Raw genomic sequence first — 57671 nt, forward strand, 5'->3', positions numbered from 1 at the left:
GGGCCGGGCCCCCCCCGCCCTCGGTCACCCCGGGGGTGGGGGGGGGCCGGCGGGGCCCCCCCCGCCCGCGCCCCGGGGGGGGGGGGGGGGGGGCCCCCCCCCCCCCGCCACCACACACAACCGAAGCAAGAGAGAAATGATGAGCATGACCGACCGCGAACCGCAGGCCCTCGATGTCCTCGACGACGCCGGACGAAAGGTGTTGTTCACCGAGGCCCGCACCGCGAACACCTTCGCCGAGGTGGCCGTCGCCGACGACGAACTGGCCATGATCTGGGAACTCGCCCGCTGGTCACCGAGCGCCGCCAACGGCCAGCCGCTGCGCGCGCTCTTCGTACGCACCCGCGAGGGCAAGGAGCGACTCGTCCGGCATCTCGACGAGGGCAACAGGGCCAAGACGCTCAGTGCACCGGCCGTCGCGATCCTCGCGTACGACCTCGACTTCCACGAGCAGATGCCGACGGTCTTCCCTGCCCGCGGCGACATGCTGCGAGCGGCTTTCGCCGACCAGACCGACGCGCGCGCGAGCATGGCGGCCTACAACTCGGCACTGCAGACCGGAGTCTTCCTGCTCGCGGTCCGCGCGTCGGGCTTCGCGGCCGGTCCCATGGCGGGCTTCGACAAGGCCGGCGTGGACGAGGAGTTCTTCGCCGGTACCAGCTGGCGCTCGCAACTGGTGGTCAACATCGGTCACCCCGGTGCCGACCCGTGGTTCCCGCGGCTGCCCCGCGTGCCCGTCGAGGACGCCGTCGCCTGGGCCTGACGGCACTGCGGCCGCCTGGCGGGGGAGAGGCGCCATGCCGTGGGCGCCGGTGCTCCGCTGAGCACCGGCGCCCATTTCTCACGCATCGCCCGCTGTCCGTCGGCCTGTTGCCCGGCGCCGGCCGGAATGCCGACAGGTGCCAGGCAGGAGGGTGCCGTTGGGCTCCTCCTGCCTGCCTCCCGGGTGCGGTCAGAAGTCACCGATCCGGAGATCAGCGACCGCCTCCCTACCGTCGGCGGTTGTCACGGCGACGTGCACGGTCTGAGCCCACCCGTGCCGACGGCGCCGGGTTCGCCAGTTGTCGCGGGCTCAGTCGTTGTAGGACCGGTTCCAGTAGTCGTCGGACCTATTCGAGTTGGTGTCGTGCCGGTCCCCGTCGCGGTCGTACCGGTTCGAGTCGTGGTCGTACCGGTTCCCGTAGTCGTCGGACCTACTCGAGTTGTTGTCGTACCGGTCCCCGTCGTGGTCGTACCGGTTCGAGTCGCGGTCGTACCGGTCCCAGTCGTTGCCGTGGTTCCTGTCGTGCTTCCAGCAACGGTCCTCGTCGTCCCAGTAGTAGAAGTGACCGCGGCGGTCGTACCGGTCCGAGTCGGCGAAGCGGTCGCTGTGCTGTCGGGCGCGGTGTCCGTCCTGGCGGTAGTCCTCTGCGGTGGTGTGCCGGTAGGCAACACCGCGGTCTCCGCGGTGGTCGTCGGCCTCGACGCCGACGGCCGGGCGCTGCACGTGCGCAGACTCAGAGACCGCGGCTGAAGCGGTGCCCCCGGCGCCGAGAACGGCGCCACCCGCGACCGCGGCGGAGGCGGCAGCGAGAGAAATGCGCTTCGTGAGCTTCCTCATGGTTTTCTCCTTCGTATGGGCGTCGTCCGCAAACCCGGCGACTTCTGCGCCGGTGATGCGGTGCGCCCGTCTATGTCGAAGCCGTATCGGCGAGTTCACCCCTCGTGAGGGCGTGGCCGGCGGCCATCAGTCGAAACGGAGGCCGCCGTTCCGGCGAGGCCCACCGCTGCGTTCCATACGATGTATGGAAGTACAGTAGTATCAGAGAATGTCCAGAAATGCCCAATGCGGTGCCCATGGTGCCGAGGAGTAACTCGCCGGATCCGGAGCCCTGATCGAGAGTCTGGTGACGCAGGCCACTTTGAGACAAGTTGACTCATAGATGCTCTGTGAGTCAATCTGTCTCACATGAGGGGTCGTGAGAACACGGATCCCCTGACTGTCCGCAGCTGCCGCGGATGCCCTCGCATTCGCGCGCAAGGTCCCCAAATGGAGGAAACCATGACCGCTACGACCACGAAGAAGGCGGGCAAGGGCGCCACCGACGGCGTCGTTTCCGAGATGGCCACGTACTTCCACATCAAGCCGGGTCACGAGGAGGAGTGCGCGGCGGCCTGCCGGCGGATGGTCGAGGCCCTGAAGCAGGCTCCCATGGCCGCCACCATCAAGACCGGTCTGCGTGACACCCGCCACGTGCTCTTCAACAACGGCACGGAGCTGCTGTGGGCCACCACCTTCGAGACCGAGTGGGAGCCCTACATCGACGACGCGTTCCTGACCGTCGGCTTCGAGCACTTCGTGGACTGGATGCAGCACACCGTCGAGTGGGACACCAAGATCGCCCCGTGGATCGAGAAGTCCGGCGGCCTTGAGTCGCTCACCGGCGACAAGACGCGCGAGGGCTTCGAGGAGCACATCATCGCGAACATGGCCGGCATGAGGTGGATCCTGCAGGACGGGCAGCAGAAGGCCGCCGCCTACTGGAACCCGGTCAGCTCCCTGACGATGTCGGAGATCACCAAGGCCGAGCGGATCAACGCCGCCTTCCAGGAGGTCCTGGACGACCCCGCCGCCGAGGAAGCCCTCCAGCACCCGGCCCTGCAGCCCCTCCTCGCCCAGGCCGCCAGCTGACCCACCCCACACCCCCGGAGGGGGCAACACCCCCGCCCCCTCCGCGACCTCGGTATGACCACGACTCGAAGCGGTACGACCACGCCTCCATCCGGTCCACCGACGACCGAGGCCACGACGACCGGGTGAGACCAGGCGGCCACTGATCTGGGAATCAGCGACTCCTGACCGCGCCCGGGCGGCAGGTGGGAGGGGCCCGACGGCACCCTCCCGCCTGCCCCGTCGCGGTCCTCTTCACCGGGGCGGCCACGCCGTCCCGCAGCCGTACCTGATCTCTCCGGCCGTTGCTGTCTGCCTCTTTCCGTCATATCCCCGTCCGCCGCCTGGAGCGCTGTCCTCATGACACAGAACGCCATCGCCGCCGCTCGCGGCGCCGAGACCGCACCTGAGAATTCGTCTGTCGACCCGTCACGCCGGCGCCGCTGGTGGATCCTGATGGTCATCTCCCTGTCCATGCTGATGGGTGTGCTCGACGGCACCATCGTGAACATCGCCCTGCCGTCCGCCCAGCGCGACCTGGGCTTCTCGGACGCCGACCGGCAGTGGGTGGTCACCGCCTACGCGCTGGCCTTCGGCAGCCTGCTGCTGCTCGGCGGCCGGATCGCCGACCTTGTCGGGCAGAAGGTGACCTTCCTGGTGGGTCTGGCCGGCTTCGCGGCCGCTTCCATGGTGGGAGGCGCGGCGAACGGTTTCCTCATGCTCGTCGCCGCGCGCGCGGTGCAGGGCGGGTTCGCCGCCCTGCTGGCCCCGTCCGCGCTGTCGATCCTGATGACCACCTTCACCGAGCCGCGCGAGCGGGCGAAGGCCTTCACCGTCGCGGGCTCGGTCTCCGGTGCGGGCGGAGCCGTCGGCCTGATCCTCGGCGGCGTACTGACCGAGTACCTGGACTGGCGCTGGACCATGTACGTCAACGTGGTCTTCGCGGTGGTGGCGTTCGTCGGCGGCGTAGCCCTGCTGCACCGCACCCCGCGCAACACGTCCTCGAAGCTCGACGTCCCCGGCACCCTGCTGGTCTCCGCCGGCCTGTTCTGCCTGGTTTACGGTTTCTCGAACGCCGAGACGCACGGCTGGGGGGCGGCGTCGACCTGGGGAATGCTCGCGGCCGGCACCGTCCTGGTGGCCCTCTTCGTCTGGCGGCAGAACAAGGCGGCATATCCGCTGCTGCCCCTGCGGGTCCTGCTGGACCGCAACCGCGGCGCCTCCTTCGCCGCCCTGTTCGTCAGCGGCGCGGGCATGTTCGGCGTGTTCCTGTTCCTGACCTACTACCTGCAGCAGAGCCTCGGTTACAGCGCACTGAAGACCGGCTTCGCCTTCCTGCCCATGATCGTCGCATCGTCCTCCGCCTCGGCCGTCGCCGCCAACGTCCTGGTGCCGCGCGTAGGCCCCAAGCCGGTGGTACCGGTGGGCATGGCCACAGCGGCCGCCGGACTGGTCTGGATGACCGCGCTGGACTCGAACAGCGGATACCTGACGCAGGTGGTGCCGCAGCTGGTGCTCGTCGGCGTCGGGCTGGGCACGGTCATCGCGCCCGCGATGAGCCTGGCCACCGCCGGCGTGGCCGCCGCCGACGCCGGCGCGGCGTCCGCCGCCGTCAACACCGTCCAGCAGGTCGGCGGGTCCATCGGCGTCGCCCTGCTCAGCACGATGGCCTCCGACGCCGCCACCGAATACCTCTCCGGCCGCAACCCCAAGGACCCCGCCGTCCTGGCCCAGGCCGGCCTCGAGGGCTACTCCACCGCCTACTGGTGGTCGGCGGCCATCTTCGTCATCGGCCTGGGCGTGACCGCCCTGCTCTACCGCCGCGGCGTGCCGCGGCAGGACGAGAGCGCCGCGCCCGTCCTTCACATGTGACCGACGAACTGGGCGGTCCGGGCGAGGCGCGGCCCGGGCTGCAGTCACCTGCTCCGACAGCTGCCGTGCACGAGGAATCCAGAGGGGGAAGTGTCCGGGTACCTTTGACGGGCGGCGCCGGGGGAGTCGTGCGGATTCTCTGAGGAGTACCGCCCCTTTTTGAGACAGAATGTCCCATAGTAGGCTGTAAACCGCACTGTCTCACGGAAGGGGTCGACGAGGTGGAAGACAGAACCGATCCGCGTCTGTTGCGCAGCCGTGAGGCCATGGTCGCGGCGGCCACGGCATTGCTCACGGAGAGCGGGCTGGAGGCCGTGACGCATCAGGCGGTGGCCACCCGTGCCGGCGTCGGGAGAGCCACCGTCTATCGGCACTGGCCCGGTCTTCTCGACCTCCGCCTCGCCGCACTGGAAGCCGGCATGCCGCCTCTGCCTCCGATGCCTGAGGAACTTCGGGCCGCGTCGGGCGGCGATCCGCGAGCGGAGCTCGTTCACCGTCTGGGTGTGCTTGCCGAGCGGTGGGACGACGAGCAGGCCGGCGCCGTCCTTGCCGCGATCCTCGGCGGTTCGCGGCACGACGAAGGCATGCGCCGCCTCCGGGAGTCACTGCTGAACCAGATCGCCGACGCTCTGCGTCCCGCTGTCGCCGCGGCCGTGGAACGCGGCCAACTCCGGCCCGACGTCACCCCCGAGACCTTCGCCATGGCCACCGCGGGCCCCCTGTTCTTCGAGCGCTTTCTCGCCGGGAACCGCCTGGGGCGTGACACCGTGGACGTCGTCGTCGATGCCGCCATGCGGGGCTGGTCCTAGCATCGTCGAGTCCCCGGCGCGGCCGAACGTCCGCCGCTGGGCCGGGGCTGATCGAGGCGGCAGTCCTTCGCTCCGGTGAACAGTCGCGAGGCCCTGTAACCGTTGCGGATTCCGCCGATCCGATCCGGTCACCGTGCACCTGTGAACTGAACCGGTGTGACGCAGGCCACTTTGAGACAAGTTGACTCATAGATGCTCTGTGAGTCAATCTGTCTCACATGAGGGGTCGTGAGAACACGGATCCCCTGACTGTCCGCAGCTGCCGCGGATGCCCTCGCATTCGCGCGCAAGGTCCCCAAATGGAGGAAACCATGACCGCTACGACCACGAAGAAGGCGGGCAAGGGCGCCACCGACGGCGTCGTTTCCGAGATGGCCACGTACTTCCACATCAAGCCGGGTCACGAGGAGGAGTGCGCGGCGGCCTGCCGGCGGATGGTCGAGGCCCTGAAGCAGGCTCCCATGGCCGCCACCATCAAGACCGGTCTGCGTGACACCCGCCACGTGCTCTTCAACAACGGCACGGAGCTGCTGTGGGCCACCACCTTCGAGACCGAGTGGGAGCCCTACATCGACGACGCGTTCCTGACCGTCGGCTTCGAGCACTTCGTGGACTGGATGCAGCACACCGTCGAGTGGGACACCAAGATCGCCCCGTGGATCGAGAAGTCCGGCGGCCTTGAGTCGCTCACCGGCGACAAGACGCGCGAGGGCTTCGAGGAGCACATCATCGCGAACATGGCCGGCATGAGGTGGATCCTGCAGGACGGGCAGCAGAAGGCCGCCGCCTACTGGAACCCGGTCAGCTCCCTGACGATGTCGGAGATCACCAAGGCCGAGCGGATCAACGCCGCCTTCCAGGAGGTCCTGGACGACCCCGCCGCCGAGGAAGCCCTCCAGCACCCGGCCCTGCAGCCCCTCCTCGCCCAGGCCGCCAGCTGACCCACCCCACACCCCCGGAGGGGGCAACACCCCCGCCCCCTCCGCGACCCGCGTGACGACTCCGTCCGCGCAAGACAGTTGGAAGGCATCATGAGCATCGAGAAGGGCAACGCCCTGGAGCTCGACGACATCCAGGCCGCCGCTCTGGAGCCGCGGCCGACGCCCTACGCGGGCGCCTATCTCGCGCTGCGCGTCGACGACCGGCGGCAGGGGCGCGAACTACTGCGGCGGCTCACCCCGGCCCTCGACTCGGTCGCTTCGTTCGACCCCAAGCGTCAGGTCTCGCTGGCGGTGGCGCTCAGCTTCCAGGGCCTGAAGTCCTTGGGGGTGCCCGAGGAGTCGCTGGCCGGCTTCCCGGAGGAGTTCCGGGAGGGCATGGCCGCGCGTGCGGAGTACATCGGGGACGTCGGCGAAAACGCGCCGGAGAACTGGGAGGGCCCGCTCGGTTCGAAGGACGTGCACATCGTCCTGACCGGACTCGCCCCGGACACAGCCCGCCTGGAGACGGTGGTCCTCCTGATCCGCGACGCCCTGCGCGATCTGCCCGGCGTCGTCGCCGTCTGGCAGCAGGACGTACACATCGGACCGGACGAGAAGGAACCGTTCGGGTTCCGGGACGGCATCGGTCAGCCGGCGATCGAGGGTACGGGCATCCCCGGCACCAATCCGTACGAAGAGCCGCTCAGGGCAGGCGAGTTCATCACCGGATACAAGAACGAGACCCACGGCATCACACCCGTTCCGCAGCCCGAGGTGCTCGGGCGCAACGGAACGTACGTGGCCTTCCGCAAGCTGCACACGCGAGTGGCCGACTTCCGTACGTACCTCCACGAGCGCGCCACAGACCCCGCCGACGAGGAGTTGCTGGCGGCCAAGTTCATCGGCCGATGGCCCAGTGGCGCCCCGCTCGCACTGACGCCCGACAAGGACGATCCGGAACTCGGTGCCGATCCCGAGCGCAACAACGCGTACCTGTACGGCGACGACCCGGAGGGGCTCAAGTGCCCCGTGGGCGCCCACGCCCGGCGCATGAACCCGCGGGACGCCGTCGTCACCGGTGAGGTGCGCCTGCACCGCATGATCCGGCGCGGTACCACCTATGGTCCGCCGCTTCCCAAGGGCGTGCTGGAGGACGACGGCGCCGACCGCGGCATCATGTTCGCCTTTGTCGGAGCGCACCTGGACCGGCAGTTCGAGTTCGTCCAGCGGCAGTGGGTGAACGACGGCAAGTTCATCGGGGCGCCTGCGGAAAAGGACCCGCTGATCGGCACGAACGACGACGGCGGGTTCACCGTCCCACGCAAACCGATCCGCCGCCGCTTCAAAGGGCTACCGCCGTTCGTCGTCAGCCGGGGTGGCGAGTACTGCTTCATGCCCGGACTGTCGGCGCTGCGCTGGATCGCCGACCTCGACACCTGACCTCTCTCACAAGCAACACGACAAGGAGCGTTTCTCATGGCTGACCACTTCTCCGGACCGCGTGCCATCGCGGACCCCGCGTCCGACATCTGCGACGTGTACGCCTTCCCGAGCCCGGAGCGGCCGGGAAACCTGGTGCTCGTCCTCAACGTGCTCCCTGCCTCGGCCCCTACGGCCCTGTTCTCCGACGTGGTCACGCACCGTTTCCGCGTCCGGCCGGTCGCGTCCGTGAGCGAGGGCGCCGCCGCGGCGTTCCAAGTCGGCGAGGACGAGTACGTCTTCGACTTCACCTTCGACGCCCCCCAGCAGGTCGGCGGCACGGACACCCTGGTCCAGGCGGGCACGTGCCAGGCACCCGGCGGCCGGAAGGTCTCCTTCCAGGTGGGCAACGAGGTGCCCGCCGAGGCCGACGGACTGAAGATCTTCGCCGGGTCGCGGCTCGACCCGTTCTTCATCGACTTCGTGGGTGTGATCGCCACCGAGGCGACGGGGAAGCTCGCCTTCAGGTCTGACGCCGACAACGTTCTGGAGGGCCTGAACACGCTGAGCATCGTGCTCGAGATCGACACCGCGGTGCTCGGCCCGGCCGCAGGCCCGCTGGTGGCGGTCGTCGGCGAGACCCTGACTTCCGGTGGTGGACGCCCGGTCCGGCTGGAGCGCATGGGCCGGCCGGAGATCAAGAACGTGATCATGTCGCCCAAGAAGTTCGACACCGTCAACAGCGATCTGGAGATCCGCGACCTCTTCAACGAGGAGGACGCCTTCAGCATGCGGCCCGACTACGCGGGCGCCTACCGATCGCGGCTCAATGCCAACCTGGCCTTCTACGACGGCCTGGACGGCAAGACCGCCTGGCCGCTGGACGAGCAGGGTGCTCACCCGTTGACCGAACTGCTGCTGGCGGACTTCCTCGTCGTCGACCTGTCCAAACCCTTCTCCGAGGACGGCTGTTTCGAGATCGAGACCGCCCTGCTCGCCGGCCGCCCGCACACGACCTGCGGCGGCCGGTGGCTCAACGACGACATCGTGGACACTCTCTACACGCTGGTGGTGGGCGGCATCGGCGGCGAACGCATCAGTGACGGCGTCGACCAGCCGACCAAGCCGGCCACGCAGACCTTCCCCTACCTCAACGCTCCCAACGGGACCCCGCCGGACCTGGGCGCCCGTCTGGCCGCGCTGGCGCCGCCCCCCGGGGAAGCGGCATGACCGGGGCGTCTCCCCAGGAGTGCGAGCCGCTCACCACGAACGGCACCATCGCCGTAACGAATCTGCACGGACAGATCGACGGCCTGGCCGTACGGCTCAGCCGTGCGGGTGGCGAGGAGAAGCCGGGGGCTTCGTCGGCGGTGGCGCAAGGGGCGGCCCTGATCGACCTGCTCAACCTCCGAGGCCACATCCTGGCCCGCGTCGCCGACTACGAACGGGCTGCGGAACTCGCTGAGGAACTCGTACGCGTCGCACCCGAGGACGGCACCGCCCTGCTCGCCCGCGCCAGGACGCGGGCGACCCTGCACCGCTTCGCCGAGGCCGTTGCCGATCTCGGCGAAGCCGGCCGGAGGGGCGTGGACGAGGCCACGCTGGACGCGGAACGAGCGGTCGTCCTACAGGCCCTCGGCTGCTACGCGGATGCCATGGCCCTGATCCGCAAAACGGCGGACCGGCAGAGCGACTTCACGACGCTCGGCGCGCTCGCCGTGCTCCAGGCGGAGCGCGGGGAGGTCACCGAGGCGGATCGGCTGTTCGGCGAGGCACGGCGTCACTATCGGGGGACGTCGCCGTTTCCGCTCGCCCAGCTGGACTTCCGGCGCGGTGTGATGTGGCACCGCGAGGGCGATCCAGATGCGGCTCGCTCGTGCTACGAGGCCGCCCGGCGGCGGGTGCCCGACTATGCGCCGGCACAGGGCCACCTGGCCGAGGTCGAGTTGCTCCGTGGAGACCCTCAGGCCGCCGTCGCCCTCCTGCGTCCCCTCACCTGGGCCAGCGACGACCCCGAGTACAGCGGCCACCTCGCAGCCGCGTTGGACGCGTGCGACAGGTTTCATGAGGCGAACCAGTGGCGCGAGCGCGCGGCGGCGGGTTACGACGAACTGGTGCTGCGTCACCCGGAGGCCTACGCCGACCACGCGGCCGACTTCTGGCTCACGGTGGGGGCCGATGTCGAGCGGGGGCTCGAACTGGCGCTGCAGAACCTCGCATTCCGCCAGACGGCCCGAGCCCACGCCCTGTTCCAGCGCGCCGTCCTGGCGCAGAACCGAGTCCCACAGGCTGCGCCATAGCCGCCGGCCGGCGATGCCGGCGATATGGAGCACCGACGGGGTCGGCCGGACGGACCGGCATGCCGTTCGGCCGCCCCCCAGCCCGCCGGGGCACATGTGACTCGGCCTCTTACCGACTGAGGCCCCCCTCGCCCCCTCGCATCGCCCCTCACCCCCTGTGGTCCCACGGACCGTGCAGCACTCCAAATCAGCAACCACTACCCGGGAAGGCCCAAAGCGATGGACACCATGCTGGCAGGACGCGTCCACCTGGACACAAAGAAGTTCGTCATGGAGGAGATCCCGGTACCCGTGCCCGAACCGGGCGAAGTACTGATCGAAGTGAAGGCAGCGGGCGTGTGCCTCTCCGACCTCCACCTCATCGACGGAAGCATCACGCCACTGCACTTGAACTCCAACGTGCTCACCCTCGGGCACGAGATCTCCGGTGTCATCCATTCCCTGGGCCCCGGACTCAAGCGCAACCTGGCCGTCGGCACACGGGTCGCCCTGCAAGCGGGACAGCCCTGCGGCGAGTGCGCCCGCTGTGTCAGCGGCGGCACGTGCGTATCGTTCCGCGGCCGCGGCGTCGACTACGACGGTGGCTGGTCCCAGTACACGATCGCCCGTGAGGACACCGTCGTCCCCATCCCCGACACACTTCCCTTCGACCAGGCGGCGATCATCCCCGACGCCGTTTCCACCTCGTACGCGGCCCTGGTCGACACCGTGCAGGTGCGTTCCGCCCAGGCCGTGGGCATCTGGGGAGTGGGCGGAGTGGGCGCCCATGCTGTCCGGCTGGCCCGCATGATGGGTGCCACGCCGATCATCGCCGTCGACCCGCTGCCCAACGCGCGTGAGCGAGCTCTCGCGTTCGGCGCCGATATCGCGCTCGACCCGTCCGACCCCGGTTTCGAACAATCTGTGCTGCGGGCCACCGACGGCCTGGGCCTGGACTACGCCTTCGACTTCGCGGGCGTTCCCCGGGTCCGGGAGCAGGCGTCGCCTCTCCTCGGTAACCACGGTGCGCTCGTCCTGGTAGGTATCACGACCGAGCCGCTGAAGATCTCGGAAAAGATGACCTTCAACCTGAAGAACAAGAAGGTGTTCGGACACTACGGATCCTCATTCGATCACGTCTATGAGCTGATCCGGTTGGCCGGCAGCGGCCGTCTCGACCTGGCCCCGTCCATCACCGACCACATCTCCCTGGCCGACGCCCCCGAGGCGATCCACCGCCTGGAGAACAAGATCGGCGATCCGATCCGCCTCATCCTCGTTCCCTGACGAGTCGACCGACGACGATGGGCCGCCCCGGCGATGGAGTCGGCCCATCGCGCGACCAACCCCCGCACCGCCGCCCAGGAGAAGCAGACCGACATGCGCGACTCAGGCAACGCCACCGCATCCAGCGACAGCAGCAGCGATCCGACGAGCCTGTCGGCAGCCACGGTGCGCACCCGCGTGACGGTCCCGCTCCGCTTCGGCGACGGCTACCCGGTGACCGCCGACCTCGCAACCTTCCACCACCTCGCCGACGGGCAGGAACATGTGGCCGTCGTCCTCGGTGACCCCGCCGACCGGCCCCCGCTGGTCCGCCTGCACTCCGAATGCCTGACCGGCGACGTCTTCGGCTCAGCCCGCTGCGACTGCGGCCCCCAACTGCGCGAGGCGGTCAAGCGCATCGCTGACCGCGGAGGCGTCCTGCTCTACCTCCGCCAGGAGGGTCGCGGCATCGGCCTCTACAACAAGCTCGACGCCTACTCCCTCCAGGACCAGGGCCTCGACACCTACGAGGCCAATGCAGCCCTCGGGCTTCCCGAGGACGCCCGCGACTACACCGCCGCCGCGCAGATGCTCACCGCCCTCGGCATCTTTGAGCTGGACCTACTGACCAACAACCCGGACAAGGCGGCCCAGCTGCGCACCCTGGGCCTCACGGTGGCCCACCACGTTCCCACGGGGGTCTTCACGACGGACCACAACGTCCATTACCTCCGGACCAAGGTAGTCCGCACCCAGCACACGCTGCCGCTGACGGAACTGACGTCGGGCTGGCGGTCGACGATGCGGCAGAAAGGAAGGGCCGGCGACTCCCTATAGCGGGAAACGGCCCAAGTCCGCGCTGACCGGCAAGGATCGGTGACGGCGGGGCCACGGTCTACCGTCACCGGCCACAGCAACATCTTCCTCTGACCACTCTGACCAGCTCCGACCGCAGCCGGCGGGGCGTCGACACATGCGCCATGGCGAAGCCCGGGACCGTCTTCCCACTCTAGAGATTCGTGCCGGAGTCGCCCTCGTCATTCAAGGAGTCCCGCCGCTTCCTCTCGCCCGGAGCAGAGAGGTCCTCCTGCTCGTCCAGTAGCTCCAGGAGCGCGGCGTCTGCCTTCTGCTTGTCCTCTTTCGTCAGTTCAAGAGGGGCGTTGCTGTAGACCGTGTACCGGTCGGGATCAATGATGTTGGCGGCCCTCAGGGTGAACGTCAGAAGGGAACGCCACCCTTTGCGGTGGCCGACTCTCGCCTGAAGCTGGACCTTGTAATTCCGGGGCTCCGGAACGAATCCGGAAAAGGGTGCCTCGAACTCGATGAAGAGCTGCTTCGCTTCTCGGCCGGCCACGGCGAATCCGGCCGGCAACGTCGGCTCGTCCTCCGGTCCGGGTTGAAGACGGGACGGTGAGGAAATCCACAGGAGTGGCAGATGGGAGGCGGTCTCATCGGGGAAGGTCAACCTGAGATCCTGCACGATTATCGGCTTGGCGCCGGTGTTGTGAAGGACGAGCGGAAGCCGCAGGCGAGCCATGGAGCAGTGGACAATCGCAGCAAAGGAATGAGGCTCCCAAGACCTCAGGTGCCCTTGCCGGGCGTTGATCCACCAGAAGGACGCGACGGTAAAGATCAACGCGCAAACCGACACAACGCCGGCACCAGGAATTGATGGAAACGCCTCCTGAACTGCAGCAGCCATCAACGGAAACACAAATTCAGTGTGCCAGCCCCAGGGTGCGCACGCGAACAGAACTCGGTGGGGTGGGGCCCTTGAGCTGCTCAGCCTCTCGTTGTGGAGCAGCTGGTCTCCGTGATCCTGCGGCGATGAGGTGCGCCAGCAAAGCGTCCGTGACGATGCGCCCAGGCTCGGGCCCCGGGCACCACCGCCTCCGTTTCCTGCAAAAAGGTCTCGATTTCCCGTGTCGGAGCTTTGGGCAGGCGCGTACCAGCCGTCTACGACTTCCTCAGTCCCACCAACGAGTCCAGGTGACCGAGGACCCCGGCCCCCGTCACCGGCGCCTGGCGGTCGCGCAGCGGTTGGAGTCGCTGTCCTCGCAGATGACGGCGGTGCGGACGCACCTCACCGTCGTGCGGGTCGGGGAGGTGGAAGCGACAGCGGCCGAAGGCTTGGTGGAACGGGTCCGCGACGCGGTGCGCGGTCGGGCCACGGGGCGCCCGCGGCTGTATCTGACCCGGCGGGGTCGGTGGCATACGCGCGGTGGTGGTCACCGCATCGGGGGAGAGCCCGTGCCCTCCGGGCAGGTCGCTTCGGTGACTGTCCCGTCCGGCCTGCTGGCGGGCGGCAAGACCTACAAGTTCCGTTCCTCGCCGTACGACGGCACGCACTACAACACCGGCTGGTCGGCCTGGAAGACCTTCACCGTCGACACCAGCGCCCCCTCCGCCCCGGTGAAGGTCACCTCCGCCGACTATCCGCCGGGAGCATGGGTCAAGGGGTCCGGCCAGGCGGGCACGTTCACCGTCACCCCACCGGCCGCGGACCACAACTGGCTGGAATGGTCCCTGGACGGCGTGACCTGGACCAAGGTCGCGACCGGGGGCTCCAGCGCGGACAAGAACATCTCGGTCACGCCACCGCGCGACGGCACGCACACACTGCAGGTCCGGGCCGTCGACAAGGCGGACAACAAGTCCGAACCCGTCGCCTACGAATTCCACGCGGGGCCGGGCGGCTTCGCCCAGCCGTCCGAAGGGCAGCGCACCTCCCGCCGGCTGCCGCTGGCCGCCGAGGCCGACGCCGCCAAGTACGACCAGGTCTCCTTCTCGTGGCGCCGTTCGGCCGCCGACGCGTGGGTACGGATACCCGCCGCGGACGTGACCCGTGACGGGACGGCCCTGTCCGCCTGGCCGGTACCGCTGGCAGGCGGGAAGAACGCCGCCCTGGTCTGGAACGCCACCGACACCGTCGATCCCGACGGCAGTGTGGAGATCAAGGCCGACTTCACCGGCCCCGGCTCCGCCGCGGGACAGAGTGACCCGCTCACCGTGATCGTCGACCGCAGCGCGGACGACGCCACCACCGAGGAGCTGGGCCCCGGCACGGTCAACCTGCTCACCGGCGACTACACGCTCGAAGCCACCGACGCCTCGGCCTTCGGGCTGGCGGTGGAGCGCACCGCGTCCTCCCGCACCCCCCACGGAGTGCCGGCGGGACAGGCCCCGATCTTCGGCAAGGAGTGGGTGAGCGGCACCGCGGCCGAGCTGTCGGGTTCCGAGTACAGCCATGTGAGCAGGGTGTCGGACACCGCGGTCGACGTGGTCAGGCTGGACGGCGACGCCATCCACTTCACGGCCAACGCCTCCCGAAGCGGCTGGACGCCCGAGCCGGGTGCCGAGTACCTCACGCTGACCGGCTCCACCTCGGGCACGTTCACGCTCACCGGAGACGACGGTGGGGTGACCGTCTTCACCAAGCCGTCCGGGGCGAGCACCTGGCAGGTGTCCAGCAGCAGGAACGACGGCCAGACCGACTCCACGACGTCCATGGACTCCGAGACGGTCACCGTCGACGGAACCCAACTGGCCCGTCCCACCTGGGTGTACGCGCCCACCTCGGCCACGACGGTGACGGCCTGCAAGGCCGATCGCACCACCAAGGGGTGCCGTGCGCTGGAGTTCGTCTACGCGGCCACCACCACAGCCGCGAGCGGCTCCTACGGTGACGTCACCGGACAGGTGAAGGAGATCCGGCTCTGGTCCACGGCGCCCGGCGCGTCCGCGGCCACCTCCAAGTCGGTACAGAAATACCTGTACGACGACTCCGGCCGGCTGCGCCAGGCGTGGCATCCGCAGATCACGCCGTCGCTGAAGACCGAGTACGTCTACGACAGCGGTGGCCGGGTCACCAGACTCATCCCGCCCGGTGAGCTGCCGTGGAGCTTCACCTACGGCAAGGCCGGCTCCGGCAGTGCGGCCGGGGAGGGCATGCTGCTGAAGATGTCCCGCCCGGCACTGGCCCAGGGCAGCGCCGACACGGTCTCCGGCGAGGCTGCCACCTCCGTGGTCTACGACGTGCCGCTGACCGGTTCGACAGCGCCGAACACCATGGGAACCACCGCCGTCAGGACTTGGGGGCAGGCCTCGGCGCCCACGGACGCGACCGCGATCCTTCCCGCGGACGCCGTGCCCGCCTCGAACTCCGGGAGCGCCCTCTCCGCGGCCGACTACCGGCGGGCGACCGTCCACTACCTGGATGCCTCAGGCCGTACGGTGAACACCGCCGCTCCCGGTGGACGTATCGCCACCACCGAGTACGACCGGTTCGGCAACACCGTGCGCGAGCTGACCGCGCGGAACCGCGAGACGGCCGTCGGCACGTCCACCGCGGCCACCGCCGCCCGCGCCGAACTGGGCATAGCCGCCCTGCCGTCCGCCGAACGCGCCCAGCTGCTGTCCACCAGCCGCACTTTCGACGCCAAGGGCACCCGTCTGCTGGAGGAAGTCGGGCCGCTGCGGCGCGTCGATCTCACCGCGGACCTGAAGTCCGGCACCACCACTCTCGTCGCGGCGGGCACCTCGGTGACGGCACGCGTCTGGTCCGTCCACGCCTACGACGAGGGGCGCCCGACCGACGGCAGCGCCGTCATCCGCGACCAGGTCACCAAGGTCACCACGGGCGCGGAGGTACGTGAGCACCCGGGTGTCCAGGGCGAGGTCCGTGTCGTGCAGACCGGCTACGACTGGGCCAAGGGCCTGAAGACCAGGACCGTCGAGGACCCGGGCGGGCTCGCGATCACCACCGCGATCGAGTACGACGCACAGGGCCGTGAGATCCGGCGTACCGCTCCCGGTGCCGATGCCGGTGCCGCCACCAGCCGGGTCACCGTCTACTGGTCCGGGAGCGGCACCGGCGCCTGCGCCGGCCGTCCCGAGTGGGCCGACCTGGTCTGCTCGACAGGCCCTGCCGGAGCGATCACCGGCGGCGGTTCCAACCCCGCACAACTCCCCGCCCGGACCACCGAGTACGACTGGTGGGGCACCATCGCCCGGACCACCGAGACCGCGAACGGCTCGACCCGGACCACCACCACCGGCACGGACGACGCCGGCCGCACCACGTCGGTGAAGACCACCGGGGGAGCGGGCACCGCGGCACCGGAGGCGGTCACCGCGTACGACCCGGCGACCGGCCGGGTCGTACGGACCGACTCGCCGACCGGCGGCGCCCTCACCACCGGCTACGACAAGCTCGGCCGCGTCATCTCCTACACCGACGCGGACGGAGGCACCACCACCGAATACGACCTGCTCGACCGCCAGGTCAAGCGGGGCAACAACATCCCGTCCTCGGTGACCTACACCTACGACCACACCGCCGAACCGCGCGGCCTGGCCACCAAGGCCGTGGACTCGGTCGCCGGTACCTTCACCGCGTCCTACGACGCCGACGGCGAACTCGTCGAGGAGAAGCTGCCCGGCGGCTACACCCTGGTCCAGGCCGTCGACGCGGACGGCAACGCCCTCGAACGCACCTACACCCGGGACAGCGACAACGTCCTCGTACAGTCCGACACCGTCACCCGCTCGATCCACGGGCAGGTCACCTCGGACGCGCAGATCACCGCACAGAACTACCGCTACGACGCGGTCGGCCGGCTGACCTCGGTGCAGGACACCGCCGAGACCGTGTGCACCACGCGCAGCTACACCTTCGACGCCCGCGCCAACCGCAAGACCCTCACCCGTGCCACCGGCACCCCCGGCGCGGACTGCCCCACCTCGGGAGGGACAACCACCGCCTACACCTACGACAGCGCCGACCGCCAGGTGGACACCGGATACACGTACGACGCCTTCGGCCGCACCACGGCCAAGCCCGGCGGGGTGGCCCTGGACTACTACAACAACGATCTCCTCCGTCAGGAGACCGTCGGCTCCAAGCGTCAGACCTGGCAGCTCGACGGCACCCAGCGCATCCGCTCCTGGACCGTCGACACCAACAACGGCGGAACCTGGGGCACCACCGAGTCGAAGGTCAACCACTACGACTGCGGATGCGACAGTCCCGCCTGGGTCACGGAGAACGCACAGGGGGCCGTGACCCGCTACGTCGAGTCGCTCGGCGGCGGCATCACCGCCACCACCGCCAAGACCGGTGACACCGTCCTGCAACTCAGCGACATCCACGGCGACATCACCTTCCGGCTGCCGCTGGACACCTCCCAGGCCCCCACCGTCCAGGACACCGACGAGTACGGCAACGCGCGGGCGAGCAGCACACCCGGACGCTACGACTGGCTCGGCGTCCAGCAGCGGTCCGGCGACACCCTCTCCGGGCTCACCCTGATCGGCGCGCGGGTCTACGACTCCGCCACCGGCCGTTTCCTCCAACTGGACCCGGTCGTCGGCGGCGGCGCCAACGCGTACGGGTATCCGCCGGACCCGATCACCATGTACGACCTGGACGGCAAGGGCTGGTTCTCCTGGGGCCGCGCCTGGCGGATCACCGTGTGCGTGGGCGCCGTTCTCTGGGTCCTCGGCACGGCCTACTTCGCCGCCGCCAAGATCCGCAGGATCTGGCAGGTCATCCGGCGCTGGGGCGGCATCCGGGCCGCCGTCTCCCGCGTGATGAGCGCACGCACCCGCTACCTGCGGATGCAACGCCTGGCAACCATGATGATCACTTCAGGTTCCGCGATCCTCGGTCTCGACAGCGTCTACGACAAATGCATCAAGACCAAGCTGTAGACACCGGGCGTCGTCGGCGCTGATTCCGACGGCCGCCGATTCGCCGCACCGCCTCACCCGCCATCACAGCCTGCTCCGGCCGGATCCCGGCCGGAGCAGGCTTCCGAGAAAGAACCCCCTCATGAGTTCGCCCAGCCCCCTCCTGGTCGTCCCCGCACTGCTGTGGACCGCGGTCGCCGGGATCGCGCTGATCACCTCGATCGTCCTCTCCGTCCGCACCGGACGGCAGCAGCCACCTTCCGGCGCCTGGAACCCGTTCGGACCGGGCTTCCTGCCCGCCGCCGCGGCGGCGGCAGCGGGGTACGCCGTCGGCGCCATCGCCACCGGCCACTTCTCCCCCGGAAGTGCCGTTTTCAGCATCCTCTGGCCCGCCATGGCCACCTCGGCCCTCGACTTCACCGCACCACGACGTACCCGGTCCTGGCCGCGGTGGGCTGGTCTGTCCTTCGCCGCCATCGGCGCGGCTCTCTACGGATCCCTGCCCATATGACGAAGCCCCTCAGCGTCGGCGTGCGCCCGCTGTAGGAGCCTGCGGCGATACGCGCCTCTCCGACGCCGCGTACGGCTCGGCCTTCCGGCATGGACTCCTGCCACTCACCGCCCTGCCCCGCTTCCGACGACTTTACTTTTCTTGACAATTTTCTTTGTCGGTTGAACACTGAAAACGCCTGGAGACGCAGCTGACGCCACCGCGGCCGGAGAGCCGGCCGTGGCCTGCGTGAACCTCCGCCCCTCGACAAGGAGACCGACGTGTCCGCATCCGCCTCGATCGCCCCTGATGCCGAGCCGGCCCGTGCCGGCCATCGCCCGCTGTGGCTGCCAGGGCTGGCCTTCGCCGCGGGTGGCGCTGTCGCCGCGACGGTGGTGGCCGTGGTGGCCGTGGTGGCGGACGCCGCCGGCGTGTCGCTCGAGATCGCCGGCGAGCGAATACCGCTGCTGGGCTTCACGCAGCTCGCGTTCGTGTTCTCGGTCGTGGGTATCGCGCTCGCGGCCGCCTTCCGGCGGTGGTCGGGCCGGGCCGCCCGGACGTTCGTCCGCACGACAGCCGCACTGGCCGCGGTGTCCCTCCTGCCCGACCTCCTGGTCCCCGATGCCGATGCCGTCACGCGGGTGACGCTCATCATCAGCCACATCGCGGTCGCTGCCATCGTCATTCCGGCGCTCCGCTCCCGCCTGTGACGGCTGCCGCGCACATCCCGGAAGGCGCCGCTGTGGTCGCCTGGGCCGTGGCCCGGTCTGCCGTGTCGGGGGAGCGAGCCGCAGGGCGGTGTCTTCCGTCGTGGCACGTCTCCTTTTCGGCCTGAAGGAGCTCGAACGGCACAGGCCGGTCGAGCCCGACGAGGAACGGCGCAAGGGAAACGGCAGCGAACGTGTGTACATCTCCAACCCTGAGGAAACCCACATGCGTACTCTGATCAGCACCGCCTTCATCTCTCTCGACGGCGTCGTGGAGGGCCCGGGCGGCGAGCCCGGCTACCGGAACTCCGGCTGGACCTTCAAGGACATCGAGTTCGTCGCCGAGGCATTCGAGATCAAGGGGCGGGAGCAGCAGGAGTCGACCGCCATCCTGATGGGCCGGGTCAGCTACGAGGCGTTCAGCCCCGTGTGGCCCGACATGGCGGAGTTCGCCCACTACAAGACGCTGCCGAAGTACGTCGTCTCCACCACCCTCACCGACGACGAACTCGTCTCCGACTGGGGCGAGACAACCATCCTGCGCACCCTCGAAGAGGTCGCCGCACTCAAGGAGACCTCCGGCGGCCCGATCATCGTCCACGGCAGCGCGAACCTGAACCAGGCCCTGTCCGACGCGGGCCTGATCGACCGCTACCACCTGCTCGTCTTCCCGCTGCTGCTGGGCGCCGGCAAGCGGCTCTTCAGCGCAACCGACAAGGACACCCAGAAGCTGAAGCTCATCGAGCACGAGGTCTACAGCAACGGCCTGCAGAAGCAGGTCTTCGACGTCGTCCGCTGAACCTGACGATGACAGGCAGAGGGTCAGCGAATGCACCTCGAGGTGGTGACTCGGCCTGGGCCGGATCGACTCGGTGGCGCCACCGTGCCCGCGACCGGGCTGACCGCGTCCACCGTCCGGCCGCTGCCTGCTCCGACCGTGCGTCCCCAGGGCGCGGGCGCTACCCGAGCGCCGGTGCCGGCGGCTGATGAAGAACTGCCGACACCGGCGTTCACCCATCGCGGTGGCCGGCCAGTTCTTGTCGGCCGGTACGGGTTCGGCGGCGGAAGCCGTTCGGCTGTCCGTGTGCCGCGGTGGCAGTGAGTCGCCTTCGATGTCCACGTTCGGCACGGCGCGGTCCAGCCACTTGGGCAGTGCCCGCGCGTGGCGGTCGAGCAGGCTCAGCACCGCGGGGACGATCGTGAGGCGGACCACGAAGGCGTCGATGAGGACGCCGACGGTCAGCGCGAAGCCGATGGACTCGACGGTCGGGTCGTGGTTGAAGATGAAGCCGCCGAAGACGGCGGCCATGATGAGGGCCGCCGCGGTGACGACCCGGCCGCTGCGTGTTCAGTTGTGCTGGGGGAGCCACAGGGGGGCGCTGCTGCCGCGAGGGAGGAGGATGTCGCGGAAGTGGCCGGGGGTGCGGGACATGATGATCTGGTCGGTGACGCCCTGGTAGTGGCCGCAAGGGGTGTCGGCGGTGAAGGTGTCGGGGTCCAGGTAGGCGTGCGGAGAGTCGGGGTCGGGGTCGAGGGCGGTCGCGTGGGCGTAGCCGCGGTCGAAGACGCCGAGGCTGAGGATCCAGGTGGCGATGCGGGTGAGGTTGAGGGTGACGCGGTAGCTGCCGCCGTCGGTGGCGCGGCGCATCAGCGCGGCGAGCGCGCCGGTGGTGGCCAGCCACGACAGTACGTAGTCGTTGACGACGCTGATGTACGGCAGGGCCGGGGTGCTGGTCGGCCCGGCCGCGACGCCGTCCTCGCCCTCCATGAGCATGATGCCGGTGAGTGCGCCGGCGGTCTGGTCGAAGCCGACGCGGTGGGCCCAGGGGCCGGTCTGGCCGGCGAGGTAGATGCTGATGTGGATGATGCCGGGCCGGACGGCCGCGGCCTCCTCGGCGCTGAGGCCGATCTTCTCCAGGTAGCCGGGGCGGCGGTTGGCATAGAAGATGTCGGCCTCGCGCAGGAGTTCGCGGATCCTGGCCTGCCCCTCGGTGCCATAGGGGTCGATGGTGGTCGAGCGGACGCCGACGTTGGCGGTGTTGTAGGTGGAGTCGTGCTCCAGCTCGTTCGGCCGCCAGATGTTCAGCACGTCCGCGCCGTGCTGGGCGAGGTCCCGGCCCACTCCGGCGCCGGCGATGATGTGGCCCATGCCCAGGGCGCGCACGCCGGAGAGCGGCTGGGCGGCCGCGGCGGAGAGGGGTTCGGGCTCGCTGTCGCCGATCTTCTCGATCTTGATCAGCGGTTGTCGTGCGATGTACTCGTAGGCGGGCTCGCGGAGAAACTCCTCGGTGGTGCGCAGCATGGGCATCACCGCGCCGATCTCGTCGCCCGCCTGCTCCAGGTCGGCGGCGTTCCACTTGGAGACGGCGTCCGCGACGGCCCGCTTCTCGGGCCAGGTGCGGAGCAGCTTGTAGACGGCGTTCTTGATCTTCGGGTAGGGGTTGAGCGGCATGACCCAGCGGCCGTCGCGGGTCTGGTAGAAGTCGAAACCGAGCGGGTTGGCCGGGTCCGAGGGCGTGCCGCCGGGGTAGCCGTTGAGCAGTTCCCACTTCTTGTCGTAGAAGGGGCACAGCCGGTGCGGGGCCTTGCGCAGGTCCATGGTGATGTCCTGGCCCTCGCCGGTGCGGCGCTGCCAGAGGGCGGCCAGCGCGACGGACTTGGCGGTCATGCCCAGGGCGGGGACGGCGCCCAGGCGCATGATGCTGGGCACGACGGGGTCGGCACCGATGAAGGTGATCTGTCCGCCGCTGTCCTCGGGGTGGAGGCCGGCCGAGGAGAGGACCTCACGCAGGGCCTGGTGGATGTCGAAGCAGTCGTCCGTGGTGGACGGATCGGCGAGGGTCTTCTGGATGCGGTCGGTGAGTTCTTCGGCGCTCATGGGTTCTGCGATCTCCGTGCTGGCGGGGGGATGTCCGGGCGGCGAGGGCGGGTCAGGCGTCGAAGGTCTCGCCGAGCGCGCGCATCAGGGCGAGCTGCTTGCGGTCGCGTTCGGCGGCGAGTTCGTCGACGGTGCCGCCGAAGTCCTTGGCCTGGTCGGTCAGCAGCCGCCTGGTGGGCTCGTCGAAGGCCACCTTCTCGTGGGCCATGTCGGCCCAGCGCCGCTCCATGCCGACGCCGAGGTGGCTCATGAAGTGGGCCAGTCCGCCCTCCCCGCCGCCGAGGTGGAAGGAGCGGAAGGGCCCGGCGACGGCCCAGCGCTGGCCGATGGACGAGGTGACGATGGAGTCGAGCTCCTGCATGGTGACGACGCCCTCGCTCACCAGATGCACGCACTCGCGGAAGATCGCCGACTGCAGCCGGTTGGCGACGAAGCCGGGCACCTCCTTGCGCAGCACCTGCGGCCGCTTGCCGAGGTCGCGGTAGAAGGCGCGGGCGCGTTCGACCGTCTCCTCCGAGGTCCGCTCGCCCGGAACGACCTCCACCAGCGGCACCAGATGCGGCGGGTTGAAGGGGTGTCCGACGACGAGCCGTGCCGGATCCCTGAGGGCGGTGGCGATCTCGGTGGCGGGGATGCCCGAGGTGGAGGTGGCGAACAGCGCATCGGCCGGTGCGTTGCTCTCGATGGTCTGCCAGATCTCGTGCTTGACCTCCAGCCGTTCCGGGCCGTTCTCCTGTACCAGGTCCGCCTCACGGACCGCGGTGGCCAGGTCCGGCTCGAAGGACAGCCGTGCGGTGAGCGACGAGGTGTCCAGCCCGAGCGCCTTCAACGCGGGCGCGGCCTGCGCGACGTACGTGCGCACGGCCTCGTCGACTCCGGGCTGCGGGTCGCTGACGGTGACGGACAGGCCGCGGGCCAGGAACAGCGCTGCCCAGGAGGCACCGATGACGCCTCCCCCGACCACGGTGACCTTGCGGATTCCGGCGATGCTGTCGTTCTCGGACATGCGGGACACCTGCTCTTCTTCTTCTCGGCGCGCGGGCGCGAGGGCGTGGGGATGCGGAGGGATCTGGGGGAAGCGAGGGATCTGGGGGATGCGGGGAACGGTCAGGCCAGGTAGTCGTGGACGACCCGGGCGCGGCCCAGGGTCAGGTCGGTGAGGATGTGCGAGGCGGAGACGACCTCCAGGACCGGCAGGTCGGCGAGCGGAGCCAGCGCGTGGGCCAGCAGTTGCAGCCGGGCGGGCCCGGTCCAGGCACCCTTGACCGTGAGGTCGCCGATCTGGGTCCGGACGAGTTCGCAGATGCGCGGCGTGCCGTCGTAGTGCGGAAGCTTCTTGAGCATGAACGTCGGCAGCGTCAGCTCCTCGCGGGCCTTCTCGGTGGCCAGCGGCCGGTGCTTGTAGCCCATCGTCGCGCGGGCGACGGGCAGCGAGCCGTAGTCCAGGGTGCCGACGAGGGTGTCCTGGTCGACGTAGAGCCGGGGCCGGCCGAGCTTCTTCGGGAAGGCGCCGATCTCCCGCCCGCTGGCGATCGCGGGGAAGTTGTCCACGTACATCGACAGGCTGTACTCACCCGCCTCGCCCTCGTACTCGACGACGGCGAGCTGGCCCGACTCCGTGTAGTCGCCCAGCCCGGTGACGTCCGGCATCCGCATGACCTCGAAGCGGACCAGCGGCTCCGTCACCCGCAGTGGCTCAGGCACGACCCGCTCCAGGGCCCCGGGATCCGTCCGGTACGTGATGTTCAGGTACTCGCGGTCGGTGAACCGGTACGGGCCTGCCGGGAAGGCCGGGGCGTCCAGCGGTGTGCTCGGTGCGTGGACGACGTCCTCGACTCGCATGGCTCTCGCCTGCCTCTCACGTCCCCCTGATTGACATAACGACATTAAGGGGACGAAACGCTGCGCACCTGCCCTCGGCCGAGTGTCTCCAGGGTGCTCGGCGGGACCTGTACGGTCTTCATGGTGTGTTGCATAATGCAACATGGCCACTGTAGATCCGTCCGCCGCCTGTTGCAAAATGAAACTCCGCGGCAGGAGCCCCGGGCCGCATGGAAGGGACACGCACGTGGCCGATGACGACACAGAGCTCCGGGGACTCGTCCGGGAGCTGGTGACTCTCTCCCGGCGCTTCCGGGGCAACGCCGAACGGCTCCATCCGGAGCTGAGCTTCGTCGACTATTCCCTGCTCTCCGAGATGGCCGCACGGGGCGGGGCTCGCGCGACGGACCTGGTCGGCCTCTACGGCCTCAACAAGTCCACGATCAGCCGCCAGGTCGCCGCACTGGAACGCGCCGGCCTGGTGGTACGGGAGGCCGACGCGCACAACCACCGAGCCCAGCTGCTCCGCCCCAGCGACCACGGCCGGGAACTCCTCGCCCGCGCCGACGCCCTGATGTACCGGGAGGTCGACACCCGCACCGAGGGCTGGACCGCGGAGGAGGTCCAGGCCCTGCGCGGTCTCCTCACCCGCTACAACGCCGCCGCCTCAGCGGTCGCCGCCGACGCACCGAACCACTGATCCGAGCGGAGGGTCCGTCGCTCACGCGGCCGGCCGGGCGTGGCACGGGCGCCGGTCGGAGTTCTTCGCCGGTGGGGCGTCCGTGCGGACCCGGCGGGACGCCCGTGCGGACGCCGGAACGACCGGCGCCCCCGTCCCGGCGAGGGGAGGTCCCGCATGCCCTCCGGACTGCGGTCACAGTGACCGGGCGGATGACGGGCGGGACCGCGCCCGGATGTGCCGGCAGCCTGCGCCTCGGTGCGGTGCTCACTCCTGTGGTGCGTGGGCCAGGTGGGCGAGGACTGCCAGGACCCGGCGGTGGCCGCTGTCGCTCGGCGGCAGGCCGAGCTTGAGGAACACGTTGCCGATGTGTTTGTGGACCGCGCGCTCGGTGACGACCAGGTTCCTGGCGATGGTCGCGTTGTCGTGGCCCTGGGCCATCAGCGCCAGTACCTCGCGCTCGCGTGGGGTGAGTGAGTCGAGGGGCGAGTCCTTGCGGCGGGTGAGGAGTTCGGTGACGACCTCGGGGTCCAGCGCGGTACCGCCGGCGGCGACCCGCTCCAGGGCGTCGAGGAACTCGTCGACCCGGCCGACCCTGTCCTTGAGGAGATACCCGATGCCGCTGGTCCCGCCGCCCAGCAACTCGCTGGCGTACGACTCCTCGACGTACTGCGAGAGGACCAGCACCGGCAGGCCGGGAATCGCCTGCCGCGCTTCGAGCGCTGCCCGCAGTCCCTCGTCGCGGAAGCCGGGGGGCATTCGTACGTCGAGGACGGCCACGTCGGGGCGGTGCTCCAGGAGTGTGGGCATGATCTCGGGCCCGCTGCCCGCCACGGCCAGGACGTCATGCCCGGACGAGGTCAGCAGCAGGACGAGGCCTTCTCGCAGGAGGGCGTTGTCCTCGGCGATCACCACACGCACGGCAACTCCACTTCGATCACGGTCGGCCCGCCGACCGGGCTGGACGCTTCCATGGTTCCGTCGAGCGCGGCGACCCGCCGCCGCATGCCGAGCAGTCCCGAGCCATCGGTCTCGACGGCACCGCCACGGCCCTCGTCCCGGATCTGGACGCGCAGGCCGCGCCGCACCCGGACGAGCCGGACCTCTGCGCGGGTGACGCCGCTGTACTTGGCGACGTTGGTCAGCGATTCGGCCACCACGAAATAGGCGGCCGCCTCCACCGCCGCCGGCGCCTGCGGTCCCTGGTCGAGGCCGCCGGCGTCCACGGCCACCACCAGGCCGCTGGCCGCCGCCAGTGCGCGCACCGCGCCGGCCAGGCCCCGGTCGCTCAGGATCGGCGGATGGATGCCGCGCACCACCTGCCGCAGCTCCGTCAGCGCCTTCTCGGCCTGTTTCTGGGCCTCCTCAAGGAGCAGGAGACCGGTCTCGCGGTCACCGCCGTAGGCGCGCCTGGCGAGCCCGATCCGCATGGACAGCGCCACCAGCTGTGCTTGCGCCCCGTCGTGCAGATCGCGCTCGATACGGCGCAGTTCGGCACCGTGCGCGGCGATCGCGTCGGCCCGCGTCTGGGCCAGCCGCTCCACCTTGGCCGTCAGCAGCGCCTGCGGGGACGGCTTGAGCAGGGCCGTCGACCAGTCGGCCTCCAGGTCCGCGAGCCGCTCGATCAGCGGGAGGACGACGGCCTTGCGGCGCAGCAGTCCGCACCACACGCCGTCGACGAGCAGGCCGACCGGCCACAGTGGCAGGGCGAGGGCGAGCAGGGCGCCGTAGAACCAGTAGGCGACCATCCAGCGCAGATCACTGCGGGTACCGGGATCCCGCACCGCGGTGACCACCCGCTCGCGCACTGTGCCGGTCAGGGGCTGGTACACCTCGGGGATCTTCACGCCGGTCCAGGCAGCGGTGAGGTTCCGCTTGGCTCCCGCGATCCGCCGGACGAGCAGGACCGTCTCGGGCAGTAGCCAGATACCGGCCAGTGCCAACGTGCCGACGGCGGTGATCAGCAGCACGGTGATGAAGATCCACGTGCCGAACGCCATGAGCGCCGTCACAAAGAGGTGAGCGGTGGCCCTCCCGGCGCGCTGCACCGATTTCCGCATGGCAGGAAGCTAAATGATTTACTTGAGTTAGGCAAATACCGGTTGGGGGGGCGAGCTCGACGGGCCGGCTGGGAGACGCATCCACCCTGGCCACACTGTTCCCGGAGGCCTCGCGGGGAACTCGCTGCTCCCTGCCCGCGTCGCCGGCCCGATGATCCGGCCTTCTTCGTCGCGCTTCCCTGTCTCAGACGCCGGGGTCGAGTTCCTGTTCCGCCCACACGGTTTTGCCTCCTCCTGTCAGGTACCTGGCTCCGTGGCGCCGGCAGAGCTGCGCGACGATGTAGAGGCCGCGACCGCCTTCGTCGCTGGGGCATGCGTGGCGCAGCCGGGGGAGGGTGTCGCTGGCGTCGGAGACTTCGCAGGTCAGGACCTGGTGCCGGATCAGGCGGAGGCGGAGCGGGCCGGTGGCGTGGCGGACGGCGTTGGTGACCAGTTCGCTGATGATCAGCTGGGTGGAGGCTTCCAGACATTCCAGTCCCCACTGGGCCAGTCGTCGGGTGACCAGGGCGCGGGCCTGGCGGACGACGGCCGGTTCGCCGGGCAGTTCCCAGCTCGCGGTCTGGCTCGGGCTCAGCGCATGGGTGCGTGCGACGAGCAGAGCCACGTCGTCACCCGGTGACCGAGTCGGCACCGTCTCCATCACCGAGGAGCAGAGCCCTTCCAGCGACTGGCCCGGATGTGCCAGGGCGCCACCCAGGCGCTTCATGCCGAGGTCGATGTCCTGGTCGCGGCTCTCGACCAGGCCGTCGGTGTACAGGGCGATCCGGCTCCCCTCGGGCAGTTCCAGCTCGACGGCTTCGAAGGGGACACCCAACCCGACGCCGAGCGGCGTCCCGGTGGGCAGGTCGGGGAAGGTGACCTTGCCGTGAGGGTCGATGACCGCGGGCGGGGGGTGCCCGGCCCGTGCCATGGTGCACTTCCGGGTGATCGGGTCGTAGACCGCGTACAGGCAGGTCGCACCGGTGACACAGGTCGGGTCCTGCGAGTCGGCGTCCTCCATGGCGAGCCGCCGGACCGTGTCGTCGAGGTGGCTCAGCAACTCGTCGGGGGGCAGGTCGAGGTCCGCCAGCGCATGTACCACCGTGCGGAGCCGGCCCATGGTCGCCGCGGCGTTGATGCCGTGTCCCACCACGTCGCCCACCACCAGCGCCGTCCGGGCGCCGGACAGCGGGATGACGTCGAACCAGTCGCCTCCCACACCGTTGTCCACATCGGCCGGCAGATAGCGCGAGGCCGTCTCGATGGCCGTGCCCTGCACCACACGCTGCGGGAGCAGGCTGCGTTGCAGCGTCAGGGCCGCGCTGCGTTCCCGCGCGTACCGGCGAGCGTTGTCCAGGGCAAGCGCCGTACGGCTGACGAGTCCCTCGGCGAGGAGCAGGTCATCCTCCTGGAACGGTGCGGGATCCTCGGTCCGTACGAACACCGCCGTACCCAGAGAGGTGTGCCGGGTACGGATGGGGACGACCATCAGGGAGTGCATGCCGCTGTCCCGCATGGTCCGTGCCCGGTCGGGGTCTCGGTCGAACCAGGTGCCGGGAGAACCGTCCAGGACCGGTTCCAAATGGGAGCGGCCGGAAGACAGGACCTTGGTGAAGGGCGAGCTCGGTGGTACGGCGACCAGCTCACCGCGTGCCCACGGGGACTCGGGGACTCCGGGACGGATCGAGGCCATACCCGCGCGACGGAGGACGCGACGGTGGCTGTCCCCCGGTCCGATGCGGGCGAAGGGCGCTTCGCCGAACTGGATCGACTCGGCCAGGTCCACGTTGACGTAGTCGGCAAGCAGCGGTACCGCGAGGTCGGCCAGCTCCTGACCGATCTGCATCACGTCCAGGCTGTTGCCCATGCGTGTGCCGGCCTCGCTGAGGATGGCCAGGCGCTCGCAAGCCCGCTGACTGCCGGTGACATCCACACTCGTGCAGCACACCCCCGTGGGCCGGCCGTCGGCGTCCTGGAGGCAGAAGTACCAGGCCGCGATCGCGTGCTCACGGCGTGGATCCGCCGACGGCCACGCCCGGTACTCATGGACCGTGGCGATGCCGCTGTCCAGGACCTGTCGCATCACCACCTCGAGTCTTTCGGCTTCGATGCCGGGCAGCACATCCGGGAGACGGCGTCCGAGCCGCTGATCGCGAGGAATGCCGTCCTGTCGCTCCATCGCGTCGTTGGTCCAGGCGCAGTGCAGTTCCTGATCGTGAACGGTGATGCCGATCGGCGTACGGGTGAGAAGTGAGTCCCGCACCGATCCGATGGTCCCTACCGGAGAGAGCGAGGTGATGTCGGTGCCGGAGATGACCCAACGGATTTCCCGGTCCTGCCCCCACAGCAACGAGAACCGCAGGCTCGCCTTGATGGCATGGCCCTCGCGGTGGCGGACGGTCGCGGTGCCGGACCAGCCGCCCCGGGCAAGGCACTCCTGGGTCGAGGCCCAGTCCAGCAGCGTTCGGCGGCTGAGGGGCAGGAGCTTGGAGACGGGCCGGCCGACCACTTCCGCGGCCGGGTAGCCGACAAGCCGCTGCGCCGTGCTCGTCCACCCCACCACCGTTCCCTCGGCGTCGATCATGGCGATGGCGGAGTCGGGTTTCTCTCGGGGGTCCAGCCGCTCACAGAAGCTGCCTTGAAACATCTCGGTCACCAGATTTCCCCGATCACATGGATTGCTGAGAACCGGGCCGTGGCGATTCAGCGGCTCCGGCCGGTGCCACCCGGACCACGACAGTAAGAAAGAGGTTAGGAGTGCAGACCGGGACGAACGCGGGGTGCAACACACCATCTTCTGGATGCGGTTTGTGACAGGGAAACAAAATGCTCACCGCCCGGCCGTGCCGAACTGACGGACGCAGACTGGTCCCCGTCTCCCGCACCGCTGATTCCTGAGTAGACGCCGGTAGTCTTTGGAGCATGGGCGTGGAGAGTCCGGAGCCCGGGTGGGAACTGTCCGTGAGTGCGGCCAACGTAGAGTCACGCCTCGCGGAGATCTCTCACGACGTATGGGAACACCTGCTCATTGAAATCCCGCAGGTCAGGGTGGACGAAATCGCCGAAAGAATTCTGCTGGCGAGCGTCAAGGAAAATATTGCCACTCTGCTGCATATCTTTGAGAATGACATCGCTCTGGAAAATCTTGAGGGGCTTGCCGCGGCCAATGAGCATGCGAGGAGACTGGCTCAGAGGGATATCCCTGTCAGTGCGTTGATCCGGGCCTACAGGCTCGGTCACTGGCGTTTCCTGCAATGGTGCCTGGACGAGCTTGCCCGCCGGGGCGCCGACGACGCTCTCTCCGCCGCCGCCAACCGGCGCATGCTGAAAGTGAGCTTCGGTTACATCGACAGCATCACAGAGCATGTCATCGAGGTGTACCACCTGGAGCGAGAACGCTGGCTGCTGGGCCGGAGCGTCATACGTGCCGCGCGTGTGCAGGACGTCCTCGCCGGGAAAGAGACGGACCTCGACGCGGCGGAAGCCGCTCTCGGCTACCGCCTGCGACAGAAACACCTGGGCCTTACGGCCTGGCTGCCGGCGCTGACCCACGGCGGAGCCGGACTGGCCCGGCTCGACCGGCTCACCCACGAGATGGCGAAGGAACTCGACTGTCCTGCCAGACCGCTGTTCATGCCCCGAGACGAAGGACTGGCCTGGGTCTGGCTGCCCTTCGGCTATCACGGCGAGGTCTCCTGGGAACGGTTGTCCAGTGTGGTCGAAAGCGGCGAACCCTCCGTGCAGGTCTGCGCCGGAAGCCTGCAGCACGGGGTCGAGGGGTTCCGCAGCACGAACAGGGAAGCGCTACGAGCACAAGAGCTTGCTACGGCGGCGAGTCCCGGCCGGCGGCTCACCGTGTACTCGGAGGTCGCTCCGGTCGCGTTGATGTGCAAGAACCTTCCGGACCTGCGCACCTGGGTGGGGAGAATCCTCGGGCCGCTGGCCGTCGACGACGAGCAGTGCGCACGGTTGCGAGAGACCCTGCAGGATTTCCTGACGACCGGATGCAATTACACCGCCACGGCGGGTCATGAAAGCCTGCACAAGAACACCGTGCATTACCGCATCCAAAAGGCCGAGGCGATCATGGGTCACTCGGTCCAGGCAAGACACGCGGATCTCGAGGTCGCCCTGCTCGCCGTCCGGTACCTCGGCTCCACGGTCATGCAGCCGTCCGGAGACGGCACGGAGGTACGCCGGCGCACTGGGAGTCCTCGGGGGCGCCAATGAGGGCATCGAGTTCGCGGACCCTGGAAGTTGTCAGCGGTTGCGACGGCCGCCCAAGCGCCGATTTCACTGCAGCGCACTCCTGGCGCAATGAAATGGATGTGATGCGATGATCGGAGACGTGAGGATGCTCGCTCGGCGACAGCGAGGGAGCGGCAGGTGGACTTCTCGGACGAACTCCTTGACCGATCGGAACCGTCGGCTCTGCTTTACCCCGACGGAGTCATCCGCTCCCTGAACACGGCAATGGCCACCGCGCTCGGCAGGCGGATCGAACAGTGCGTGGGCCGCCACATATGGGAACTGGTGCCCGCAAGCCAGAGTTCCGTGGTCCGGCGCATCGTGGCCCACGCGAACGAGCAGCAGCTGGCGATGCGGGTGCTGGAGCTTTCAAGGCCTGGCCGGGTGTCCATGGTCACTCTCGTGGAGGCGCGGTCGATGACCGCGGCCGGGGGCGAACAGCTGGTGTGGGTGCACTCGTTGAGCATGCACAACGACCTCGGCAGCCTGCTGATCCCGTTCCGCATGTCGGCGAAGTCCGCCGGCCTCGGGCTGTGCGTGTACCTGCCGGAGGTGCAGCAGATCGAATGGCTGGGAGGGGCGCCCGCCGTGGGCGCGCTGTTCCCGGAGGCCTCCGTGCCCTTGCCGTGGGTGGTCAGGCACCTGCACCCCGACGACCGGGGTACCTTGCGACAGCTCCTGGGCTCGGACACCCCAGGGCGCCCCTGGACCGGCCTGCGGTTCCAGGACGAGCGAGGGGACTGGCACCATCTGGCCTGCCAGACCCGGAGGATCCAACTGGGGTACGACGGCCCGAAGCAGGTCTTCGGGACGATCCGCGACGACACCCGGCAGGAGGCGCGCCGGAAGCAGATGCTGGCCGCGCTCGGAGCCGAACGGCACCGTGCCCACGAGATCGCCGCGTTCTCCTCTGCCCTCATCCGTACTGCCACCGAGCAACAGCTGCAGCAGGTCGTCCTGACCCGGCTGGCCGCGACCTTCGGCGGCACCGGCGCGGCCCTCGCGCTCGTCGACGACGGGCATCTGGTCGTGTCCTCGGATGCCGGGCTCTCCCTGTGGGATGTCGGTGTCCTGGATCGCGGGTACCTGGACGAGCAGCGTCCGTTGGCTCAGGCGATCCGCACGGCTGAGCCGCAGTTCATCCCCGATCAGGAGGAACTTCTCCGCCGCTGGCCGCACGGGGACGCCGCGCCCCTGCCGTGGCCCGCCCCCGCCGCCGTGTCGATCACCCCCCTCGGCGCCACCGGCGAACAGCCGCTCGGGGCCTGGGTGGTGACCTACGACAGTGGGCACCGCCCGTCCGCGGACGAGAGCGCCTTCATGATCACCCTGGCTGAGCTCGCAGGCCAGGCACTGGGGCGCATCAGATTGGACGAGGCCCGTCTCGAACTTGCCGCGGCGGTCCAGCGGAGCATGCTCCCGACGCTGCCGGAGAGCCTGCCGGGCCTGGAGGTCGCTGCCCGCTACCAGCCCTGCCGCTCCGGTCTCGACGTCGGCGGAGACTGGTACGACGTGTTCCTCATGCCCGACGGTGAGGTAACCCTGGAGATCGGCGACGCCCAGGGGCACGACGTGGATGCGGCCGCCTGCATGGGGCAGGTGCGCGGCGCCATGCGCGCGATCGCCGCCCGGGAGCCGGACCCCGGAACCGTGCTGACGCACACCAACCAACTGCTCGTCGCGATGGACGTACCGCGGTTCGCCAGCTGCACGATGCTGCACATCGATCCACGCACCGGACAGGTCACCGGCACCAGCGCCGGCCACGTGCCCCTGTTGTGCGCCCACACGGACGGCAGCCACGACGTGTACCACCTGCCGGGCGGTCCGCTCCTGGGGATCCTGCCGGACGCCGACTACCTGCAGGACACCTTCACGCTGGACAAGGACACCGCCTTGGTCATGGTCACCGACGGCGTGGTCGAAGGACCGGACCTGGTACTGGACGTCGGACTCGAGCGAACCGGAACACTGGCCGCGGAGGCCCTCCACGACGGACTGAGCGCCGAGGAGACCGCCGACCGAATCCTCGACGCCGCAACCGAACTCAAACACCACGACGACCTCGCCGTACTGGTCGTCCGACGCACGTGACGAACTCCCGTGATGAACCCCCGTGATCACGTTTCCGGCGATCGCCGCAGAGCTACCGAGTGCGCACTGGCCGGCGCCTGTACCTGCTTGTCCACCGTGGGCAGGGCGTGATCAGCCTCAGTTCTGGTTCACCGGCCAGACCGCTGCCGGATCGCAGTGGGCCGGGCACGCCAGCAGGTAGACCTCGTTGCCGAGAAACAGCCCGTAGGTGTCGGCGCCGACGCTGTAGGGCTGCTCTGGTAGGCCGGGGTGGACGGCGAATTCCATGTCCTCCGGTACCTGGCAGAGGTACACCAGATCGGCGCCGCAGGTGCACCTGTAGTACTCGGGATACTGCGCCCAGGACGGCGTACCGCCCACCTTGAACGTCTGGGCTCCGATCCCGCGCTGGTCGGGGGTGTCCGTGAAAGGGCGCAGCGTCAGCGGCATGGCGCACAGGGACGGTTCGGCCTCCGCAGCCGGCAGCGCCGCGTTGCGCTGGAGCAGCACGCGCCAGAACGGGCGTGGGTAGGGCGGCTGCGGAGCGTCCCAGTACCGGGGCACGAGCCGGCCACCGGCCAATTGGGCGTCGCTTGCGTCGTTGTGCGCACGGCAGTGGAAGACCATCAGGTGGTCTCCACCGAAAATCTCCACGTCCGGGGGTATGTCGAGTTGGAAGAACAGAGCCAACCGCTCGCCGCAGAAACACTCGGGCCATTCCTGGGTGTCGTCCAGGAGGGGCCAACCGCCCACTGAGTTCCGCACCGGCCGGTCCAGCGGCTCGTTCCCGACCTCGACCAGGTAGGCAGACAGCACCATGCGCACCTTCCTCGCGCCCACGTTCGACCCTCGCTCACCCTAAGGGCTCCCATGGCTGCTGGTCGCGGGTGAGATGGTCTTGGAACGGCTGGTGTGATCACGGCGTCGCAGCTGTCCTGGACAGTTCCGTTCCCCGGGCTGAGCCCGCGCAGTTCGGGCAGGCTGGTGACCATGCCGCGGCGTGAAGGGGCGGACGCGGTCCGTCGGGGCCGGCCATGAGGCCTGCCGCCGGCAGACCGGGTGCTGCTGATTGCGGCCTGTCGGCCCACCGATCTGACCCTGCGCCGGCTCGCCCCGCTTTTCGGGATCGCGAAGTCCGCGGCCGACCGCATCATCAACCACCCCGGCCCTCTGCTCGCGCCCCGCCCCGCAAGCAGTACGCGAGGACACCGGGCTCATCGTGGACGGAACCCCGGTGCCCACCCGTCACCCGTCCGTCAGGCCAACCACCCAACCGGCCGCCGGGTTGGAGGGGATGTGCTGTATCTGACATGCGGCGGGTCGGCGGCCCCCGATGAGACGGTCAGAAGCGGCCGCAGCGGTCTGTGGTCACGGGCCGGCCGTCGCAGTGGAAAGCACACCGGGAGTCGGAGAGGCGGACGGCGAGGTGAAGGTGACCTGCACCCACACGAGGTCCGTCATCGGGTCGGTGAGCACTGCCTTGAGCTTGCGCACGCACGCGTGAGCGCCACTGGGCACCTGCGTGTCGATGAGCAGCGTGCGCCGGTCTCCGCCGAGTTGGACCCCGGTGACCGCGGAAGGCTGCATCGTGGTCCACGGGATCGGCTCGGCTGCCGCCGACGAGGGCGCCGCCGAGTCCTCTTGACCGGCCACTTGTGTCCCGCACGCGCCGATGAACAGCACGGCAACGGCGCAGAGCAAGACGGCCGCTCGACGCGTTCTGCCTGATCGTCGCAAGAGCGCTCAATCCCCCCGGTACGCACCGACGTTTCCCAGGCAAATATAAGACTGTGACCGGGGAGGCTCACCAGTTGGGTGGGTGGGACAGTATTGGGCCGCGGCAGTGGCATGGCACGGGCCGGGTTTCCGAAAGTATTTCGCTTACGGGCGCTGACCGGGGCACCGCTGCCCAAGGATCGGGCCGTCAAGGCACCCGACACTCTCAGGAGCTGTGAATTCAATCTGTGAGTTTGCCCTGTATTCCGTGTGATGTGGATCGGGTGGGCCGACAGTGCGCGTCCTGCCGGGGTTTTGCCGGCATGGCCAGAAGGCTCCCCACGAAATCGAGCCGTCGATACTCGTCGTGAAAGCTGAGCTTGCGTCCTGCGAATTGCCGATTCCCGGAGGCGCTGTGATGCTTCCTCGGTGTTACGGCGCTGCCCCCGACACGCGCCGAGTCAACCGACCGAAAGCGCCGGCAGTCGCTTGTGGACCTGCCCCTTCCAGTGGAGGACTGCGATGTCTGAGCGAAACGAGAACGAGATGGACCAAGCGGCCTCTTTGGGGGACATGAGCCGGCGCTCGTTCGTCGCGGCGACGACCCTCGCGGTGGCCGCCACGGCCGTCGTGGGCAGCGCGACGACCGCCGGGGCCGCCACGAAGCCGGCGACCGGGCTGAAAGTGGGTGCCGGGAAAGCCGCGTTCACACCCAGTGCCTCGATCCTTCCCCTGGACAACTTCACCTCGGTGCACGACGAACTGTATGCGCGTGTGCTGTTGGTCGAGTACGGCTCCCGCCGTGTCGCCCTGGCCGTGCTGGACCTCACCTCGATCAGTGCCGAGGCGATCGGACTGATGCGCGCGGCCATCACCGCGGCCACCGGCATCCCGGCGGCGAACATCATGGTCACCGTCACGCACTGCTTCTCCGCACCGCACGTCGCGGACAGCAGTTCGTCGGCGGGCGCCGCGACGTACGTGCAGAACATCGTCACCGCCACCAAGAACGCGGTCGCCGACGCGGTCGGGAACCTTCAGGATGCCCAGGTCGGCTACGGCCGCGGTGAGGCCGGCATCAACGTCAACCGCAACGTGCCCACCGCGGACGGCTACTGGCTGGGTGTCAACGAGCGGGGCACCTCGGACCACGGCGTGTACGTCGCCCGGTTCAACGATCTCGACGGCAACCCGATCGCCGTCCTGACCAACTACAACGTGCAGTCCTGTGTGATGCAGGACTCCGTCATGAGCGACGGCAACCTGCCGATCACCGCCGACCTGGCCGGCGCCGCCACCGCCCACGTGGAGAGCGAGTTCCCCGGCGCCATCGGTTTCTGGCTCGTCGGCGCCTGCGGCGACCAGTTCCCGGCCTACCGCTCGAAGCGGTACACGATCGACAAGAACAAGGCCTGGACCTACGGCGTCGACCTGCACGACGCCGGCTTCGCCCTGCTGACCGCGCAGGGCGAGCGCCTGGGCGACGAGATCGTGCGGGTGTCCCAGGCCATCACCAGGTACGAGAGCGGCCAGAACGTCACGGTGCGGCTGCTCACCGACGACGTCACCACCACCGAGATGGAGACCGACCACCCCACGGGCCCGGTGAAGACCACCACCTACATCCCCACCGACACCACCGAGGTACCCATCTGGGTCTTCCAGGTGGGCAAGGGCGTGTTCGCCGGCGTGGAGCCGGAACTGTCCACCAGCACGGCGGACGCCATTCGCAAGGCCTCCCCGTTCGCCAGCACCTTCGTCATGTCGATGTTCGAGGGCGGCGCCAAGAACATGCCCGACCGCTGGAACTACGACAACTTCACCTACGAGGCACGCGACGGCTTCTACGTCGAGGGCACCGCCGAGAGGGTCGCCGCCCGGATCGAACGCCTCGTCAAGTCCCTGAACTGACAGGCGAAGTTGCCGGTGTCCCCGGCCTGAGCGCCCATGCCGATGACGATCACCACCAGCAGTGGCGGCGGTCGAAGTTCCCGAAGCGGCGTCAGCGTCGACCGACCGCCCCCGGTCCGGCGCGATCGCCCAGGCAGGTCCAGCGCCGACCGCCGATGTTCGCGCCTGTTCCGTGTCAGCCGCTGATGTCGGTCATCGCACGCACATCGGGCCGCAAGCCACCAGCGGCCTGATCGGCGCTCGCACCGTTCATCAAGGGTACGGGCGCGCCCTTCGCGACACCTGCGGCTGTGCAGCCATGGCCACGCGGGTTGCAGTCGCGGTGCCGACGGATTGCGGTGATCCTGTCAGAGGAGCGTAGCCGGCTTCGCACGGACCGTGTGCGTCGGTGACCGCACCGTACAGGAAGGGAGGCTGCTGCCATGACAACGGTGCCGAACAGGACAGGTCGAGGGCACGGCGGGCCCGACAGCAGCGCAATGATCACCGGCGCCTCATCGTTCGCCGGAATCCTGATGATGCTCAGCGGGCCCCTCAGTATTCTGATGGGCGCATCCGGCATCGCACAGGACACCCTGTTCGCCGCGTCCCGGTACGCCTACCGGTTCGACGTGACCGCTTGGGGCTGGATTCACCTTGTGATCGGAGTGGTACTCGTCATCGCCGGCATGGGAGTGCTGACGGACCAGAGCTGGGGTCGCGGGGTCGGCATAGCGGTGGCAGCGATCAGCCTGATCACCCAGTTCATGTTCGTCCCGTACTACCCGCTGTGGTCCATCCCTGTGATGACACTCGACCTCCTGATCGTGTTTGCGCTGACCAGGGCCCATGTCGAGACCAGCGGGGGTCGGTGACCTCAGACGGGCGTTCCCCGTGCCAAGACGTCGCACTCGGGTTCGCCCCGATGCGGAAACCCCGGTTCGAATCCGGGCCATGGCCGCCCCCTTCCCAGGTCGCGACCTCACCTCGACTCAACACTCACCGCAGCTCCCACCCCGTCTGCCGTCGGCCCCGACACCGTGAAGCGGGTTCAGCTCTGAAGAACACGATCGAGCGCTGCCCGGCCCGCCGGTCCCCATGTCGGCTTGCCGCCAGGAAGGCCCCGGTCTCCGTTCTGGCCCATCAGCATGAGGAACAGGCTTTTCAGAGCAGCCAGCCCGCGGGCGCGCCGGATCGTCGCCACGTCCGCATGCGCGTACACGTCGAAGAACCGTTTGGCGGCGCCCGCGGGAAGGACCACCCACGCGGCCGCAAGGTCCCACGCCGGATCGCCGGCGAACATGGCACCGAAGTCGATCACCCCCGAGAGTGTCCCGTCCGAGACGACGACGTTCGCCGGATGCAGGTCGCCGTGCACCCAGAGCCGCGGACCCTCCCACTCGGGCGCCGCGACGGCGTCGTCCCAGACGGCCCGGACGTCGTCGGCGAGGTCGGCGGGGACGACGGCGTGGAAGAAGTGGTCGAAGCCGTCCGTGCACTTCTTGGGGTGGTCGCCGCGGTCCTCACTGATCGGCGCGTCAGCGGGGGCCTCCACGTGGAGCGCCCTGAGGAAGCCCGCCAGGGTGTCGGCCGCGTGGTCGCCGCGGCTGATCGAGGTGTAGTCCAGTGGCTCGCCCGGAACCCACGTCATGACGGTCCAAGGCTTCGGGAAGCGCGCCGACGGTTCACCGATCCGCACAGGGTTCGGGACCGGTAGCGGCAGGCGCGGAGCCAGGACAGGCAGCCACCGACACTCCTTGCGCTGCAGGTCCGGGGCACTCTCCGTCCGCGGCATGCGCACGGCCAACTCGTCCCCAAGGCGCCACATTTGGTTGTCCCACCCGCCCGCTACGTCGCGGATGGCCGGCCCTGCAAGGTCCGGATGCTGCTCCTGAAGCAGGTCGTAGATCAGGTCTGCGGTGATCTCGATCTCGGAGTTGGTCATGCGAAGCCACAGTACTGGGGCAGGCGGAGCGGCCCGCCGTGAGTACGTGCACGGCGGGCGTCGGGTCACCCTGTTCTGCCAGGTCCATTCCTCGCCGTCGTCCCAGTGGACGAAGGAGGTGACCGTGGCTGAGGCCGCCGGCATCGTCGGCGCCTTCGTGGTCACGACGCTCGCCGGTCAGCCAGCGGATCGAGCTTGAGTTTGGACCGCCGTCCGGCGCCGCCTCGGCGCGCTGTTTGCCGATCGGTCCCGCTCCGCGCAGCACGGTGGCGTCGTAACCGAGTTCCCGCTTCAGCCTCCGAGCCTTGTCCGGTGAGCCGATGCTGCCGACCACGCGGGCGGCACCCAGCAGCTGGGCGATCTGGCCCGCCAGGGTGCCCTCAGCACCGGCAGCGCCGGTCACGAACACGGTGTCGCCCTCGTGGACCTCGGCCAGCCGGGTCAGCGCGCCGTACGCTGCGGAGCCCTGGGCGAGGTGGGCCACCGGGTCGGGAAATGGGTGTTGCGGACGAGTACCTGGCCGGCCTCGGGACGGGGGACGGGTACCCGGGCCAGGGCGAAGTCGTCCGCGGTCGGCAGTCCGGCGGGGCGGTGGACCAGGCGCACGAGGCGATGAGTCGCATTCGTGTCCGGACGCTAAGCCTTGACCCGTGGGTCAGGGGCAAGACTCGGCTGAGCATCGCCACGTGCCCGAGTCGGGTGACCCTCGAGATTCAGTCTGCCGCTCATGCGCGCCGTCGGAACTGAACGGGCCTGCCCCGCCAGGGAGTTTTCCGTGCAGGGCCGGACAGCCCTCCTGTCGGCCTGCCTGCCGAAACTCCCGTGCGCCGGCGAGAGCAACACGCGGCGGCAGCAGGGCCGGGGCAATGAGGGCCGGGCACGCGTTCACCGGCGGCCGCCGCGACTTCGCGTCCCGCAGCCAGATCGTCGCCGCCCGCTACGACCTGGTCGCCCGGGCGGAGGTCGCGGACGAGGCGAAGAATCTACTGATCAAGCTCGGCTGGCCCGAAGACCGACAGGAACCCAAAGGACGACGATTCCGGGCCATTCCGGGCCGACGAAAGCTCTTTTCGCCCGCTGCGCATGATGTGCCTGTCGGTGTGCCGGCGGACAGTTGCCCGCCCCTGAGCTGTTTCGTCTGTTTGGCACTCGTGAGATGGCACAAAAGGGGGAAACGGCGGCGCTGCCGACCGTCGCGGCAAGTGGGGCCCCGGGCCCTGATTAGCATGCGCGAGATCGATCCTTGCGTGATGTGAAATTGCCTAGAAGTAAGGGACGTGAAGGTTTCGAAAGGCATGGGCGCGTCCATTCCGCGGGGCATCGCGCATGGATACCGCGCCTGTGACGAGCAGCTTCTGTGAAGCTCTTCGGTGGCCGTTCCGCCTGCTTCCCCGTGGCGGTGAGCACGTGACCGACGCGCGAGCCGTCCGCCGCTGTCCGAGCCGGAAAGAGAATCCATGCCATTGTCCGCGCTGCTGGCAGCCGCCGACCCGCCACAGCTTCTCCCTGCGCGTGAGCAGATGGCGTTCACCCTGGGCTTCCATGTCGTTCTGGTGCCCTTCGGCGTGGCGTTCACCTTCATGATGCTGGTCTGCCACTACCGGGCGCTGCGCCGTGACGATCACGAGGCACTGCTTCTCGCGCAACGCTGGTCGAAGGTGGCTGCCGTGCTGTTCGCGGTGGGGGCGGTGTCGGGTACGGTGCTTTCCTTCGAGTTGGGGCTGCTGTGGCCCGGGCTCATGGGCAGGTACGGGGCGGCGTTCGGGTTTCCGTTCGCCTACGAGGGGCTTTTCTTCTTCCTGGAAGCCGTGTTCGTGGCCATTTACATCTACGGTTGGAAAAGGCTTCCACCGTGGCCGCACTTTTTCACGGGCGTGGCGGTGACCCTCGCGAGTGTCGGCGGAACGGCTTCCGTCATCGCGGCGAACAGCTGGATGAACCAGCCGGCGGGCATCGTCGTCAGTCACGGGCGTGTCGTGCAGGTGTTCCCGTCCAGGGTGTTCTTCAACGGGGCGTTCTGGTGGGAGATGGTGCACATGCTCCTGGCGGCGTACATCGTCGCGGGGTTCATGGTCGCGGGGGTGTACGCGTGGGGCCTGCTCAAAGGCCGCCGGGACCGCTACCACCGGCTCGGGTTCCTCGTGCCGTTCACGGTCGGGTCGATCGCCATGCCCTTGCAGTTCCTGGTCGGTGACACGATCGCCCGGCAGGTCTTCGACCGCGAGCCCGCCAAGTTCGCCGCCATCGAAATGGTCCCCGAGACCGGTGACCACATCCCAGAGACGCTCGGCGGCATCTTCGTCGACGGCAAGGTCCGTCACGGCCTCCCCCTTCCCGACGTGGCATCGATCCTCGCGGGCTTCCGGCCGTCCACCACGATCAAGGGCTTCGACGCCATCCCCCCGGCCGTGCGCCCCGACGACGGGGTGGTGAGCGTCGTACACCTCGCGTTCGACGTCATGGTCGGAACCGCCTCGCTGCTGTTGCTGATGTCGCTGTGGTTCGGCTGGCTGTGGTGGCGGCGCCGCGAGGTCCCGGTGAACCGCTGGTTCCTGCGCGGTGCGTCGGTGTGCGGACCGCTCGCGCTCCTGTCGCTGTGGAGCGGCTGGGTGGTGACGGAGGTCGGCCGGCAGCCGTGGACTGTGGTGGGGCTCCTGCTGACACGGGACGCGGTCACCACGGTGGGCAACCTGTGGCCGCTGTTCGCCTCGGTCCTCGCGATCTACATCTGTGTCGGGACGGGCGCGGTGCTTGTCCTGCGGGCGATGCATCGTCGCTGGTTGCGTGAGGGTACCGAGGCCGTCGCGGTTCCGTACGGTCCCGAGCCGGTGCCGGCGACGAGCGAGCGCGGGTTCGGAGCTGATGACGTATGAGTACGCTGACCGCCGTGGTCCTGTTCGTCGGCGTGATCGCGTACGCCCTTTTCGGGGGTGCCGACTACGGGGCCGGATTCTGGGATCTGGCAGCCGGTGGCCGTCGGCACGGTCGCCCCGTGAGGGAGTTGATCAACCTCTCCATCAGCCCGGTGTGGGAGGCCAATCACACGTGGCTGGTCTTCATCCTGGTGATGATCTGGACGGGATTTCCGCAGGCGTACACGGCAATCACCACCACGCTCTACATTCCCCTGGGACTGGCGGCGCTGGGTATCGTGGCGCGGGGCGCCGGCTTCGCCTTCCGCCACGCGCTGGCCGGCGGCCGGGGCGAGGCGGTCGCCGGCGTCGCCTTCGCCTCTTCGTCGGTGGTCACGCCTTTCTTCTTCGGTGCCGTCGCCGGCGGGATCGCCTCCGGCCGTGTCCCCGCGACGGGGCACGGCGACCCGCTGTCCAGCTGGCTCAATCCGACGTCCGTTCTCGGCGGCGTACTCGCCGTCACCGTCTGTGCCTACCTCGCCGCCGTGTTCCTCACCGGACAGGCCCGGCACCGGACAGAGTCCTCCCTGGAAACGGCGTTCCGCCACCGCGCCTTCGGTGCCGGCATCGTTGCGGGACTGGTGGCGCTGGCAGGCGTGTTCATCCTGCGTGCGGACGCTCCCCGGCTGTTCCACCAGTTGAGCCGGGTCGGCGTGCCGCTGCTGGTCGTCTCCGCCGTGTGCGGTCTGGCCGCGCTGCTCCTGCTGCGCAGGGGCAGCCCGACCGTCGTCCGAACTCTTGCGGCCGTCGCGATCGCCGCGGTCGTGGCCGGTTGGGGGGTCGCGCAGTACCCCTACCTCCTGGGCACGCACCTGACCATCCAGCAGGCGGCTTCCCCGTCGGCCACCTTGTGGCAGTTGTTCGTGGTCTCCTGCGTGGCCGCGGTCCTGGTCGCGCCGTCGCTCCTGCTGCTCTACATCCTGCAACTGCGGCGCAAACTCGGCTGACGGCCAGGCACAGCCCATGACGACCACCACCAGCCCGGGTCTCCGGGCCGCCCCCTGCGCCACCGCCCTCGACGTTGGGGTGTTCCGGCGACCGGCGGTACGACGTCGTCAGCCGGCCGACTCCGCTGGAGCCTATGAACGTTCCCCGACCTCACACCGCCCGACGCGACAAGTCGGGTGGCCGCGAGGACAGCTCACCCTGCGGACGGCGGCCAGGGACGGCTCCCAGGACTGGGAACTGGTCCTAGACGCCGGTGATGTGAAAGGAGCCGTTCACAGGCGCACGATGACCAGGGCGGTGTCGTCGGTGGCGTCACCGGATGGGAGCAGGTCGGTCAGCACGGCGTCGGCGAGGGCTTCGGGATCGTCTGCGCGGTGGCGGGTCAGGGAGTCGGCGAGCCGGGTGAGGCCGGTGTCGATGTCCTCGCCGCGGCGTTCGATCAGACCGTCGGTATAGAGCACGAGGACGGCGCCCTCGCGGAAGGCCGCGACAGCCTGGGTCCGGGGTCCGTGCTGAGGGCGGGCGGCCAGCGGCGGGTCGGTGGCCCGGTCCAGGAACTCGACGGTCCCGTCCCTGTGCAGGAGTGCTGGTGGGGGGTGGCCGGCGCTGCTGTAGGTGATGGTGTCGTTCTCCCAGTCGATGAACGCCGTGGCCACGGTGGTGTTCTCGGCGCCGTCGACGGTGCGGGCGTACAGCCCGAGGACTTCCAGGGCACGGGCGGGGCCTTCGGGGACGAGGGAGGCGGCGGTGAGGGCGCTGCGCAGTTGTCCCATGACGCCGGCCGCGGACAGGCCGTGGCCGACGACGTCGCCGACGGCGACGGCGATGCGGTCGCCAGGCAGGTCGACCAGGTCGTACCAGTCGCCGGCCACGGTGAGCGCTTCGGCGGCGGGCCGGTAGCGGACGGCCGTCGGGTGCCGGCCGACCGGGCGAGGGGTGGGCAACATGGCTTCCTGCAAGGTCAGCGCGACTTCGCGGGTGCGGATGAGTTCGGTGACGTCCTCCACCCGGTGCAGCAGCAGTGTCACCCGCCCGTCAGCTCCGAACACGGGAATGTTGGTCACGTTGAAATACCGCTCGTGCCATACCCCGGGCTGGTCGGGATCCTTCATGTCGAAGCGCTGCAGCGCTACGACGGTGCGCTCACCGGTGTCCGCCGCCCGGCGCAGTGACGCCAGAACCTTGAGCAGGAGAGGCTCGGCGGAGTCGCTTTCGGGGCGGTCCTCGGGCAGGAAGCGACCGACCACTTGCTCGCGGGGGAGGCCCCGGAGGCGCAGGAACTCCGCGTTGGCGTCCGCGAAGACCAGCTGCGGAGTCACCAGCGCCACTGCCCCGGGAAGAGCCTGGAACACCGCCGCGTAGTCGACCGCCGGTTCTGCCATGATTGTCCCGCTTACCATGCCACTTTCTGTCTTCTCACGATACGAGCAGGTAGTGACAGCTCGCATCATGAGGTCGCGGCGTTCCCGCGCCTTCCCTGTGCCGTGGGTACGGGGCACGCCGGGTGGAGGGCCGTCCCTGCCCGCCACCCGGCACCGGAACGCCTCCGCCCGGAGCGTGCCGGGGACAAGGGGCTCAGGACCAGGGGGTCTGGACGGCCGAAGCCTGCGCGAGGAGGCGGATGTCCTCGTCGGTGAGGGAGAGGGCCTGTACAGCGAGGAGGGCCGGGAGCTGTTCCAGGTTGCGGGCGCCGGCGATCGGGGCCACGACGGTGGGACGGTCAGGAGCCACGCGAGGGAGGCGCTGGCGACCTCGGCGCCGTGCGCCCGCGGCAACGCCCTGAGCGCCAGCGGGCATTCGATCCTGGCGACGCCGGCGAGATGAAGCAGAGGCTGCGCTGGATCCGTACGTCGCGGGTGGCAGCGACAGGTGGATTCTGGCGGCAATACGCGGTTGTCCGGCCGCGAGGCTATCGACGGCCATCTCGTCTACGCTCGCTGCGCCGCAGTGCGCGACGTTGCTTTCCTGGCAGGGTGGCGGCCAACTCGCCCACCAGCGAGACGTCGTGGCAATCGCCGTCCCGGCTGCCCCGGCACCACCACACTGGTGGGCCGGCCGCGTCCGTTTCGCCCGGGTACCAGTCGTCAGTGGTCCCTGCGGGACGAGGATGCATTCCGATCCTGTGTTCCGAGCAGATCGGCCAGACTCGCCAGAGCAACTACGGTCCTGACTGTGGTCGCAGATGCGGCGCAGTCGACCGTCATGGCATCGTCTCAGTCACCCCGCCTTTCACCGGTGACGGTGGGCGAAATCAACTCGGGTCTCCGGCCGGCGGGGGCGTGTGGGTCCCAAGCCGACTCTTTCGCTCCGGCCATCGCGCGCAGACCGTTCATGGTGCCGGTGATCTGGGAGATCTCCGCGGCTCCATCGTCGATGCCCGTGCTTTACGCGGGGATACCCCTCGTCCTGGTCACCCGTCCCCGGCCACCCGCGCAGTACGGAGCTAGTGCCGCTCGGCCAGGCTCTGGGTACCGAGTACCGAGATCAGTTCCAGTTTCTCGGCGTCCTCGGTGCCCGGCTCGGCCGAGTACACGAGGATGTGCAGGTCGTGCTGTTCGACCCGGAGCTGGTCGCAGTCCAGCGTGAGCAGGCCGACCTGCGGATGCTCGATGGTCTTGCGAGACGCCTCCAGCCGGCCGACGACCCCCGCGTCCCACAGCTCGGCGAACCGCTCACTCCCGGCACGCAACTCCGTGATCATGCGCTGTAGTTGGCGGTCGGCCGGATAGCGGGCGGCCGTCGAACGCAGTTCGGCGACCATGCCGGCCTCGAAGGCGAGCCGCTCCTCGGGTGCGTGCCGCACCCGGGTCGGCCGGCCGAGGAAGTTGCGCCAGACGCCGTTGCGTTCGAAGCCGCGCCGACCGGACGGGTCGCCCATCAGCGCCGCGTACATCGGATTGGCCACCAGCAGGGTCATCGCCGCGTCGGAGACCGCGACGGGAGTGCCGGACAGCCGGTCCAGCAGCCGCTGCACGCTGGGCGTGAGATACCCGGGAACCACGTCCGGACCCGGCGGCACCAGCCCCGACAGCCCGAACAAGTAGGTCCGCTCGTCCGCGGAGAGCCGCAGCGCCCGCGCCAGCGCCTCGACGACCTGTACGGACGGATTGACCGCCCGGCCCTGTTCGAGGCGGGTGACGTAGTCGACCGAGATCCCGGCCAGCAGCGCCAGCTCCTCGCGTCGCAGCCCGGCCGCGCGCCGCTGGCCACCGACCGGCAGCCCCGCCGCGTCCGGGGCCACTCGGTCGCGCCAGCGCCGCAGCGCCCGTCCGAGTTCCGTCGCCGTCATGCCCCCAGTCAACACCGCCGACCGCGGATGTGCCTGGTACCGGCAGTCCCAGTCTCCGACTGCCTCGCGTCGCTGTTTGTACGGGTCAGACGGGCCTTTCAGGGGCATGGGAAGGTGCGGGGTCGAATCCGGGTCGTATTCGCCTTACTCTCGCCTTGCTCGGTAGGTTGTTGCAGGTCAACAGCATGATCAATAACCGGTCTGTGGCCTCCGCCGGGCGGCCGGCAGGCTTGTCGAGAGTAGGGACCCACCCGTTGGGATGACCCGGCACCCGGTCGAGAGAGGAGACACCGAACAGCGGGTCGGGCTGCCTCAGCGTGATGTTCGTCCGGTAGTACACCGCGACCAGAAAGCACCCTCTCGGCCAGCGGCAGCGCCCACGGCCGGCCCCGCAAAGCGCCGTCTCCGCCCCGCTCTCACACCACCTTCAACAGACCCGAGAACTGCGTCCGCAGCCCCGTGAACGTCTCCACTCACACCCGCTCAGCCCTAACACCCCAGCTGTCCACTCGAGGGGCTGCGGGCAGGCACGGAGACCGGAGCCGCAGCTTTCGAAGGCGGCCCGCTGCCTTGCGCCTCTGGCCAGGGGGCGGCCGCATGCGTAGTGCGGGCGCGCCTTATTCTTACAACATGTAGTAGGTGTCAGGGGTGCAAGCGCGCCCCGGCAGGCCCCAAGAGGGCACCCCGTGGGTGGCATCCCGGCGCTGACGGGGGACGGGTCGCTGACTGAGGAGTGGCGAGAATGAGCGAACACCGGCGCCGATCGTCGGGGAGGACCACACCGTCCGGCTCTGACGGCATGCACAACGGTGGCCGGGCAGCGGCGCGCAGGGCTGCGCAGTCCCGGGACGGACGCGCCCGCCGATCTGCCGGCACGCGACATGCGGACGTCGCACGGCCCCGTGGGCGGAGCCTGATCGACTACCCGCGCGCCGGTCGACGCGGTTTCCGGCGGTGGCTGCCTTCGTGGAAGCTGGTGTCGGGCACCTTCCTGCTGTTCGTTGTCGGCCTGCTGGGCCTGTTCGGCTACGCCTACGCCACGACGACGATCCCCGGCGCGAACCCCAGTACGCAAGCGCAGAGCAACACCTACTACTGGTCGGACGGCTCGGTGATGACCACCCAGGGGGCGACCAACCGGCAGAACGTCGATCTCGCCCAGGTCCCGAAACTGGTCCAGTGGGACTTCCTCGCCGCGGAGAACGCCACCTTCTACTCCGATCCGGGCGTCGACACGCAGGGCATGCTCCGCGCCGTCTACCACATGGTCACGGGCGGTGAGGTGCAGTCGGGGTCCACGATCACCCAGCAGTTCGTGAAGAACACCTACCTCAGCCAGGACCAGTCGGTCACCCGCAAGCTCAGGGAGATCATGATCTCCCTGAAGATCGGCGGCCAGATGCCCAAGGAGCAGATACTGCAGGGCTACCTCAACACCTGCTACTACGGCCGGGACGCCTACGGGATCGAAGCCGCGGCCCGTACCTACTACCACGTGCACGCCCTCCAGCTGAACGTCAGCCAGGGGGCCTTCATCGCCGCCACGGTCAACGAGCCGAGCCTGCTGATGCACGCCGACACCGACCCGCAGGCCAAGGCCCAGGCCAAGGCACGCTGGAAGTACGTGCTGGACCGCATGGCCAAGATCCACAAGATCACCGCCGCCCAGGAACAGCGGTACCTCGCGGCGGGCTTCCCCACGCCCGAGCCGTACACGCCGTCGGCGGGCATGGCCGGGCAGACCGGATACCTGGTGCAGGCCGCGGAGAAGTACGTCGAGGCCCACACGTCCCGCACGGACCAGCAGCTGGGCCACGGCGGGTACCAGATCTACACCACCTTCGACAAGAAGAAGGTCAGTGCCCTGTCGGCGTCCGTCACGGCGATGGAGCGGAAGCATCTCGACCCGCAGCACCGCACGGCCGACAAGGACGTCCAGGTCGGCGCGGCGTCGATCAGTCCGTCGACCGGGGCGATCGTCGCGCTGTACGGAGGGCCCGGCTGGAACAAGGGGCACTGGACGGACAACGCGGACGCGACCGGCGTGCCGGTCGGCTCCACCTTCAAACCCGTCGACCTGGCCGCCGCTCTCGACCACGGTGCCGTACTCTCTCCCGGGCAGCCGGCCTCACCGATCACTCCAGACTCGAAGTTCGACGGCGACGACCGCATCACGATCAAGAACCAGCAGGGCCGGGAGCTGCCGGATGCGAACGACCCCACGGGGCTCCTGCACCAGCGCAACGACGTGTCCACGAAGTGGGGTTACATCACTTTGCGCAAGGCGATGGAGCAGTCGGTCAACACCCCCTACGTCCAGCTCGGCGAGTACGTCGGCTACGGCAACGTGGAGGGCGAGGCCCTGAAGGCGGGGCTGCTGCGCACGAGCCTGCAGTACGACACCCCGGGCTTCTACATCGGTACCTCCACACCGTCGGCGATCCGGATGGCGGACGTGTACGCCACCTTCGACGACGGCGGGGTCCAGCACGAGCCGTACTCGGTGACCAAGGTCGTCGCCGACGGCCGGCAGCTGACCGGCTTCGACAAGCCCAAGGGCACCACGGCCATGCCCGCGACGACCGCCGACACCGTCACCGACGTCCTGCGAGGCGTCGTCAAGAACGGCACCGGTACCAACGCCCTGGCCCTGGGCCGCCCGGCGGCCGGCAAGACGGGCACGACCGACGACTACAAGTCCGCCTGGTTCATCGGCTACACCCCCCAACTGACGACGGCGGTGAGCATGTTCAAGGAGGACCCGAAGAACGCCGGCCTCCGGTCCATGCAAGGTGTCGGCGGCTACGCCAAGGTCTTCGGCGCCGACATGCCCACCGAGGTGTGGACCGGCTACATGACTGCCGCCCTCCGGGGACAGCCCGTCCAGCAGTTCCCGCCCGCACCCCAACTGGGCCAGAGCACGAACGAATACGGCGCGCCTTCGCCCACCCCCTCCGCCACCCTGGCCCAGAGCACACCCCCGGCCTCCCCGACCGTGCCGGCCACCCCGACCCCCACCACCGCACCGTGCCGCGGGCACGGGAGGCACTGTGTCAGCCCGAGTCCGACCGACACCGCCGCAACCACTGCAGGTACGGGCGGCGGTCTCCTCGGCGGTACAACCGGCGGCAACACCTCACCCACACCGACGACCAGCACACCGACGCCGACAGGAGTCCGCAGGGGGCCTTGAGCCGCCTCATGGCGGTCCGGCGGTGCCTCACCGCCAGTAATGTCGTGGGGACGCCGATCCGATCGCCGCGGATCCACAGTCGCTGAAGGGCCTGGGCGGGTACTGCCACCGGGATTTGACTCGTGGAGTCGCCGACCGCCTGGAAGCACTCGTCTGCGGCTCCGACTGTGGCTCAACCCCTCACTCGGATCATGGCGGAACACAGCCGACGGCGTGATGACTTGGAGGAAGAACGCCGGGGACTCCGCAGTCGCCGTGGCGAACACCGACAGCGCAGCCGGCGCTGGGCAGCGTGTTCCGGCGCGAGTGTTCACCGGCGGGGCAGCCCGGGGACGCCGTGTTCGCACAGGGGGCCGACCTGCCAGCCGCGTTTCTGGCAGGCGTCGAGGATGCGGGGCAGCGCGGCGAGGGTGGTGCGCCAGGAGCCGGTGGCGGAGGTGCAGTCGGAGTCGTGCAGCAGGATGGTGCCGCCACCGCGCAGGTCTGTCAGGACGGTGTGCTCGACGGACTGTGGGGTGGCCCGCTTGCGCCAGTCTTCGCCCCAGCAGGTCCACAGCACCGGGGTCAGGCCGAGGCGGCGGCAGGCCAGATGGGCGGCGGTGCTCATCACCCCGTACGGCGGCCGGAAGAGCATGGGTGGCCTGCCGGTGACGTCGGCCACGGCGTCGCGGGCGCGGGCGAGGTCGTCGTAGGTGGCGTGGGGACCGCGGAGCAGCAGGGGGCGGTGGTGCCAGCCGTGAACGGCGATCTCGTGCCCGGCCGCGGCCATCTCTTTGGCCAGTCCCGGTGAGCGGGCCAGCATCGAGCCGAGCAGGAAGAAAGTGGCCCGCAGCCCGCGTGCGTCGAGGAAGTCGAGGAAGCGCGGGGTGGACAGGTGGTCGGGGCCGTCGTCGAAGGTGAGCGCGACGTGATCCGGCCGGCCTCGGCCGGCCAGGCGCGGCATGGCCGCGTTGCGCAGCGGCCCGAACGCGGAGATCACGGGTGCCGCGTGCAATGCCGCGAGCGCCGGCACCGCTGCGGCAGAGGCGAGCGCCGTGGCGCGGGCGAGACGGGCCGGGGTCATCGTCCGTCTCCGTCCAGGTAATGGGCGACGGCGTTGAAGCGGGCGGGCGTTTCGTTGTAGGCGTGGGCCAGCGGGGCGGCGACGCCCAGACAGGCCGTGGCCGCCACGGTGACGGCCGTCAGGGCGATCCGTCGTCGGCCGGGGAAGCGCCTCACCACGGGCTGTGCGTCCGGCGCGGGGTGCGGCCCGGTTCTGGCGGCGATGGCGGTCACCGGTCCGGGAGCCAGGCGGTGCAGGTCGAGTCCCACCGCGCGCTGGGCCCGACCGCGCGGTCCGTGGAGGAGCTCGGTCAGTACCGGGCCGAGGTCCGCCGGGTCGCGGATCCAGGCCGCCAGGCCCGCCTCGTCCAGGGCGTCCGCGTTGGTCTGGCCGTGACCGGGGATGCAGCGGTAGCTGGCCACCGGCAGTCCGGCGGCGAACGCCTCCAGTGAGGTCAGTCCGCCCGCGTTCTGCACCAGGACGTCGCAGGCGTGCATCAGCCCGGGCATGTCGTCCACCCAGCCGAAGGCATGCTCTACGCCGTCCCGGCGCAACTCCTCCGCGAGGGCCTGGTTGCGCCCGCACACCACCACGGGCACCGCGACCCCGGTGTCCCGTATCTCGGCGGCGGCCCGTCGCACCGGCCCGACCCCCCACGACCCGGCAACCAGCAGGGCCAGGGGCGCGTCCGCGGGCAGGGCGAACCGCTCGCGGGCGGCACTCCGTTGCCCGGCGGTGGCGGGGGTGAAGCGTGCGTCGGTGACCGGACCGACGACGGTGGCGGCGGCCGCGCCCTGTACGTGGGCCTGGGCCGCCGGTACCGGGTGCACGGCCAGGTGGGCGTCGATGCCGGGGGCCACCCACAGGGCGTGGACGGAGAAGTCGGTGAGGTAGGTGAAGGCCGGCACCGTCAGCTTGCCGCGCCGGCGCAGCGCGCCTAGGACCTGGCTGGCGCCGGGGTAGGTGGAGACGACCGCGCGGGTGTCCGGAGCGAGCGCCCGCAGTGTGCGCTGCTCGGCTGCGCGGAACAGCGCCCGCCACACTGCGCCGGGGCGTGCGGGCCGGTCGGTGGCCGCGTACAGGCGTTGGTAGCCGTCCGGTATCCAGGTCAGCATGCGGTGGTAGGTACCGCACAGCAGTCGGCCCGTACCGGTGGGCAGCAGGTCGAGGAAGTCGTGCCGGTCCACCAGGTACCCGTGCTCGGTGAGCCTCTGGGCCAGCCCCGCGGCCGCGCCGTCGTGTCCCGCGCCGACACCGGCCGAGATGATCGCGATCCGCCCAGCACCGCCCTGCGGCTGTGCGGCGGTCAGCGAGGGCGCCGACTCCGGCACCAGGTCGTCGCGGTGGACCACGGTGGATCGCCTCCTGATGGGCTACGGGGCACGCCGGGCATGCCCCGGCCCAGACGGCGCTGCGGGCAGGCCGAGGCCGCGCCTGCGCGCGGGCCAGGGCCATGACTCGACCGCTGTGGTGCCGAGAAGGGAAGCTACTACATGGTGTAGAACTTAGGAAACGACCGTCGCGGGGTGGGGGTCCGGCGGCCGCTCGGGCTCCGGCATCCCGGTTGATGCCGGTCTAGTTACTACGAGATGTAGAGGCGGCGGTGGTTCACCGAGGGGAGGGGCGCCGATGGCGTCAGGTCTCATGACCATTGCGGCAGCGCTGGATCCACAGGCGATGCTGACGAGGTTCGGGGCATGGGCCGTACTGGTCGTGGTCTTCGCCGAGGCCGCTCTGCCCGTGGTGGGCGTTTTCCTGCCCGGTGACACCCTGCTGTTGCCGGCCGGGCTGGCGTGCTCGCTCACTGCGCTGGGTGCGGCCCGGCTGTCACTGCCCTTGGTGCTGACATGCGCAGGTGTGGGTGCGCTCACCGGCGCGCAGACCGGTTTCTGGCTGGGGCGGCGCGGCGGCCGGGCGATGCGGCTGCGTCGGCCGGGGGGCCGGAGTGAGGCCCGAACCAGGCGGGCCGAGGCGCTGTTCGCGCGCTACGGGCCCAGGCGGGCGGTATTGCTGGGGCGGTTCGTCCCGGTGGTGCGCACCCTGGTCCATCCGGCGGCCGGCCTGCTGGGCATGCCGACTGCGTCCTTCACTCTGTGGCAGTCCCTGGCCGGCATCGTCTGGTCGCAGTCGCTGGTGCTTGCCGGCTACGCGCTCGGCGAGAGTGGGCGGCACGGGACGGCATACCTGATGCCTGCCATCGGGGCTGTGGTTGCCGCCGGGTTGCTGCCTCCTGTCGTCGAGTGGCTGCGGACCCGCCGGGCGCCCTCCGTCCCGGCCGAGGCGGACCGCGACGCACTCGCGGCGAACATCCGGGCCTCGACCGTGCCCGGCCCCGGGCGGGCGCGACGTCGGTGACCAGACGGCTTCCAGAGCGGTGGACCAACCTCGGTCTCGGGGTCTTCGCCATCCTCATGATCGCGGGCTGGTGGACCGCACGGCGCCGTGGCCCGCAGGCGATGACCGTCGCGCTAGCCGCGCCGGTCGCCGTCCTGACCGCCTTCGCCGCCGCCGAGGTCGTCAAGAAGCTCGTTGCGGAGGTGCGGCCCTGCCGGTCGATGCCCCACGCCTACCTGGTCGACGCCTGCCCGGCACCTTCGGACTACGCCTTCCCCAGCGGGCACGCCGCCGTGGCCGCCGCGACCGTGGCAGCGCTCTTCCTGCTCGATCGTCGGCTGAGTGCCGTCGCCGCAGTGTTCGCCGTACTGGAGGGCTTCAGCCGGGTGTACGTAGGCGCCCACTACCCCCACGACGTCCTCGGCTCCGCTGCCGTCGCACTTCCGGTCGCCCTTCTCGTCAGCTCGGCACTGCGCCGCTGGCCCACCCCGTTGGTCGGCTCCCTGAGCCATGGGTCGCTGCGCCCGTTGCTGACGACCGAGCTCATCGCCACCACAACGTCGGCCCGGCAAGCCGCTTCGACCGGGGATCCACTATGATCGCCCGTCCGACAGCGCAGCCTCACAACATCTTGCGGTGTACCAGAACGGCCAGGCCCAGGAGTCCCGGCACCAGGGCCAGCAGGCAGGTCGCCAGCAGCCAGACGGCCGTGTGCCAGGGGGACCTGGGGGCAAGGTGCGCGTACACCGGGCCGTCCAGACGAACCCGGAGCCAGCCTCGGGCGTAACGCTGCGGCTTGCCGCAGTCAGCAGTGATTACGGCGACCAGCATTCCCCTGGGTGGTGCGCACGAGGGCGGCGGTCGCGGGTTCTCGTTGTGGCCGCCGGTGTCGGTGGACGCGGACTCGGCGTAGCAGGCGATCGGGATCGCGCGCGCCACCGAGTCGTTGCGCACCGGCGCGGGCCAGGCGTCGGCGTCGCACTCGCGCTCGCCCGTGAACCGGACCGCTCGCTCGGCGGCCGGCTCACGGGCGAGCCACGCACGGGGCACGTTCACCGTGCTCCTGCCAGTCCGCCCGGGCGACCGCGCGACGGGGTGAGGACCGGCGCCGGGCAGGTCAGAAGTGCCGCTCTGCGTGCTCCGGATGATCGGGGTCTGCACAACAGCCGTCCGGTCCGTGGCCAGGGGCATCGTCGTGGTCGGTCGGCGCGGCTGCGGGGGTGGTGTCGGCATGCGCCCTGCATAGCGCCGACTGCGCACTGTCCAGCATGCGGTCGCTGTCCGAGGCTGCGTTGGCCAGGCTTGCGCAGCAGACGGCCAGCAGCAGACCACCCGCCAGCAAGGGCAGGCTGCGGCGGGCGGGCGGCGGGGCCAGCAGGGCCCGTACCCGCTGGGGCACCACCCCGCCGGTCGCGGCCAGCGCGGCGGGGCGGGACGCACCGGTGGATGCCAGGGCGGCGCGGCCCACGGCGTGGGCGACGACCGTACGGTCACCGACCTGCTCGGCGGCCTCCTCGTCGGCCCAGCGCTCTAGGACAAAGTTGCCCGCGACGGCCACCGGCCGCAGCAACGGGTTCAGGGCGGCCGTGAGCCGCCACACGCTCTGGAAGACGTGGTGACGCCCGCGCAGATGCGCCCGCTCGTGGGCGAGTAGTGCCTCGCGTTCGGCATCACCGAGACGGCGCAGCATCCCCCGGGAGACGACGATCCGGCCCGGTGTCCCAGGCAGTGCGAAGGCCAGCGGGACGTCGTCATCGAGTACGGCCAGCTCCGTGTGCCCGGGCAGCTCGGCGCACTCCCGCCGGGCCCGGAGCAGATGGCGGCCCTGCCGGACGGCGGCCACGCCGAGGGAGCCGACACACACCGCGAGCACCAGGGTGCTGACGGCCGCGACCACGGCATAGACGGGGTCCTGGGAGCGCAGTGTGGACACGGACCAGCGGCCCTCCTCGGCGACCTGCGGGATCTGCGCCACTCCGGTGAAAGCCAGCAGGGCGAGGGATCCCGCCCATCCGGCCGCCGTGACCAGCGCGGCGCAGGCCAGCGCCAGGGCCGCTGGGCGCGGGGGCAGCCGGTGCGCCACGGGCGGTGCGAGCACGGCGAGTGCCGCCGTGACGAGGAACGGGATGTAGACGCTGATGAGCACCGGCTCACCGCTTCCCGGGCGAGCGCCGGCTCTCGGGGAGTGTGTCGTCGTGTCCAGACAGCAGCTGCTGCAGCAGGTGCTCGTCCTGTTCGGACAGTTCCGAGACGAAGCGGGCCAGCACCGCCTGACGGTCGGAGCCACCCGTCAGCAGCGAGTGCATGCGCTGGGCGGTGTGCGACGCCTCGTCGCGGGCCGGCTCGTAGGCATAGCCGCGGCCCTCGCGGTGCCGCACCAGCATGCCCTTGTCATGCAGCCGGGACAGGATGGTGAGTACGGTCGTGTAGGCGAGGTCCCCCGGCAGCTGCTCCCGGACTTCCCGCGCGGTCCGCGGACCGTCTGCCGCCCAGAGTGCGGCGAGTACATCGCTCTCCAGTTGGCCGCGCGCCCGCCTGCCGGATGCCTCGTGGGCTTCCTCGTCTCCCTGGCCCGTCACCTCACCGTCCGCCTTCCCTCGCCGTCGTTGCGTACAGGCTACCCGCCCATGTCCTACTTGTTGTAGGACGTGTCCTTGCGTGATACCGCGAGGTAGCCGACGAAGCAGGCGATGGCGACCGTCCAGGCGAGGGTGACCGGACCGAGTCCGAACCCGAGGCCGCCACGAGTGTGGCCGAGTGCCATCCAGTCGGCGAGGGACGCGCCCAGGGGGCGGGTGATGACGTACGCCGTCCAGAAGGCGGGCACGGCGGCCAGGGTGCCGAAGCGGTGGGCGAGTGCGGGCACGCAGATTGCCACGGCGAAGAGGACGGCCGAGCCGAGGTAGCCGAATCCAGCGGTCGCGGTGAGGTCGCCGGCGGCCGTGCCGAGGGCGAAGGTGGCCAGGACGGCAGCCCAGTAGAAGAGCTCCCGGCTGCGCGTGGTGATGCTGTGGATCGACAGGGTGCGCTCGACGGCGTACCAGAGGGCGAAAACCGCGGCCAGCGTGACGAGGAAGAGCGGAGTGGACACGATGTACGGCACGCCGAGACCGACGTGCAGCACGTCGGCGGCCATCGTGCCGAAGACGCTGACCATGACGACGGCCGTCCAGTAGACCCAGGCGACGTAACGGCGCACGGCGAACTGCACGGCCAGGGAGAGCGCCAGGGCGAGACCTACGAGACCGACCGCCGGCACCGGGCCGAGGACCTTGGCCAGCAGGTCTGACGCGGTCTCGCCCATCCCGGTGGTGAGAACCTTGATGATCCAGAAATAGGCGGTGACTTCCGGCACCTTGTTCGCCATGGTGCGCAAGGGGGCGAGGGGGCGGTCGTCGAGGAGACGGTCTGTGGTCATGGTCCGCACGATGACATGGCCATCTCCCGCAGCCCCCGGCCCCTTTACCGTCGCTTGGGGACTTCCGGTGCATGATTTTCATTACCGCGCGTCCAACCTGACAACAACCTGAATGCCTCGCCAAAGCACCTGGTCACGGTGGTTACGGGGATGATATTGCCGGCGCGCGGGCCGTCGTGATCGTCGTCGGGGCGCCGGCGGCCGCGATGAGAAAGGTCCGTGACTGCACCGCGCGGAAGCCGCCGGGCGGCGTCGGCCATGACGCCACCTCTCTCCTCTCGCCCGCCTGCCAGGCGAAATGTGATATTCCAGATGATGTGCGAACATCTACTACATCACGTAGAGGTGGGGCGTATGGTGGGCGTATCGCGGGAACCGGGCAGCCTTCCGGCCTGTGCCGACGTTCTGCCGTCGGCCGCGCCAGGGTGACGTGCGGGAGCGGATGCTCCCGGCGGGCGTCCAGGGTTCCAGAAGATGTCTACAAGGCTGTAGTCGGATAGTTGTCTGTCTGAACTCATCCATCCGAAAGGACCCTGCTCCATGACGGCACCGATTCCGGCGGCGTCCCAGTTGGCAGTGAACGTGCTCGACGCCCACTCCCTGCTAGCGGCCTTCGGTGTGCTGGGCGTCGCGGTGGTGATGTTCGCCGAGACAGGACTGCTGGTCGGATTCTTCCTGCCGGGCGACTCCCTGCTGTTCACCGCCGGCCTGCTGTGCACGGGGTCGGCGCAGGGAAGCCTGCATCTGTCTCTCGGCCCCTTGCTCGTGGCGGCGGCAGCAGGCGCGCTGGCCGGGGCTCAGTGCGGATATCTGCTCGGGCGGAAGGCCGGCGGAGCACTGCTGGCTCGCAGCCACTCCCCGCGGCTGCACGAAGGAGCAAAGCGCGCCGAGGAGCTCCTGGAGCGCTATGGGTATCCCAAGGCCGTCGTGCTGGCCCGTTTCGTGCCCGTGGTGCGCACGGTCCTCAATCCGGTGGCGGGCGCGCTGGAGGTGCCGGTACGGACGTTCACCCTGTGGCAGGTCGTCGGCGGGCTTGGGTGGAGCGTCGGCCTTACCCTCGCCGGGTACGCGCTCGGCTCGTCGATCCCGAACGTCGACCGCTACCTGCTCCCGTTGGTGGCACTGATCGTCGTCGTGTCTCTGGTCCCCCTCGTCGCCGAGGTGTACCGCGGGCGCCGGGCGGCACGGGCGGATCTCGCGCACCACCAGGGCGCTGGCCAGGGAAAATAGAGAACGGTTACTGGAGTGCCTAGGGTCATCCTGTGACTTTTATTGTGGTGTGTGAGGATGATGCGGCGGTCCGTGACGTCCTCAAGCGCGCACTTGAGCACGACGGCCATACGGTCGCAGTCGCTTCCACTGCGGACAGCCTGTTGCGGCAACTCGAGCCGGTCCCTCAACTGGTCGTCCTGGATCTAGGACTCCCGGACGCTGACGGCCGCGATGTCTGCTTGGCGCTGCGGGCCCGTGGCATTGACGCCCCAGTGCTGATGCTCACCGCTCTGGACGGCATGCATCACAAGGTGGGCGGCTTCGAGGCGGGAGCCGACGACTACATGACGAAACCGTTCGACATCCCGGAGCTGCTGGTGAGGGTCCGCGCCCTGCTGCGCAGAACAACCGCGACGACCCCACCGAGGGGCGTCGTTCTCGATCCGGCGAAACATGTTGTGGTCCACGGTTCGACGAGCGAGAGCCTGACGCCGACCGAATTTCGGCTGTTGGGCAGGCTCATCGCCTCACAGGGTGACGCGGTACGCCGCCATGCCCTGGTTGCTGCGGGCTGGCCGCATGGCGCGCAGGTCAGCGACAACACCCTTGACTCCTACGTTCGCCGGCTACGGACCAAGCTCGGTGCGCTGGGCGTGGCCGATCGCCTGGCGACGGTCCGCGGGGTGGGCTATCGATGGGAGTGACAGGTTTCCGAGGGAGGGTCGTCGCGCTCGCGGTTCTGATCGCCACAGCGGTGGTCGCAGTGCTGGTGGTGGTCTCGCACGTGTTGCTGAGCCAGGTGACCGACGCCGACGCGAACGCTCTGGCGCATACACGTGCGGAGGCGGTGGCGGCGAACGTAGCCGTACGCGGTGGCCACGTCGTGCTGATCGAGGGCGGCAACGAAGCACTGGACACGGTCTCGTGGGTGT

Annotated in this window: 47 protein-coding genes and 5 pseudogenes (1 of these 52 only partly in view); 29 read left to right on the forward strand and 23 right to left on the reverse strand. The window is 69.5% G+C overall.

Features of this window, described 5'->3' with window-relative positions; translation table 11 throughout:
* Positions 1–145: 145 nt before the first annotated feature.
* Entirely contained in the window at positions 146–763 is a 618-nt protein-coding gene (locus ACWGJB_RS16700) for a malonic semialdehyde reductase (RefSeq protein WP_453380891.1), read from the forward strand.
* A 309-nt stretch (positions 764–1072) separates the two neighbouring features.
* Here ACWGJB_RS16700 and ACWGJB_RS16705 read toward each other — a convergent pair whose 3' ends face one another.
* Positions 1073–1600 carry a hypothetical protein gene (locus ACWGJB_RS16705; protein ID WP_453380892.1) on the reverse strand — a complete coding sequence of 176 codons (528 nt, stop codon included), beginning with the start codon at positions 1598–1600 and terminating at the stop codon, positions 1073–1075.
* A gap of 441 nt (positions 1601–2041) precedes the next feature.
* On the opposite strand from ACWGJB_RS16705, the gene ACWGJB_RS16710 reads away from it, so the two are divergent.
* From ACWGJB_RS16710 to ACWGJB_RS16750, 9 genes are all read left to right on the forward strand, one after another.
* A complete protein-coding gene (locus tag ACWGJB_RS16710; protein WP_453380893.1) occupies positions 2042–2671 on the forward strand; it encodes a hypothetical protein in 630 nt (209 codons plus the stop codon).
* Between the two features lie 339 nt (positions 2672–3010).
* Entirely contained in the window at positions 3011–4522 is a 1512-nt protein-coding gene (locus ACWGJB_RS16715) for an MFS transporter (protein WP_453380894.1), read from the forward strand.
* Positions 4523–4743: 221 nt separating this feature from the next.
* Positions 4744–5331 carry a TetR/AcrR family transcriptional regulator gene (locus ACWGJB_RS16720; RefSeq protein WP_453380895.1) on the forward strand — a complete coding sequence of 196 codons (588 nt, stop codon included), beginning with the start codon at positions 4744–4746 and terminating at the stop codon, positions 5329–5331.
* A 311-nt stretch (positions 5332–5642) separates the two neighbouring features.
* On the forward strand, positions 5643–6272 hold the full coding sequence (locus ACWGJB_RS16725; protein WP_453380893.1) for a hypothetical protein: 630 nt from the start codon (positions 5643–5645) through the stop codon (positions 6270–6272).
* Between the two features lie 90 nt (positions 6273–6362).
* Positions 6363–7691 carry a Dyp-type peroxidase gene (locus tag ACWGJB_RS16730; protein WP_453380896.1) on the forward strand — a complete coding sequence of 443 codons (1329 nt, stop codon included), beginning with the start codon at positions 6363–6365 and terminating at the stop codon, positions 7689–7691.
* A 36-nt stretch (positions 7692–7727) separates the two neighbouring features.
* Positions 7728–8900 carry a DUF4331 family protein gene (locus ACWGJB_RS16735; RefSeq protein WP_453380897.1) on the forward strand — a complete coding sequence of 391 codons (1173 nt, stop codon included), beginning with the start codon at positions 7728–7730 and terminating at the stop codon, positions 8898–8900.
* Positions 8897–9970: a tetratricopeptide repeat protein gene (locus tag ACWGJB_RS16740; RefSeq protein WP_453380898.1), complete on the forward strand. Its 1074-nt coding sequence runs from the start codon at positions 8897–8899 to the stop codon at positions 9968–9970. Before ACWGJB_RS16735 ends, ACWGJB_RS16740 begins: the two co-directional genes overlap by 4 nt.
* Before the next feature lie 219 nt (positions 9971–10189).
* A complete protein-coding gene (locus ACWGJB_RS16745; protein WP_453380899.1) occupies positions 10190–11236 on the forward strand; it encodes a zinc-binding dehydrogenase in 1047 nt (348 codons plus the stop codon).
* A 93-nt stretch (positions 11237–11329) separates the two neighbouring features.
* Positions 11330–12052, forward strand: coding sequence for a GTP cyclohydrolase II (locus ACWGJB_RS16750; protein WP_453381010.1), 723 nt, complete (start codon positions 11330–11332; stop codon positions 12050–12052).
* Positions 12053–12224: 172 nt separating this feature from the next.
* Here the strand turns inward: ACWGJB_RS16750 and ACWGJB_RS16755 are convergent, their stop codons facing one another.
* Positions 12225–12917: a hypothetical protein gene (locus ACWGJB_RS16755; RefSeq protein ID WP_453380900.1), complete on the reverse strand. Its 693-nt coding sequence runs from the start codon at positions 12915–12917 to the stop codon at positions 12225–12227.
* 548 nt (positions 12918–13465) lie between these two features.
* Between ACWGJB_RS16755 and ACWGJB_RS16760 the strand changes: the two are divergent.
* The 4 genes and pseudogenes from ACWGJB_RS16760 to ACWGJB_RS16775 all read left to right on the forward strand — a co-directional run.
* Positions 13466–17671: pseudogene (locus ACWGJB_RS16760) on the forward strand (RHS repeat-associated core domain-containing protein); the annotation flags it as partial.
* 376 nt (positions 17672–18047) lie between these two features.
* The gene (locus tag ACWGJB_RS16765) at positions 18048–18416 is read left to right on the forward strand and encodes a hypothetical protein (protein WP_453380901.1); all 369 of its coding nucleotides are present in this window, start codon (positions 18048–18050) and stop codon (positions 18414–18416) included.
* 260 nt (positions 18417–18676) lie between these two features.
* On the forward strand, positions 18677–19105 hold the full coding sequence (locus ACWGJB_RS16770) for a DUF6069 family protein (protein WP_453380902.1): 429 nt from the start codon (positions 18677–18679) through the stop codon (positions 19103–19105).
* 223 nt (positions 19106–19328) lie between these two features.
* Positions 19329–19901 (forward strand): dihydrofolate reductase family protein, encoded by a 573-nt coding sequence (locus tag ACWGJB_RS16775; protein WP_453380903.1) that lies wholly within the window; start codon positions 19329–19331, stop codon positions 19899–19901.
* A gap of 372 nt (positions 19902–20273) precedes the next feature.
* Here ACWGJB_RS16775 and ACWGJB_RS16780 read toward each other — a convergent pair.
* The 4 genes and pseudogenes from ACWGJB_RS16780 to ACWGJB_RS16795 form a co-directional block, all read right to left on the reverse strand.
* Positions 20274–20435: pseudogene (locus ACWGJB_RS16780) on the reverse strand (MMPL family transporter); the annotation flags it as partial.
* Positions 20436–20450: 15 nt separating this feature from the next.
* Positions 20451–21980, reverse strand: coding sequence for a CoA transferase (locus ACWGJB_RS16785; protein WP_453380904.1), 1530 nt, complete (start codon positions 21978–21980; stop codon positions 20451–20453).
* A gap of 52 nt (positions 21981–22032) precedes the next feature.
* The gene (locus ACWGJB_RS16790; protein WP_453380905.1) at positions 22033–22986 is read right to left on the reverse strand and encodes a 3-hydroxyacyl-CoA dehydrogenase NAD-binding domain-containing protein; all 954 of its coding nucleotides are present in this window, start codon (positions 22984–22986) and stop codon (positions 22033–22035) included.
* Positions 22987–23087: 101 nt separating this feature from the next.
* Positions 23088–23822: an acetoacetate decarboxylase gene (locus ACWGJB_RS16795; RefSeq protein WP_453380906.1), complete on the reverse strand. Its 735-nt coding sequence runs from the start codon at positions 23820–23822 to the stop codon at positions 23088–23090.
* Positions 23823–24048: 226 nt separating this feature from the next.
* Between ACWGJB_RS16795 and ACWGJB_RS16800 the strand changes: the two genes are divergently transcribed.
* A complete protein-coding gene (locus ACWGJB_RS16800; RefSeq protein ID WP_453380907.1) occupies positions 24049–24501 on the forward strand; it encodes a MarR family winged helix-turn-helix transcriptional regulator in 453 nt (150 codons plus the stop codon).
* A 246-nt stretch (positions 24502–24747) separates the two neighbouring features.
* Here ACWGJB_RS16800 and ACWGJB_RS16805 read toward each other — a convergent pair whose 3' ends face one another.
* The 3 genes from ACWGJB_RS16805 to ACWGJB_RS16815 form a co-directional block, all read right to left on the reverse strand.
* Positions 24748–25401, reverse strand: a complete 654-nt coding sequence (locus ACWGJB_RS16805) for a LuxR C-terminal-related transcriptional regulator (protein WP_453380908.1) — start codon at positions 25399–25401, stop codon at positions 24748–24750.
* Complete coding sequence (locus tag ACWGJB_RS16810) at positions 25389–26540, reverse strand: histidine kinase (protein ID WP_453380909.1); 1152 nt, start codon at positions 26538–26540, stop codon at positions 25389–25391. The genes ACWGJB_RS16805 and ACWGJB_RS16810 overlap by 13 nt, the downstream gene beginning before the upstream one ends.
* A gap of 184 nt (positions 26541–26724) precedes the next feature.
* Entirely contained in the window at positions 26725–29166 is a 2442-nt protein-coding gene (locus ACWGJB_RS16815) for a SpoIIE family protein phosphatase (protein ID WP_453381011.1), read from the reverse strand.
* Positions 29167–29480: 314 nt separating this feature from the next.
* Between ACWGJB_RS16815 and ACWGJB_RS16820 the strand changes: the two genes are divergently transcribed.
* Together ACWGJB_RS16820 and ACWGJB_RS16825 are read left to right on the forward strand one after the other, a co-directional pair.
* The gene (locus ACWGJB_RS16820; RefSeq protein ID WP_453380910.1) at positions 29481–30749 is read left to right on the forward strand and encodes a PucR family transcriptional regulator; all 1269 of its coding nucleotides are present in this window, start codon (positions 29481–29483) and stop codon (positions 30747–30749) included.
* A 156-nt stretch (positions 30750–30905) separates the two neighbouring features.
* Positions 30906–32861, forward strand: coding sequence for a SpoIIE family protein phosphatase (locus tag ACWGJB_RS16825; protein ID WP_453380911.1), 1956 nt, complete (start codon positions 30906–30908; stop codon positions 32859–32861).
* Between the two features lie 117 nt (positions 32862–32978).
* Here the strand turns inward: ACWGJB_RS16825 and ACWGJB_RS16830 are convergent, their stop codons facing one another.
* Complete coding sequence (locus tag ACWGJB_RS16830) at positions 32979–33659, reverse strand: hypothetical protein (protein WP_453380912.1); 681 nt, start codon at positions 33657–33659, stop codon at positions 32979–32981.
* Between the two features lie 93 nt (positions 33660–33752).
* Here ACWGJB_RS16830 and ACWGJB_RS16835 point away from each other — a divergent pair.
* Positions 33753–34098, forward strand: a pseudogene (locus ACWGJB_RS16835) (IS5/IS1182 family transposase); the annotation flags it as partial.
* Between the two features lie 110 nt (positions 34099–34208).
* On the opposite strand, the gene ACWGJB_RS16840 reads toward ACWGJB_RS16835, so the two are convergent.
* Complete coding sequence (locus tag ACWGJB_RS16840; protein ID WP_453380913.1) at positions 34209–34427, reverse strand: hypothetical protein; 219 nt, start codon at positions 34425–34427, stop codon at positions 34209–34211.
* A gap of 651 nt (positions 34428–35078) precedes the next feature.
* Between ACWGJB_RS16840 and ACWGJB_RS16845 the strand changes: the two genes are divergently transcribed.
* On the forward strand, positions 35079–36467 hold the full coding sequence (locus ACWGJB_RS16845; protein ID WP_453380914.1) for a hypothetical protein: 1389 nt from the start codon (positions 35079–35081) through the stop codon (positions 36465–36467).
* A gap of 479 nt (positions 36468–36946) precedes the next feature.
* Positions 36947–37321, forward strand: coding sequence for a DUF7144 family membrane protein (locus ACWGJB_RS16850; RefSeq protein WP_453380915.1), 375 nt, complete (start codon positions 36947–36949; stop codon positions 37319–37321).
* Positions 37322–37497: 176 nt separating this feature from the next.
* Here ACWGJB_RS16850 and ACWGJB_RS16855 read toward each other — a convergent pair whose 3' ends face one another.
* Positions 37498–38391, reverse strand: a complete 894-nt coding sequence (locus ACWGJB_RS16855) for an aminoglycoside phosphotransferase family protein (RefSeq protein ID WP_453380916.1) — start codon at positions 38389–38391, stop codon at positions 37498–37500.
* On the opposite strand from ACWGJB_RS16855, the gene ACWGJB_RS16860 reads away from it, so the two are divergent.
* Complete coding sequence (locus ACWGJB_RS16860) at positions 38390–38590, forward strand: hypothetical protein (protein ID WP_453381016.1); 201 nt, start codon at positions 38390–38392, stop codon at positions 38588–38590. The two genes, ACWGJB_RS16855 and ACWGJB_RS16860, sit on opposite strands and share 2 nt — an antisense overlap.
* Positions 38591–38599: 9 nt before the next feature.
* Here the strand turns inward: ACWGJB_RS16860 and ACWGJB_RS16865 are convergent.
* Positions 38600–38997 (reverse strand): annotated as a pseudogene (locus ACWGJB_RS16865) (hypothetical protein); the annotation flags it as partial.
* Between the two features lie 851 nt (positions 38998–39848).
* Here ACWGJB_RS16865 and ACWGJB_RS16870 point away from each other — a divergent pair.
* A complete protein-coding gene (locus ACWGJB_RS16870) occupies positions 39849–41264 on the forward strand; it encodes a cytochrome ubiquinol oxidase subunit I (RefSeq protein WP_453380917.1) in 1416 nt (471 codons plus the stop codon).
* Positions 41261–42250, forward strand: a complete 990-nt coding sequence (locus ACWGJB_RS16875; protein WP_453380918.1) for a cytochrome d ubiquinol oxidase subunit II — start codon at positions 41261–41263, stop codon at positions 42248–42250. The genes ACWGJB_RS16870 and ACWGJB_RS16875 overlap by 4 nt, the downstream gene beginning before the upstream one ends.
* Before the next feature lie 273 nt (positions 42251–42523).
* Here the strand turns inward: ACWGJB_RS16875 and ACWGJB_RS16880 are convergent, their stop codons facing one another.
* The 4 genes and pseudogenes from ACWGJB_RS16880 to ACWGJB_RS16895 form a co-directional block, all read right to left on the reverse strand.
* Positions 42524–43633, reverse strand: a complete 1110-nt coding sequence (locus tag ACWGJB_RS16880) for a PP2C family protein-serine/threonine phosphatase (protein ID WP_453380919.1) — start codon at positions 43631–43633, stop codon at positions 42524–42526.
* Positions 43634–43826: 193 nt separating this feature from the next.
* Positions 43827–43982: a hypothetical protein gene (locus ACWGJB_RS16885; protein WP_453380920.1), complete on the reverse strand. Its 156-nt coding sequence runs from the start codon at positions 43980–43982 to the stop codon at positions 43827–43829.
* A 712-nt stretch (positions 43983–44694) separates the two neighbouring features.
* Positions 44695–45540 carry a helix-turn-helix domain-containing protein gene (locus ACWGJB_RS16890; RefSeq protein ID WP_453380921.1) on the reverse strand — a complete coding sequence of 282 codons (846 nt, stop codon included), beginning with the start codon at positions 45538–45540 and terminating at the stop codon, positions 44695–44697.
* Between the two features lie 184 nt (positions 45541–45724).
* A pseudogene (locus ACWGJB_RS16895) lies at positions 45725–46013 on the reverse strand (helix-turn-helix domain-containing protein); the annotation flags it as partial.
* Positions 46014–46516: 503 nt separating this feature from the next.
* On the opposite strand from ACWGJB_RS16895, the gene ACWGJB_RS16900 reads away from it, so the two are divergent.
* On the forward strand, positions 46517–48733 hold the full coding sequence (locus tag ACWGJB_RS16900; RefSeq protein WP_453380922.1) for a transglycosylase domain-containing protein: 2217 nt from the start codon (positions 46517–46519) through the stop codon (positions 48731–48733).
* Between the two features lie 310 nt (positions 48734–49043).
* On the opposite strand, the gene ACWGJB_RS16905 is transcribed toward ACWGJB_RS16900, so the two are convergent.
* Entirely contained in the window at positions 49044–49796 is a 753-nt protein-coding gene (locus ACWGJB_RS16905) for a polysaccharide deacetylase family protein (RefSeq protein WP_453380923.1), read from the reverse strand.
* Positions 49793–51127: an MGDG synthase family glycosyltransferase gene (locus tag ACWGJB_RS16910; RefSeq protein WP_453380924.1), complete on the reverse strand. Its 1335-nt coding sequence runs from the start codon at positions 51125–51127 to the stop codon at positions 49793–49795. Before ACWGJB_RS16910 ends, ACWGJB_RS16905 begins: the two co-directional genes overlap by 4 nt.
* A 292-nt stretch (positions 51128–51419) precedes the next feature.
* Here ACWGJB_RS16910 and ACWGJB_RS16915 point away from each other — a divergent pair, with 292 nt between their 5' ends.
* Positions 51420–52130 (forward strand): DedA family protein, encoded by a 711-nt coding sequence (locus ACWGJB_RS16915; protein WP_453380925.1) that lies wholly within the window; start codon positions 51420–51422, stop codon positions 52128–52130.
* Positions 52127–52708: a phosphatase PAP2 family protein gene (locus ACWGJB_RS16920; protein ID WP_453380926.1), complete on the forward strand. Its 582-nt coding sequence runs from the start codon at positions 52127–52129 to the stop codon at positions 52706–52708. Before ACWGJB_RS16915 ends, ACWGJB_RS16920 begins: the two co-directional genes overlap by 4 nt.
* A 22-nt stretch (positions 52709–52730) precedes the next feature.
* Here the strand turns inward: ACWGJB_RS16920 and ACWGJB_RS16925 are convergent, their stop codons facing one another.
* The 4 genes from ACWGJB_RS16925 to ACWGJB_RS16940 form a co-directional block, all read right to left on the reverse strand.
* Positions 52731–53165 (reverse strand): hypothetical protein, encoded by a 435-nt coding sequence (locus ACWGJB_RS16925; protein WP_453380927.1) that lies wholly within the window; start codon positions 53163–53165, stop codon positions 52731–52733.
* Between the two features lie 61 nt (positions 53166–53226).
* Complete coding sequence (locus ACWGJB_RS16930; protein WP_453380928.1) at positions 53227–54255, reverse strand: M56 family metallopeptidase; 1029 nt, start codon at positions 54253–54255, stop codon at positions 53227–53229.
* Positions 54256–54259: 4 nt separating this feature from the next.
* A complete protein-coding gene (locus tag ACWGJB_RS16935; protein ID WP_453380929.1) occupies positions 54260–54688 on the reverse strand; it encodes a BlaI/MecI/CopY family transcriptional regulator in 429 nt (142 codons plus the stop codon).
* A 53-nt stretch (positions 54689–54741) separates the two neighbouring features.
* The gene (locus ACWGJB_RS16940) at positions 54742–55527 is read right to left on the reverse strand and encodes a COG4705 family protein (protein WP_453380930.1); all 786 of its coding nucleotides are present in this window, start codon (positions 55525–55527) and stop codon (positions 54742–54744) included.
* 540 nt (positions 55528–56067) lie between these two features.
* Here ACWGJB_RS16940 and ACWGJB_RS16945 point away from each other — a divergent pair.
* The 3 genes in view from ACWGJB_RS16945 to ACWGJB_RS16955 are tightly spaced (at most 32 nt apart) and all read left to right on the forward strand, a layout consistent with a single transcriptional unit that may run on beyond the window.
* Positions 56068–56757, forward strand: a complete 690-nt coding sequence (locus ACWGJB_RS16945; protein WP_453380931.1) for a DedA family protein — start codon at positions 56068–56070, stop codon at positions 56755–56757.
* Positions 56758–56789: 32 nt separating this feature from the next.
* Positions 56790–57443, forward strand: coding sequence for a response regulator transcription factor (locus tag ACWGJB_RS16950; RefSeq protein ID WP_453380932.1), 654 nt, complete (start codon positions 56790–56792; stop codon positions 57441–57443).
* A protein-coding gene (locus ACWGJB_RS16955; protein WP_453380933.1) for a sensor histidine kinase crosses the window boundary here: on the forward strand, positions 57434–57671 show its start. The gene runs 1031 nt beyond the window's last position; only the first 238 of its 1269 coding nucleotides appear in the window; the start codon lies at positions 57434–57436; the stop codon falls past the right edge of the window. Before ACWGJB_RS16950 ends, ACWGJB_RS16955 begins: the two co-directional genes overlap by 10 nt.

The sequence above is a fragment of the Streptomyces sp. NPDC054813 genome, from assembly GCF_053611365.1.

What these genes read in the sequence shown, in the direction of transcription:
- ACWGJB_RS16700 (WP_453380891.1), top strand. Translation starts at nt 146, where the DNA reads ATGACCGACCGCGAACCGCAGGCCCTCGATGTCCTCGACGACGCCGGA.
- ACWGJB_RS16705 (WP_453380892.1), bottom strand. Translation starts at nt 1,600, where the DNA reads ATGAGGAAGCTCACGAAGCGCATTTCTCTCGCTGCCGCCTCCGCCGCG.
- ACWGJB_RS16710 (WP_453380893.1), top strand. Translation starts at nt 2,042, where the DNA reads ATGACCGCTACGACCACGAAGAAGGCGGGCAAGGGCGCCACCGACGGC.
- ACWGJB_RS16715 (WP_453380894.1), top strand. Translation starts at nt 3,011, where the DNA reads ATGACACAGAACGCCATCGCCGCCGCTCGCGGCGCCGAGACCGCACCT.
- ACWGJB_RS16725 (WP_453380893.1), top strand. Translation starts at nt 5,643, where the DNA reads ATGACCGCTACGACCACGAAGAAGGCGGGCAAGGGCGCCACCGACGGC.
- ACWGJB_RS16730 (WP_453380896.1), top strand. Translation starts at nt 6,363, where the DNA reads ATGAGCATCGAGAAGGGCAACGCCCTGGAGCTCGACGACATCCAGGCC.
- ACWGJB_RS16735 (WP_453380897.1), top strand. Translation starts at nt 7,728, where the DNA reads ATGGCTGACCACTTCTCCGGACCGCGTGCCATCGCGGACCCCGCGTCC.
- ACWGJB_RS16740 (WP_453380898.1), top strand. Translation starts at nt 8,897, where the DNA reads ATGACCGGGGCGTCTCCCCAGGAGTGCGAGCCGCTCACCACGAACGGC.
- ACWGJB_RS16745 (WP_453380899.1), top strand. Translation starts at nt 10,190, where the DNA reads ATGGACACCATGCTGGCAGGACGCGTCCACCTGGACACAAAGAAGTTC.
- ACWGJB_RS16750 (WP_453381010.1), top strand. Translation starts at nt 11,330, where the DNA reads ATGCGCGACTCAGGCAACGCCACCGCATCCAGCGACAGCAGCAGCGAT.
- ACWGJB_RS16755 (WP_453380900.1), bottom strand. Translation starts at nt 12,917, where the DNA reads ATGGCTGCTGCAGTTCAGGAGGCGTTTCCATCAATTCCTGGTGCCGGC.
- ACWGJB_RS16765 (WP_453380901.1), top strand. Translation starts at nt 18,048, where the DNA reads ATGAGTTCGCCCAGCCCCCTCCTGGTCGTCCCCGCACTGCTGTGGACC.
- ACWGJB_RS16775 (WP_453380903.1), top strand. Translation starts at nt 19,329, where the DNA reads ATGCGTACTCTGATCAGCACCGCCTTCATCTCTCTCGACGGCGTCGTG.
- ACWGJB_RS16785 (WP_453380904.1), bottom strand. Translation starts at nt 21,980, where the DNA reads ATGAGCGCCGAAGAACTCACCGACCGCATCCAGAAGACCCTCGCCGAT.
- ACWGJB_RS16790 (WP_453380905.1), bottom strand. Translation starts at nt 22,986, where the DNA reads ATGTCCGAGAACGACAGCATCGCCGGAATCCGCAAGGTCACCGTGGTC.
- ACWGJB_RS16795 (WP_453380906.1), bottom strand. Translation starts at nt 23,822, where the DNA reads ATGCGAGTCGAGGACGTCGTCCACGCACCGAGCACACCGCTGGACGCC.
- ACWGJB_RS16810 (WP_453380909.1), bottom strand. Translation starts at nt 26,540, where the DNA reads ATGCGGAAATCGGTGCAGCGCGCCGGGAGGGCCACCGCTCACCTCTTT.
- ACWGJB_RS16815 (WP_453381011.1), bottom strand. Translation starts at nt 29,166, where the DNA reads ATGTTTCAAGGCAGCTTCTGTGAGCGGCTGGACCCCCGAGAGAAACCC.
- ACWGJB_RS16830 (WP_453380912.1), bottom strand. Translation starts at nt 33,659, where the DNA reads ATGGTGCTGTCTGCCTACCTGGTCGAGGTCGGGAACGAGCCGCTGGAC.
- ACWGJB_RS16840 (WP_453380913.1), bottom strand. Translation starts at nt 34,427, where the DNA reads ATGCAGCCTTCCGCGGTCACCGGGGTCCAACTCGGCGGAGACCGGCGC.
- ACWGJB_RS16845 (WP_453380914.1), top strand. Translation starts at nt 35,079, where the DNA reads ATGTCTGAGCGAAACGAGAACGAGATGGACCAAGCGGCCTCTTTGGGG.
- ACWGJB_RS16850 (WP_453380915.1), top strand. Translation starts at nt 36,947, where the DNA reads ATGATCACCGGCGCCTCATCGTTCGCCGGAATCCTGATGATGCTCAGC.
- ACWGJB_RS16860 (WP_453381016.1), top strand. Translation starts at nt 38,390, where the DNA reads ATGCGAAGCCACAGTACTGGGGCAGGCGGAGCGGCCCGCCGTGAGTAC.
- ACWGJB_RS16855 (WP_453380916.1), bottom strand. Translation starts at nt 38,391, where the DNA reads ATGACCAACTCCGAGATCGAGATCACCGCAGACCTGATCTACGACCTG.
- ACWGJB_RS16870 (WP_453380917.1), top strand. Translation starts at nt 39,849, where the DNA reads ATGCCATTGTCCGCGCTGCTGGCAGCCGCCGACCCGCCACAGCTTCTC.
- ACWGJB_RS16875 (WP_453380918.1), top strand. Translation starts at nt 41,261, where the DNA reads ATGAGTACGCTGACCGCCGTGGTCCTGTTCGTCGGCGTGATCGCGTAC.
- ACWGJB_RS16880 (WP_453380919.1), bottom strand. Translation starts at nt 43,633, where the DNA reads ATGGCAGAACCGGCGGTCGACTACGCGGCGGTGTTCCAGGCTCTTCCC.
- ACWGJB_RS16890 (WP_453380921.1), bottom strand. Translation starts at nt 45,540, where the DNA reads ATGACGGCGACGGAACTCGGACGGGCGCTGCGGCGCTGGCGCGACCGA.
- ACWGJB_RS16905 (WP_453380923.1), bottom strand. Translation starts at nt 49,796, where the DNA reads ATGACCCCGGCCCGTCTCGCCCGCGCCACGGCGCTCGCCTCTGCCGCA.
- ACWGJB_RS16915 (WP_453380925.1), top strand. Translation starts at nt 51,420, where the DNA reads ATGACCATTGCGGCAGCGCTGGATCCACAGGCGATGCTGACGAGGTTC.
- ACWGJB_RS16940 (WP_453380930.1), bottom strand. Translation starts at nt 55,527, where the DNA reads ATGACCACAGACCGTCTCCTCGACGACCGCCCCCTCGCCCCCTTGCGC.
- ACWGJB_RS16945 (WP_453380931.1), top strand. Translation starts at nt 56,068, where the DNA reads ATGACGGCACCGATTCCGGCGGCGTCCCAGTTGGCAGTGAACGTGCTC.